At 60.2% G+C, this 56,215-nt stretch carries 53 protein-coding genes (2 of these 53 running past the window's edge); 30 read left to right on the top strand and 23 right to left on the bottom strand.

Going from position 1 to position 56,215, the window contains the following annotated elements; translation table 11 throughout:
* The 4 genes from RY831_RS13100 to RY831_RS13085 form a co-directional block, all read left to right on the top strand.
* Nucleotides 1-45, top strand: partial view of a sialic acid TRAP transporter substrate-binding protein SiaP gene (locus RY831_RS13100; protein WP_326506801.1) — the final stretch only. 924 nt of this gene lie to the left of the window's left edge; 45 of the gene's 969 nt are visible here — the last part of the coding sequence; its start codon lies beyond the left edge, outside the window; it ends in the stop codon at nucleotides 43-45.
* Between the two features lie 108 nt (nucleotides 46-153).
* Nucleotides 154-735: a TRAP transporter small permease gene (locus tag RY831_RS13095; RefSeq protein WP_326506800.1), complete on the top strand. Its 582-nt coding sequence runs from the start codon at nucleotides 154-156 to the stop codon at nucleotides 733-735.
* A 1-nt stretch (nucleotide 736) separates the two neighbouring features.
* On the top strand, nucleotides 737-2,143 hold the full coding sequence (locus tag RY831_RS13090) for a TRAP transporter large permease (RefSeq protein ID WP_326506799.1): 1,407 nt from the start codon (nucleotides 737-739) through the stop codon (nucleotides 2,141-2,143).
* A 630-nt stretch (nucleotides 2,144-2,773) separates the two neighbouring features.
* Nucleotides 2,774-3,919: a sensor histidine kinase gene (locus RY831_RS13085; protein WP_326506798.1), complete on the top strand. Its 1,146-nt coding sequence runs from the start codon at nucleotides 2,774-2,776 to the stop codon at nucleotides 3,917-3,919.
* Between the two features lie 10 nt (nucleotides 3,920-3,929).
* Here the strand turns inward: RY831_RS13085 and RY831_RS13080 are convergent, their stop codons facing one another.
* From RY831_RS13080 to RY831_RS13070, 3 genes are read right to left on the bottom strand one after another with little or no spacing between them, the layout of a single operon-like run.
* Nucleotides 3,930-4,625 (bottom strand): class I SAM-dependent methyltransferase, encoded by a 696-nt coding sequence (locus RY831_RS13080; RefSeq protein WP_326506797.1) that lies wholly within the window; start codon nucleotides 4,623-4,625, stop codon nucleotides 3,930-3,932.
* Nucleotides 4,622-5,512 (bottom strand): NAD(P)/FAD-dependent oxidoreductase, encoded by an 891-nt coding sequence (locus tag RY831_RS13075; protein ID WP_326506796.1) that lies wholly within the window; start codon nucleotides 5,510-5,512, stop codon nucleotides 4,622-4,624. Before RY831_RS13075 ends, RY831_RS13080 begins: the two co-directional genes overlap by 4 nt.
* Before the next feature lie 3 nt (nucleotides 5,513-5,515).
* Nucleotides 5,516-5,959, bottom strand: a complete 444-nt coding sequence (locus RY831_RS13070; protein ID WP_326506795.1) for an RrF2 family transcriptional regulator — start codon at nucleotides 5,957-5,959, stop codon at nucleotides 5,516-5,518.
* A 736-nt stretch (nucleotides 5,960-6,695) separates the two neighbouring features.
* Here RY831_RS13070 and RY831_RS13065 point away from each other — a divergent pair.
* From RY831_RS13065 to RY831_RS13045, 5 genes are all read left to right on the top strand, one after another.
* Nucleotides 6,696-8,000, top strand: coding sequence for a YncE family protein (locus RY831_RS13065; RefSeq protein WP_326506794.1), 1,305 nt, complete (start codon nucleotides 6,696-6,698; stop codon nucleotides 7,998-8,000).
* Nucleotides 7,997-9,142 (top strand): hypothetical protein, encoded by a 1,146-nt coding sequence (locus RY831_RS13060; RefSeq protein ID WP_326506793.1) that lies wholly within the window; start codon nucleotides 7,997-7,999, stop codon nucleotides 9,140-9,142. Before RY831_RS13065 ends, RY831_RS13060 begins: the two co-directional genes overlap by 4 nt.
* Nucleotides 9,123-10,037: a metal ABC transporter solute-binding protein, Zn/Mn family gene (locus tag RY831_RS13055; RefSeq protein WP_326506792.1), complete on the top strand. Its 915-nt coding sequence runs from the start codon at nucleotides 9,123-9,125 to the stop codon at nucleotides 10,035-10,037. Before RY831_RS13060 ends, RY831_RS13055 begins: the two co-directional genes overlap by 20 nt.
* Complete coding sequence (locus tag RY831_RS13050; protein WP_326506791.1) at nucleotides 10,037-10,816, top strand: ABC transporter permease family protein; 780 nt, start codon at nucleotides 10,037-10,039, stop codon at nucleotides 10,814-10,816. The genes RY831_RS13055 and RY831_RS13050 overlap by 1 nt, the downstream gene beginning before the upstream one ends.
* A 94-nt stretch (nucleotides 10,817-10,910) precedes the next feature.
* Nucleotides 10,911-11,306 (top strand): MerC domain-containing protein, encoded by a 396-nt coding sequence (locus tag RY831_RS13045; protein WP_326506790.1) that lies wholly within the window; start codon nucleotides 10,911-10,913, stop codon nucleotides 11,304-11,306.
* Between the two features lie 109 nt (nucleotides 11,307-11,415).
* On the opposite strand, the gene RY831_RS13040 is transcribed toward RY831_RS13045, so the two are convergent.
* From RY831_RS13040 to RY831_RS33240, 3 genes are all read right to left on the bottom strand, one after another.
* The gene (locus RY831_RS13040; RefSeq protein WP_326506789.1) at nucleotides 11,416-12,972 is read right to left on the bottom strand and encodes a PepSY domain-containing protein; all 1,557 of its coding nucleotides are present in this window, start codon (nucleotides 12,970-12,972) and stop codon (nucleotides 11,416-11,418) included.
* A 15-nt stretch (nucleotides 12,973-12,987) separates the two neighbouring features.
* A complete protein-coding gene (locus tag RY831_RS13035) occupies nucleotides 12,988-15,081 on the bottom strand; it encodes a TonB-dependent receptor (RefSeq protein ID WP_326506788.1) in 2,094 nt (697 codons plus the stop codon).
* 327 nt (nucleotides 15,082-15,408) lie between these two features.
* A complete protein-coding gene (locus tag RY831_RS33240; protein WP_367576092.1) occupies nucleotides 15,409-15,795 on the bottom strand; it encodes a DUF2946 domain-containing protein in 387 nt (128 codons plus the stop codon).
* A 266-nt stretch (nucleotides 15,796-16,061) separates the two neighbouring features.
* On the opposite strand from RY831_RS33240, the gene RY831_RS13030 reads away from it, so the two are divergent.
* Nucleotides 16,062-16,499 carry a hypothetical protein gene (locus RY831_RS13030; RefSeq protein ID WP_326506787.1) on the top strand — a complete coding sequence of 146 codons (438 nt, stop codon included), beginning with the start codon at nucleotides 16,062-16,064 and terminating at the stop codon, nucleotides 16,497-16,499.
* Nucleotides 16,500-16,579: 80 nt separating this feature from the next.
* Here the strand turns inward: RY831_RS13030 and manD are convergent, their stop codons facing one another.
* Nucleotides 16,580-17,791, bottom strand: a complete 1,212-nt coding sequence (gene manD, locus RY831_RS13025) for a D-mannonate dehydratase ManD (RefSeq protein ID WP_326506786.1) — start codon at nucleotides 17,789-17,791, stop codon at nucleotides 16,580-16,582.
* A gap of 57 nt (nucleotides 17,792-17,848) precedes the next feature.
* A complete protein-coding gene (locus tag RY831_RS13020; RefSeq protein WP_326506785.1) occupies nucleotides 17,849-19,318 on the bottom strand; it encodes a mannitol dehydrogenase family protein in 1,470 nt (489 codons plus the stop codon).
* A 179-nt stretch (nucleotides 19,319-19,497) separates the two neighbouring features.
* Between RY831_RS13020 and RY831_RS13015 the strand changes: the two genes are divergently transcribed.
* The 4 genes from RY831_RS13015 to RY831_RS13000 all read left to right on the top strand — a co-directional run bounded on the left by RY831_RS13015 (nucleotide 19,498) and on the right by RY831_RS13000 (nucleotide 22,533).
* Nucleotides 19,498-20,250 (top strand): SDR family oxidoreductase, encoded by a 753-nt coding sequence (locus RY831_RS13015; RefSeq protein ID WP_326506784.1) that lies wholly within the window; start codon nucleotides 19,498-19,500, stop codon nucleotides 20,248-20,250.
* An 88-nt stretch (nucleotides 20,251-20,338) separates the two neighbouring features.
* Nucleotides 20,339-21,205 (top strand): fumarylacetoacetate hydrolase family protein, encoded by an 867-nt coding sequence (locus RY831_RS13010; RefSeq protein WP_326506783.1) that lies wholly within the window; start codon nucleotides 20,339-20,341, stop codon nucleotides 21,203-21,205.
* Between the two features lie 105 nt (nucleotides 21,206-21,310).
* A complete protein-coding gene (locus RY831_RS13005) occupies nucleotides 21,311-22,030 on the top strand; it encodes an SDR family NAD(P)-dependent oxidoreductase (protein WP_326506782.1) in 720 nt (239 codons plus the stop codon).
* Between the two features lie 11 nt (nucleotides 22,031-22,041).
* Nucleotides 22,042-22,533: a 2,4'-dihydroxyacetophenone dioxygenase family protein gene (locus RY831_RS13000; RefSeq protein ID WP_326506781.1), complete on the top strand. Its 492-nt coding sequence runs from the start codon at nucleotides 22,042-22,044 to the stop codon at nucleotides 22,531-22,533.
* A gap of 97 nt (nucleotides 22,534-22,630) precedes the next feature.
* Here RY831_RS13000 and RY831_RS12995 read toward each other — a convergent pair whose 3' ends face one another.
* On the bottom strand, nucleotides 22,631-22,957 hold the full coding sequence (locus RY831_RS12995; RefSeq protein ID WP_326506780.1) for a BON domain-containing protein: 327 nt from the start codon (nucleotides 22,955-22,957) through the stop codon (nucleotides 22,631-22,633).
* 162 nt (nucleotides 22,958-23,119) lie between these two features.
* Nucleotides 23,120-24,100, bottom strand: coding sequence for a Bug family tripartite tricarboxylate transporter substrate binding protein (locus RY831_RS12990; RefSeq protein WP_326506779.1), 981 nt, complete (start codon nucleotides 24,098-24,100; stop codon nucleotides 23,120-23,122).
* Nucleotides 24,101-24,424: 324 nt separating this feature from the next.
* On the opposite strand from RY831_RS12990, the gene RY831_RS12985 reads away from it, so the two are divergent.
* Nucleotides 24,425-25,198: a ferredoxin--NADP reductase gene (locus tag RY831_RS12985; protein ID WP_326506778.1), complete on the top strand. Its 774-nt coding sequence runs from the start codon at nucleotides 24,425-24,427 to the stop codon at nucleotides 25,196-25,198.
* Nucleotides 25,199-25,210: 12 nt separating this feature from the next.
* On the opposite strand, the gene RY831_RS12980 is transcribed toward RY831_RS12985, so the two are convergent.
* Nucleotides 25,211-26,104, bottom strand: coding sequence for an AraC family transcriptional regulator (locus RY831_RS12980; protein WP_326506777.1), 894 nt, complete (start codon nucleotides 26,102-26,104; stop codon nucleotides 25,211-25,213).
* 149 nt (nucleotides 26,105-26,253) lie between these two features.
* Between RY831_RS12980 and RY831_RS12975 the strand changes: the two genes are divergently transcribed.
* Together RY831_RS12975 and RY831_RS12970 are read left to right on the top strand one after the other, a co-directional pair.
* On the top strand, nucleotides 26,254-26,790 hold the full coding sequence (locus RY831_RS12975) for a carboxymuconolactone decarboxylase family protein (protein ID WP_326506776.1): 537 nt from the start codon (nucleotides 26,254-26,256) through the stop codon (nucleotides 26,788-26,790).
* Between the two features lie 69 nt (nucleotides 26,791-26,859).
* A complete protein-coding gene (locus RY831_RS12970) occupies nucleotides 26,860-27,429 on the top strand; it encodes a peroxiredoxin family protein (RefSeq protein ID WP_326506775.1) in 570 nt (189 codons plus the stop codon).
* Between the two features lie 53 nt (nucleotides 27,430-27,482).
* Here RY831_RS12970 and RY831_RS12965 read toward each other — a convergent pair whose 3' ends face one another.
* A complete protein-coding gene (locus RY831_RS12965; protein ID WP_326506774.1) occupies nucleotides 27,483-28,187 on the bottom strand; it encodes a GntR family transcriptional regulator in 705 nt (234 codons plus the stop codon).
* A 213-nt stretch (nucleotides 28,188-28,400) separates the two neighbouring features.
* Between RY831_RS12965 and araD the strand changes: the two genes are divergently transcribed.
* From araD to RY831_RS12950, 3 genes are all read left to right on the top strand, one after another.
* Nucleotides 28,401-30,140 carry an L-arabinonate dehydratase gene (gene araD / locus RY831_RS12960; protein WP_326506773.1) on the top strand — a complete coding sequence of 580 codons (1,740 nt, stop codon included), beginning with the start codon at nucleotides 28,401-28,403 and terminating at the stop codon, nucleotides 30,138-30,140.
* Between the two features lie 35 nt (nucleotides 30,141-30,175).
* Nucleotides 30,176-30,892, top strand: a complete 717-nt coding sequence (locus tag RY831_RS12955; RefSeq protein WP_326506772.1) for a ribonuclease activity regulator RraA — start codon at nucleotides 30,176-30,178, stop codon at nucleotides 30,890-30,892.
* Between the two features lie 73 nt (nucleotides 30,893-30,965).
* Nucleotides 30,966-31,943 carry a Bug family tripartite tricarboxylate transporter substrate binding protein gene (locus tag RY831_RS12950; protein WP_326506771.1) on the top strand — a complete coding sequence of 326 codons (978 nt, stop codon included), beginning with the start codon at nucleotides 30,966-30,968 and terminating at the stop codon, nucleotides 31,941-31,943.
* Here RY831_RS12950 and RY831_RS12945 read toward each other — a convergent pair.
* Nucleotides 31,930-32,124, bottom strand: coding sequence for a hypothetical protein (locus tag RY831_RS12945; protein WP_326506770.1), 195 nt, complete (start codon nucleotides 32,122-32,124; stop codon nucleotides 31,930-31,932). The two genes, RY831_RS12950 and RY831_RS12945, sit on opposite strands and share 14 nt — an antisense overlap.
* A 272-nt stretch (nucleotides 32,125-32,396) precedes the next feature.
* Between RY831_RS12945 and RY831_RS12940 the strand changes: the two genes are divergently transcribed.
* Nucleotides 32,397-34,589: a hybrid sensor histidine kinase/response regulator gene (locus RY831_RS12940; protein ID WP_326506769.1), complete on the top strand. Its 2,193-nt coding sequence runs from the start codon at nucleotides 32,397-32,399 to the stop codon at nucleotides 34,587-34,589.
* Nucleotides 34,590-34,657: 68 nt separating this feature from the next.
* On the opposite strand, the gene RY831_RS12935 is transcribed toward RY831_RS12940, so the two are convergent.
* Nucleotides 34,658-35,131, bottom strand: coding sequence for a response regulator (locus RY831_RS12935; protein WP_326506768.1), 474 nt, complete (start codon nucleotides 35,129-35,131; stop codon nucleotides 34,658-34,660).
* Between the two features lie 458 nt (nucleotides 35,132-35,589).
* Between RY831_RS12935 and RY831_RS12930 the strand changes: the two genes are divergently transcribed.
* The 3 genes from RY831_RS12930 (at nucleotide 35,590) to RY831_RS12920 (ending at nucleotide 39,431) form a co-directional block, all read left to right on the top strand.
* Nucleotides 35,590-36,750, top strand: coding sequence for a Y-family DNA polymerase (locus RY831_RS12930; protein ID WP_326506767.1), 1,161 nt, complete (start codon nucleotides 35,590-35,592; stop codon nucleotides 36,748-36,750).
* Between the two features lie 297 nt (nucleotides 36,751-37,047).
* The gene (locus RY831_RS12925; protein WP_326506766.1) at nucleotides 37,048-38,289 is read left to right on the top strand and encodes a YjgN family protein; all 1,242 of its coding nucleotides are present in this window, start codon (nucleotides 37,048-37,050) and stop codon (nucleotides 38,287-38,289) included.
* The gene (locus RY831_RS12920; protein WP_326506765.1) at nucleotides 38,286-39,431 is read left to right on the top strand and encodes a M48 family metallopeptidase; all 1,146 of its coding nucleotides are present in this window, start codon (nucleotides 38,286-38,288) and stop codon (nucleotides 39,429-39,431) included. The genes RY831_RS12925 and RY831_RS12920 overlap by 4 nt, the downstream gene beginning before the upstream one ends.
* Before the next feature lie 40 nt (nucleotides 39,432-39,471).
* On the opposite strand, the gene RY831_RS12915 is transcribed toward RY831_RS12920, so the two are convergent.
* The 3 genes from RY831_RS12915 to RY831_RS12905 form a co-directional block, all read right to left on the bottom strand.
* A complete protein-coding gene (locus tag RY831_RS12915) occupies nucleotides 39,472-39,939 on the bottom strand; it encodes a hypothetical protein (protein ID WP_326506764.1) in 468 nt (155 codons plus the stop codon).
* 186 nt (nucleotides 39,940-40,125) lie between these two features.
* The gene (locus RY831_RS12910) at nucleotides 40,126-41,055 is read right to left on the bottom strand and encodes an endonuclease (protein WP_326506763.1); all 930 of its coding nucleotides are present in this window, start codon (nucleotides 41,053-41,055) and stop codon (nucleotides 40,126-40,128) included.
* 306 nt (nucleotides 41,056-41,361) lie between these two features.
* The gene (locus RY831_RS12905; RefSeq protein WP_326506762.1) at nucleotides 41,362-42,252 is read right to left on the bottom strand and encodes a LysR family transcriptional regulator; all 891 of its coding nucleotides are present in this window, start codon (nucleotides 42,250-42,252) and stop codon (nucleotides 41,362-41,364) included.
* 104 nt (nucleotides 42,253-42,356) lie between these two features.
* Between RY831_RS12905 and RY831_RS12900 the strand changes: the two genes are divergently transcribed.
* The 3 genes from RY831_RS12900 to RY831_RS12890 are packed head-to-tail and all read left to right on the top strand — an operon-like array spanning nucleotide 42,357 to nucleotide 46,212.
* The gene (locus RY831_RS12900; protein ID WP_326506761.1) at nucleotides 42,357-44,075 is read left to right on the top strand and encodes an acyl-CoA dehydrogenase family protein; all 1,719 of its coding nucleotides are present in this window, start codon (nucleotides 42,357-42,359) and stop codon (nucleotides 44,073-44,075) included.
* A gap of 38 nt (nucleotides 44,076-44,113) precedes the next feature.
* A complete protein-coding gene (locus RY831_RS12895) occupies nucleotides 44,114-45,094 on the top strand; it encodes a Bug family tripartite tricarboxylate transporter substrate binding protein (RefSeq protein ID WP_326506760.1) in 981 nt (326 codons plus the stop codon).
* Between the two features lie 5 nt (nucleotides 45,095-45,099).
* The gene (locus RY831_RS12890; RefSeq protein WP_326506759.1) at nucleotides 45,100-46,212 is read left to right on the top strand and encodes a CaiB/BaiF CoA transferase family protein; all 1,113 of its coding nucleotides are present in this window, start codon (nucleotides 45,100-45,102) and stop codon (nucleotides 46,210-46,212) included.
* Nucleotides 46,213-46,230: 18 nt separating this feature from the next.
* Here the strand turns inward: RY831_RS12890 and RY831_RS12885 are convergent, their stop codons facing one another.
* A complete protein-coding gene (locus RY831_RS12885; protein WP_326506758.1) occupies nucleotides 46,231-48,444 on the bottom strand; it encodes a hybrid sensor histidine kinase/response regulator in 2,214 nt (737 codons plus the stop codon).
* 223 nt (nucleotides 48,445-48,667) lie between these two features.
* Nucleotides 48,668-48,982 carry a DUF4148 domain-containing protein gene (locus tag RY831_RS12880; RefSeq protein WP_326506757.1) on the bottom strand — a complete coding sequence of 105 codons (315 nt, stop codon included), beginning with the start codon at nucleotides 48,980-48,982 and terminating at the stop codon, nucleotides 48,668-48,670.
* Nucleotides 48,983-49,159: 177 nt separating this feature from the next.
* On the opposite strand from RY831_RS12880, the gene RY831_RS33230 reads away from it, so the two are divergent.
* Both RY831_RS33230 and RY831_RS12875 read left to right on the top strand, forming a co-directional pair.
* Nucleotides 49,160-49,366 carry a gamma-butyrobetaine hydroxylase-like domain-containing protein gene (locus RY831_RS33230; protein WP_367576093.1) on the top strand — a complete coding sequence of 69 codons (207 nt, stop codon included), beginning with the start codon at nucleotides 49,160-49,162 and terminating at the stop codon, nucleotides 49,364-49,366.
* Nucleotides 49,367-49,394: 28 nt separating this feature from the next.
* Nucleotides 49,395-50,228, top strand: coding sequence for an AraC family transcriptional regulator (locus RY831_RS12875; protein WP_326506756.1), 834 nt, complete (start codon nucleotides 49,395-49,397; stop codon nucleotides 50,226-50,228).
* A gap of 169 nt (nucleotides 50,229-50,397) precedes the next feature.
* Here RY831_RS12875 and RY831_RS12870 read toward each other — a convergent pair whose 3' ends face one another.
* Complete coding sequence (locus RY831_RS12870; protein WP_326506755.1) at nucleotides 50,398-50,985, bottom strand: LysE family translocator; 588 nt, start codon at nucleotides 50,983-50,985, stop codon at nucleotides 50,398-50,400.
* Between the two features lie 370 nt (nucleotides 50,986-51,355).
* Here RY831_RS12870 and RY831_RS12865 point away from each other — a divergent pair, with 370 nt between their 5' ends.
* Nucleotides 51,356-53,590 (top strand): NADP-dependent isocitrate dehydrogenase, encoded by a 2,235-nt coding sequence (locus RY831_RS12865; protein ID WP_326506754.1) that lies wholly within the window; start codon nucleotides 51,356-51,358, stop codon nucleotides 53,588-53,590.
* 397 nt (nucleotides 53,591-53,987) lie between these two features.
* Here RY831_RS12865 and RY831_RS12860 read toward each other — a convergent pair whose 3' ends face one another.
* The 3 genes from RY831_RS12860 to lhpH form a co-directional block, all read right to left on the bottom strand.
* Entirely contained in the window at nucleotides 53,988-54,593 is a 606-nt protein-coding gene (locus RY831_RS12860) for a UbiX family flavin prenyltransferase (RefSeq protein ID WP_326506753.1), read from the bottom strand.
* 128 nt (nucleotides 54,594-54,721) lie between these two features.
* Nucleotides 54,722-55,642 (bottom strand): delta(1)-pyrroline-2-carboxylate reductase family protein, encoded by a 921-nt coding sequence (locus tag RY831_RS12855; protein WP_326506752.1) that lies wholly within the window; start codon nucleotides 55,640-55,642, stop codon nucleotides 54,722-54,724.
* A gap of 9 nt (nucleotides 55,643-55,651) precedes the next feature.
* On the bottom strand, nucleotides 55,652-56,215 hold the 3' portion of the coding sequence (gene lhpH / locus RY831_RS12850; RefSeq protein WP_326506751.1) for a trans-3-hydroxy-L-proline dehydratase. Its footprint extends 447 nt past the window's final position; the window shows 564 of its 1,011 coding nt (coding positions 448-1,011); its start codon lies beyond the right edge, outside the window; the stop codon is at nucleotides 55,652-55,654.

The following is a 56,215-nucleotide window of genomic DNA, read 5'->3' as shown; positions in this document are numbered from 1 at the left end:
GGTTATCGCAAGGCCGACTGGGAACGCATCCAGGCCGTCAAGTAAGCGCGCGCATCGCGCCGCAGACGCCGGCGATCCCGGCCTGCGGCGCTGTAGAACGTGCACTGCACGCTCCGCTTTTTTGAACTCCATTCACATCGAGCAAGGTGTTTCATGGAACAAGCTGTCAAGCATCCCGCGATCAGCGCGGAAGAACTCGCCCATAGTTTCGAGGAATCCGGTCATGTCAAGGTCAGCCTGTCCGGCTTCTCGGCGGAAGACTGGATCACGCTCGGGATTTTCTGGGTCATGGTGGCCCTGGTCTTCCTGCAATTCTTTACCCGCTATGCGCTCAACGATTCCTACGCCTGGACCGAGGAACTGGCCACCTACTGCCTGATCGGCGTGGTGTTCATCGGCGCCTCCATGTGCACCCGCAAGGACCGGCACATCCAGGTCGATATTCTCTACCGCTTCATGCCGGCCGCCATGTGCCGCGTCATGTCCACCTGCGTGGACATTTTGCGCGTCGGCTTCCTCGGCTATGTCACGCTGCTGGTCTGGAAGTACACAGAGATCGTCGGCGACGAGCCGATGACCACGCTGATCACCTGGCCCAAGAACGCCGTCTACTGGGTGGCGCTGGCCGGCTTCGCGATCATGACCATCCGCGCGTTGCAGATCGCCTGGAAGAACTGGCGGCAGGGCTATTCCATCCTGGAGAAGCCGGAAGCCTACGACGGCACGGAGGACTGACATGGGTATTCTTATCGGATCGTTCCTGGTGCTCATGCTGGTCGGCATGCCGGTGGCGCTGGCCATGGTGATTGCCTCGATGCTCTACATCATCGCCACCGGCTCGGTGCCGGACGTCGTGGTGGCACAGCGCATGATCGCCGGTGTGGAAAGCTTCCCGCTGCTGGCGGTGCCTTTCTTCATCCTTGCCGGCAACCTGATGAACATCGCCGGCATCACCGGCCGCATCTACAACTTCGCGGTTGCCCTGGTCGGATGGATGCGGGGCGGGCTGGGCCAGGTCAATATCGTCGGCTCGGTCATCTTTTCGGGCATGTCCGGCACTGCCATCGCAGACGCCGCCGGCCTCGGCACGATAGAAATCAAGGCGATGAAGGACCACGGATATTCGCCGGAATTCTCGGTCGGCGTCACCGCGGCGTCGGCCACGCTCGGTCCCATCATTCCGCCTTCCTTGCCCTTCGTGATCTACGGCATGATGGCGAACGTATCGATCGGCGCGCTGTTTCTTGCCGGCCTGCTGCCCGGCATCTTCATGACGCTGATGATGATGTTCACGGTGGCCTACATCGCCCGCAAAAACAACTGGGGCGGCGATACCGCGTTCTCATGGAAGAGCCTCGGCAGCGCCGGCACCGAAATCCTGGTGGTGCTGGCCTTTCCGATGGCGGTCTGGCTGCTGTGGAAGGCCGGCATGTCGGTAAACCTGGCGGTCGGCATCTCGCTGGCCGCGCTGCTGGCGCTCGACTGGTACTTCGACTTTTCCGCGGTGATGGCCTTGATGGCGCCGGTGATCCTTATCGGCGGCATGACCCTCGGCTGGTTCACGCCGACGGAAGCGGCGATGGCGGCGGTGGCCTGGGCGCTGTTCCTCGGGCTGGTGCGCTATCGCTCGATGACGCTGAGGGCGCTCGCCAAGGCCACCTTCGACACCATCGAAACCACGGCCAGCGTGCTGTTCATCGTGACGGCTGCCTCCATCTTCGCCTGGCTGCTCACCACCAGCCAGGCGGCCCAGATGCTGGCCGACTGGATACTTGGAGTGACGCAGAACAAGTGGATGTTCCTGCTGCTGGCCAATGTGCTCATCCTCATCGTCGGCTGCTTCATCGATACCATCGCCGCAATCACGATCCTGGTGCCCATTCTGCTGCCCATCGTGCTCAAGCTCGGCATCGATCCCATCCACTTCGGCCTTATCCTGACGCTCAACCTGATGATCGGCCTGCTGCATCCGCCGCTGGGCATGGTGCTGTTCGTGCTGGCCAGGGTGGCGAAACTGTCGGTCGAGCGCACCACCATGGCGATCCTGCCCTGGCTGGTGCCATTGTTCATCGCACTGATTGCCATTACTTACATACCCCAAATCACGCTATGGCTGCCGAGCGTGGTGAATGGCGTCAAGTAACCAGGCTGCCGGCTTGATCAAGCTTGCAACGGCGTGCGGCCGCCTTATTTCTGTCAGCCTTCCGTCAGGGTTTCGACAGGGGATTGAAAGCGAGGCTGGTTAGGATTGACGTCTGGTGGTGCGAGTTGGAAATTTGCCGATCAAATTTCCAACTCACCCACTAGTCTCCTCTAAACGTCGTCCAACTGGCGATTCGCCCGCGACCGCATGGCGCGGGCTTTTTTTATGTGCAATATTGGATTGCAGCAATGAAGCCGGCGATGACACGGTGGAAAAAGCAAGCAAAAGAATGTGAACGTTTGTGACAAGCGTCACAGTAGCGGCCGAGCATCGAGACTACAGTCAGAGTAACGACTTGCGAATAGTCGCCAAAGGTTTAGCCCGCACCCCGGAACCGGCGTGCGGGCTTTTTTGTTCCTAGCCTAACACCCCGATGTGTTGCCTTGCGCACTCCCCGCAAGGCGCGGTGGCATGCGTGCCTGCAAAACCGGGCATGGTTCCCGATGCGTTAAGGATATTGAGCGAATCGGCATGAACCTCATTCAACCCGTGCCGGTCTCCTTAAAGCAGCCGGCGGCATTGCTACAATCGGAACAATTAATTGCTTTTATTTTAACTAAAGGTAATACCGTGACGCTGGCAAGTGATCAATACCCGAACGACGGCGAACTTTCCCCCAATGCGAGACGCATGCTCGAACTGCGTGATGTCGTGCTGCTGGAATGGGGGCGCCGGCTGCGGACGACAGTCAAGGAAGCCGAGCATCTTGCCCATCCCATCCTGATCAATACCTTTCCAAGCCTGTACGACAACATCGCGGAAGCCATCACGCCGGGCCATCCGCGCAGTACCGACACCGAGACCAATACGGTCGCCGCCGAACACGGCGGCGAGCGGGCCCGCCTGACCAATTACAATGCGCAAGCCGTGGTCTCGGAATACCAGCTGCTGCGCTGGACCATTTTCGACGTGCTGAAAGAGCATGGCGTACAACTGAACGGCGACGAATATCACAGCATCAATGTGTTGATCGACAATTCCATTCGCGATGCGATCAATGCCTTTGCGCTCGCGCAATTGGCGCTGCGCGAGCGTTTCGTCGCGGCGCTGACCCACGATCTGCGCAACCCGCTGGCGACCGCGGTCGCGGCAGCGGACCTCATCAAGCATTCCAGCGACCCTGAACACATGAAGTCGCTGGCCGACCGCATTATCAGCAACCTTGGCCGCATGGACGGCATGATCCAGACCTTGCTCGATGCGATGGTGTTCCAGACCGGCGACCGCCTGAACCTGCGCTTCGAGCCGTTCGACATGCTGGAACTAACGCAGGAGGTGGCGGACCAGTTCGCTTCAATTCATGGCGCGTTATTCGAAGTGCATGGCACCGCGGTTCATGGGTATTGGGACCGCGATGCGCTGCGGCGCTGCATCGAAAACCTCGCCGGCAACGCGGTCAAGCACGGAGCGCAGGGACGGCCAGTTCGTTTCAGCGTCAACACATTGCATGAGCGCGTCATGATTTCGGTCCACAACGAGGGCGAGTCGATTCCACCCGACGAGATGGAATCCGTGTTCCAGGTATTCCGGCGGGCGGTATCGGCAAAGGAGGGCGGCAGCCGCGGCTGGGGTATCGGCCTGCCGTATGTGCGCAGCGTGGTGGAAAGCCACGGGGGCAGCGTCGATGTCGACAGCACCGCGCAGCGCGGCACCACCTTCATCATCGACATGCCGATCGATGCCCGCCCTTTTCAGTACGCTCCGACGCTGGAATAAGGACAGGCCGTCAATCCTTATATCCAACCCAGCCCTTGAAAGTGAAGCCGGCATAGAACTGCTCTATGTTACGCAGCCCGGCGTCCGAAAGAATCGCGACATCCTTTTCCGGTGAAAGCACATTTAGCCGCTCTTTCATGGCCTTTGTACTGCTCTCTGCCTGCGCCCTGGGTATATCGGCAAAAGCCGCATAGCGCGCGAGCCACTTGTCTCGCTCCGGAGGATGGCTGGAAAAGCTATGATGGGCAACCACGAAAGGAGCGCCGGGGTGCAAGCGTCGAAACACTTCTTTCACCGTGTGCCGCCGTTCTTCCTCGGCCAGGAAATGCAGGGTTAGAAGGCAGACCGCTGCATCGAAAGGACCGTCGGGCGCCCGGTCGATTGTGCCTTCGTGAAACGTGACGCGCGAGCATGCGGTACCCAGGCTGACCTTCGCCAGTTGCAGCATTTCCGGTGATGGGTCTACTGCGTCGAAGCGCCACGCGTGCTGCATGTCGGCAAGCGCTTTCAGTTCAAGACCTCCACCTGCACCGAGAACCAGCACACGGGCGTCGGCGGGGGCGCGCTCGGCAATCAGCAGTCCGACCATCTTGTGAAGGTCGCGCAAGCCGGGCACGATGCGTAACGTGCGGTCCGCATAGCTTGAAACTGAAGCCGGATCGGAAAACAACGCAGGGGATTCCGGCACGAGAGTTTGGTCTTTCATGCATCAGGCCAGAGCAGCGAGCGGTGCAGCTGAATGCCGGCCCAGGCACCGTCGCCTACTGCGAGCGAAACTGAATGCGGCACGCGTGCCGCATCGCCGCAGGCAAATACGCCAGGAATGGTGGTTTGTTTTTCCTCGTCTGTGCGGACCTGTATGCCCATCGGCGTTTCCTCCATTGCACATCCCAGTTCTTCCGCCAACGGGCTGGATGGAACGCAGCGCGTGGCAGTAAAGATCCCCGCGAAGTTTAGACGCCGGCCGTCGGCCATCAGCATGTCGGCCTCGCCTTCAATCCGATCAATCCTGCCATCGTCGAGCGTCACGCCGCGAGTCTCGAGCTTGCGCCTTGCATCCAGGTCAGGTTCTACAGCGGAATTCGTCAGCAAGGTCACCTTACCCCAATCCATCAGGAGCTCAGCCTGATGGATTGACATGGCGCCGGTGGCAATCACGCCGATGCGGCCCATATCAAGTTCATAGCCATGGCAATAGGGGCAGTGAAAGATGGTGCGGCCCCATCGTTCGGGTAGTCCTGCGATCTCCGGCAACTGGTCAATGACGCCTGTCGCAAAGAGCACGCGCCGCGCGTGGTGGGAAAGGCCATCATCCGTCATTACCGTGAAGTCGTCCCGTGCGCCCGTGACCGCAACAGCCTTTCCATCCTTCCAGACAAGGTGCGGGTAGGCCTGAAGCTGTGCTCGTGCCGTGCGCGCGATTTCCCCAGGGTCAACGCCGTCTTGTGTAAGAAAGCCGTGCGAATGGCTTGCGAAGCGGTTGCGGCGCTGGCCGGCATCGATTACGAGCACCGCCTTGCGTGCACGAACAAGCTGGAGGGCCGCAGCCATGCCGGCATAGCTGCCTCCAATTACGACTACGTCATATTGCATCGTCTAGTCCTTTGATGAACGCTTCGCCGCGTGCCGCCTTGCGAAATCGGAGGCCAGTTCTGCGAGCGTAATGTTTTGAAAACGATGCAGCAACAAGGCCTCGGCTTCCGCAAAGGCACCGTCAAGTGCCGCATTCACCGACTGCTCGACCAGGCACTGCGTGTTCTCATTTCGACTCCCGACGGCGAAGAGAGCGGGTTCGCCGAGAGCCTCGTGCAGCTGCCGCAAGTTCACTGTCTTCAAATCGACCGCAATGCGCCAGCCACCGGCATGACCGCGGTCGGAGGTAACCAGGCCTGCCTCGCGCAGCAAGCCCATGGTGCGCCGTACGACGACCGGATTGGTACCAAGACACTGCGCGATGACTTCCGAAGTCATTGGGTCCTTATGCTCCGCCATGTGGAGCAGCGCGTGCAGGACGGAAGAGAGGCGGCTATCACGTTTCATGTAACTTATGATGTTACGTAAACGGCGATCTGTCAAGGATGGGGGAACTGTTGGTGCCTGTGGCGACTGATCGTTGCACCAAGAGCTAGTAAGTCAACTGCGTTCAGCTTCGTGAATGAAGGTGCCGACTAGCGCGATAGTTTGATCCTGGACCCGGCACGGCACTGCCCGGAAGACGGCTTGCAGGTTGCAACAGGCAGCTGGCTCTACACGGCAGGCCTGCCAGTGAGTGCGGCTCACGTTCAAAATATTCGGCCAGCAGGACCGGCGCTTGTTTTGCGTCAAAGTGCAACCGTGTTGCAAAAAATCTCAGCCTCATTTAGACTTGCTGCTTGCAACACAGTTGCAAATAGAGCTTTGCATACGTTCGACCAGGACGTCTAAAGCTCGCCTAATGCAACGTGATGCCTGGCCATGATTTATAGCGTCTGATAAGGCGCTAAAGGTTTCGTTTTGCAATTTTTCTGCATGGTGCGATGAAGCCGAACTCGCCAGACAAAGCCATATATTTTTTGAAGTTGAATGCAACCATGTTGCATTTTAAAACCGGATGTACGGCGCATTGCTGCAGGTGATTCGCGCCGTGCTCAAGCATTTCATTACGGGAGCCGGTTGCGCTTGCTTACAGACGCAAGCTGATCTGCATGATGCGATTCATGGTGCGGTGCTGCCCTGGCCACCGCGAAAAAATTGTCGGCATAACGAAGCCATATAGGTATTTCACATTGGAGAACGCATGACACACAATAATCCACAATTTCGTCTCAGCCTATTGAGCCTGGCATGTATGGTACTCATCGCCGGCTGCGGCGGCGGGAGCGGCGGAGAGGGCGATGGCGAGAATCACTCGAATGCCACCATTGATACCGCCGGAAGAATTGTTGTCTCCGACAGTGGAAGCAATGCCTTGCGCGTACATGATCTTGATAGCGGCAGCGTGGAAGCAACCCATCAACTGGACCATCCGCCCTCAGGACTCAATGCAAGTCCGGGGGGACGGTACGCGGTAGCGTTACAGGGTACGCAAAATCAGGTCCAGTTCATTGATGGCGGCATTTGGCAGGAAGACCACGGCGACCATGACCACGATTACAAGAATGCCTCGCGGCTCCTGTCGTGGAAGCTGGCAGGGCCTCGTCCGTCGCATTACGACGTGCAGGCAGGTAGGCAGGCCAGCATCTTCTTCGACGGCAACGGCAATGCAAATCCCATCCAGGCCGCAAGCATGAGGCTGATCAACGACGCTTCCATTGCGGCCGGCAATACGCTGGCGGCCTTGAACCTGCAGGAGCCGATACACGGGTTCGCAGAACCACTCGATAACAAGCTGCTGAGCGTTCATCGGGCAAGCGATGCAACGGATACTTTACCCACGCATCTGAATTTGTATCTGCGCTCCGGTGCAACGTACACATCGCAGCGGTTGCTTCCCACCCGTTGCAACGGCATGCATGGCAGCTATACATCCGGATCGTATACCGCGGTCGGCTGTGCAGACGGCGTGCTGCTGGCTAGGCACGTCTCCGCCACTGACGTCACAGATCAGAAAATCTCGACACCGACTCGCATCAGCACACTGGTTGGACATCCCAAGGCTCCGGGTCAATTCATAGGTTTCGGAAACAGTGGTACTGCACCTGCGCCGGTAACGACGGTTTTCTACAGCGTTGATGGCGAACGAGCTGCCGCCACGCCGATCACGCCCACAGGATGGACTGCTGGCAGTGTTCAGCGGGCACATGGCTTCGACCGGAGCGGCAACCGCTTTTACATATTGGATAATCGCGGAACGCTCATCGTTATGACACGTACCGGCAATACTTGGAACACGTCAGCGACAATTGCATCGGCGGTACCCGCTATGCCAGCAGCTGCTCCCTGGCCCACGATTACTGCAAACGGAGCCCGTGACGAAATCTACATCACCGACCCCGCCGCGCGCCAACTGGTTGTACTGAATACTCAAACCTCGACGATCACCGCTCGCCGCGACCTTGGCTATGCACCGTCGAATGCACTGTGGGTAGGAATCTCGCGATGAAAAAAAGCGTATTTGCCGCAATGGCGGCAAGCACCATCCTTGGTGCGCATGCACAGGAAAAGGGCTGGGAATTCGGCGCGGTGCTCGATGCGGCTTACACCACGCGTTCACTGGCCCTGGGCCAGCGGGAACAGGGCCTGGCACTCGGCCACAGCGATGCGATCGCACGAGGCCCGCTGGGACGGCACTTCAGCGCGCAACTGGGGGCGGCGGCGCACCAGCATGATGGCAAGGTCGAATTCGAGATGGAAGAGGCGTGGGTGCAAACCCGTACGCTGCCGGCCGGCTTTCAGGCGCGTGCAGGCCGATTTGCATCACAGATCGGATATCTTAACGAGCAGCATCCGCACGCCGATGATTTTGTCGAGCGCCCCTTGTTATACCGTGCCTTTCTCGGCGGTCACTGGTTCGATGACGGCGTCCGCCTGAACTGGACCGCGCCTACACCGTTTTACCTGACCTTCGGAACGGAAGTCTTCCGCGGCCGCCAGTTGATCGAGGAAGCCGCAACGGCGCGCAGTCCCGGCGCCGTTACCCTCAGCATGAAAGTGGGCAACGATATCAACCGATCGCAGAGCTGGCAGCTTGGCGCTTCTTATCTTCATAACCGCAGGGAAGCGGCAATCGAGGACGAAGCCGACCATGGAGAAGAAGGACATGCGGAAGAAGGCGGGCATGAGCACGGTCACGGCCATACGCATGCCCACGGCGCGGCCCTCAGCGGCAAGAAGATGTGGCTGCTGGACGCCGCCTGGAAATGGGCTCCGGACGGAAACAACCGGCAGCAGCAACTCAAGCTGGTAGGCGAATATGCCCGGGTGACGAAGCCCAACAGGTATGCCGACAACTCGGACTACCACGATGCACTGTCGTTAAGCGCGGTGTGGCGGTTTTCCCAGGAATGGGAGCTTGGTGCCCGTACCGATTGGCTAAGAGCACGAGTGCCGCACGGCGACCATTTCCACAACGGCCGGCTGCGTGAGCATGCACTGATGGTCGCATGGAAACCGACCCATAGCCAGGCACTGCGCCTGCAATTCACTGCCCAGCCTCGTGCGGAAGAGTTTGAAAACCGCTCGAGCAGAACGGTTCAGCTGCAATACGTATTGAGTTTCGGAGCCCATGGTGCGCACTCTTTCTAAGCTAGCGATAGTGCTGGCGGGCGCGGTGTGCGCACCCGCCAGCGCGTTCACGGTATTTGCCTGCGAGCCGGAATGGGCCGCGCTGACACGCGTACTGATGCCGGACGCGACCGTTCATACCGCGACGCATTCTCGGCAGGACCCGCATCACATCGAGGCAAGGCCTGCATTGATCGCACAACTGCGCTCTGCCGATCTTGCGGTTTGCACCGGCGCCTCGCTGGAATCCGGGTGGTTGCCGGCATTGCAGCAACGCGCCGGCAATGCAAAAGTACAGGACGGTGCTCAAGGCATGTTCTATGCGGCATCGCAGGTCGAGCTGATCGATGCGCAGCCGGGCGCCGGGGGCAATCCCTTCGCGGGCGATATCCATGCAGAAGGCAATCCGCATGTGCATGCAGATCCCCGCAACCTGGTAAAGATATCTTCGCGGCTTGCGGAGCGGCTGCAAACGCTCGTACCGGCCGAGGCGCAGCAGATCCGGCAGCGCCAAAGCCAGTTCGAAACCGCGTGGAGCCAGCGTATCGGCGAATGGGAAAAGCGTGCCGCGCCCTTGCGGGGCCAAATGGTGGCGGCGCAACACACCGCCTTCGGCTATCTATGGAAATGGCTTGGCCTGAAACAGATCGCGGATCTGGAACCCAAGCCCGGCATGGCGCCAACGCCCGGACACTTGCAGGGACTGTTGTCGATTCTCCAGGCGCAGCCTCCGCTTGCAATCGTTACCGCAGGCTATCAGGACCAGCGTGCGGGACGCTGGCTTGTGAGCCAGTTGGACAGCAAGGTGCCGCTCATATCGCTGCCGGCCACGGTTGACGATGAGCGCACTCCGGACGCGCTTGCACAGTGGTACGAGCAACTGATCAATTCACTGATGAAGGCGAAGACACGCTGATGGAATACTGGTTCTTGGCGCCGGCCGCCGCCCTGATGTTCGGCATACTGGCACTGGCACCGCTCGGTTCCCAGGTATTGGCGCGTGGAGTGGTCTTTATCGATCTGGCGGTTGCCCAAGCCGCCGCCGCCGCGGCACTGGGCGCGACCGCCTGGCTCGATCATCCTGATTTTCTGGCGGTGCAATTGGCCGCTGCGACAGGGGCCTTGTCGTGTGCAGCGCTGGTGGCGGTCCTGGCACGAATTTGGCCGCAGCAGCGCGAAGCCTTGATTGGTCTGATCTATGTTGCAGGGGCATGTCTCGCCATGCTTGCCGCCCGCAGCGACCCGCATGGACGCGAGCATCTTTCGGAGCTACTGGCAGCGGACGTGTTGTGGGCTGGATGGGCCCAGGTAGCAACACTGGCATCTTGCGCCCTCGTCGTTGTTTTACTGCAGCTCAGGTGGCCCGCGCTGCTGGGCAGGGATCGCATATTTTTCCCATGTTTTGCGCTGGTTGCCAGCATGGCGGTGCCGACTTTGGGCCTGTTGCTGGTATTCGCCTGCCTGATCGGACCTGGATTATGGCTGCGGGCCGGCTTCTCCATGGCGCAGTCGCTGGTATCCGCAATGGGCGCAGCCGGCCTGGGGCTTCTTGCATCCTGGTGGCTTGATGCACCAAGCGGTGCATGTGTAGCACTTGCCTTGGCCGTATGGGGCGTGTTCAGCGCATTGTTGGGGAAAAGTCTGTTGAAGCAGAAAACAACTGCCAGCCAGCACGGAACCGAGCGGCTTGGCTGATGCGCGCCTTGTTACAGGAACTTGAAATTCCGCTTGCCGAGAAGCCAGCGGAATGAGTCGACCAGAAGTGAGCTTCTGATAAAAGGAAATGGTGATGGATAAGATAATTGCTGGTGCTGATTATTGCGGCATGACCGCTTCGGTAATCTGCCTTGTGCATTGCATTGGAACCCCTCTGTTCTTGATACTGTTTCCCATGCTTGGACTAGCGGAAGGCGATGAATTCCTGCATCGTGTGATGGCCATTCTGGTGGTCGTGCCGGCCCTTCTTGCAATCCTTCCGGGTTTCAAAAAACACCGTAACCGGTCGGTGCTGCTTACCGGGAGTGCGGGGCTGGTCTGCTTCATCAGCTCCGTCCTGTTTATCGGACCACGTTACGGTGAAGTGGCGGAACTTGTGTTTGCAACGATCGGCGGCCTGCTGTTGTTCATGACCCATTTTCGGAACCATCGCTTCTGCCGTCGGTGCATCAACGGGACTGGCAGATAAAGTCCGCAGGGCCGGGGCGATGCCGGATTGCATTCCGGACGGACATCGCCCCTGCAGGATGCCAAGGTTTTTCATCTGGCGTGCATGACTCAAGGCATGTCCCCCTTCCTTAAGGTTTTCTTGCGTGGCCAGGTCCGGTTTCGATCGCTTTGTCCGGGTTCGCTTGGCGGATCCATTGCTTGATCCGGCGAACCGAGATAACAAGTCCGGTCGAGCTCAGGACGAACCCGCCCAGGCTAAGAAGTACCAGCAGTATCTCGCGCCACCATCGGGCATCCAGCAATGCCGGCAAGTCCCAGCTATGCATCAGGTTGAAAAGCCATCTGCCCAGGCGTTGCGACCGGTCCACGCTAAGTTCGACCCGCCCGGTATGCATGTCCACATATACCCATGTTTCTTCCGGGTCATCGTACTTGAACCGTATTACAGGCAGCTTTCGTTCATTCGACCCGTACATCGATGCTTCCGCCCGCTTGTAGTAGTACAGGTCGTAGTACTCGATCTTTTCATGGCTCGATACTGGAGCAGCGAACAGATTCATGGCTGCATCCGTGATGTCTTGCTCGCTCCAGGAAGTGGTGGTGGTGATTCCGCCTCTTGCGCTCAATAGCAAACGGGTATCGCCCGTGCCATCGCGCGCAACAATATAGGGCGTGCCATTCAATACCCGCCACTCGAGTTCACGCGGCTCGAATTTCTCGGCCGTCAGCCTCGAAAGGGCGTCAGTGATATCCACGATAGGCCTTAGCATGGCCGGACTTCCTCCATGGTATCGGGCTGCGTCAGGCTTCAGCTGCTTTGCATCGAAGATGCCCAGTGGATTCATGGACATCAATCCGCTGAATATCCAGAGGAACAGTACCGTGCCAAAACTCAGGCCCAGTACATGATGCCACCTCATGGCGGCATCCCTGAAGGGAGACTTCCCGCCGTTCTTGTAAACCCCCGAGAATCGCCAGCGCCAGATACCGTTCAGCACCCCGGTCAAGGCGGTGAGCACGCCGATGGCGGAAATCACGATGACAGTCCAGGTCCATACAGGATCGACCGATTGATTGCGCAGCATGTATAGCCAGTGCAGCCACGCTCCAGCGTAGTTCCATAGACGTTCGTACCTTGGCAAATCAAGTACCACCTGTCCGGTCGCGGAGGAGACATAGACCCGGGTCGACTCGGCATCGTGCATTTGAATCATGTGAAGCGGCCGATGGCTGTCGAGCCCGCGCGAGTGGGTCCAGCGGTCTTCCTGGATGCTGCCGACATACTGGGAAAGTGCATCCGGCATGAACGCCTTTGCCCCCGCCAGCGCCACGTCGCCATTCACCCTGGACTGTGAAGTACCATTCAAGGCGTCGATGACCGTATGGCTTCCATCCCCTTCACGCAGCACATAATGCGGAGTGTTCCGGATTGAGGTCAATACGATTTCCCTGACGTCTTCGGGTTTGCTGCTGTGTGCGAGCGCCGCTTCCGGTGATATGCAGCAATTCGGATGCGCAAGCGGCGGCAGCGCGCCCAGCCGCTCCCAGGGCGTCAGCTTGGGATAGCCGACGAAAAGCATGACGATCCCGCTGCCGAACCATAGTGCCAACAGAATGCACATGCCGACGCCGGTCCAGCGATGAATCAGAAAGACACAGCGTTTTGCGTTCGTACCGATTGCCACGATGATCTTCCTTGATCAAAAGCGATGATTCAACACCAGTTCGAAGCGACGGTCAGCTCCATGCAGCCATTGGGTCGTCGTGTAATAAGCCGTGGTGAAATAGGCTTTGTCGAACACATTGAACCCTCGCAGCGTCAGGGTGGTTTCCGGCGTCATCTTCCAGCGCAAGGCGAGGTCGGTAGTGGTGTAGGAAGGCATTCTCAGCGTATTGGCATTGTCGGCGAATCGCTCGCCGACGTAGCGCATTCCGGCGCTCGCCATCCAGTCCGGGAGAAAATTCCAGCTCAGCCACACGTTGGCCAAACGCCTGGGCACGTCAGGCGGAACGTTGCCGGCGCGGGAAACCGGCCGGCCTCCGACTGACTCCGTAAAGTCGTCAAACTTTGCATCGAGTACGGATGCGTTGGCATCGAGCTGCCAACCAGGCGCAAATGAATACGCCAGTGTTCCCTCAATGCCGCGTGATGAGCGTTCGCCGACTTGTATGCTTCTCGCCGGGTTGGTCGAATCGCGCGTCAGCAGGTTGTCCTTTCTGATCTCATAGACCGCCAGGGTCCATTCGCCCTTCTTGTCCAGAAAGCTTTGCTTGAGTCCCACTTCGGCCTGGCGTCCTTTCGCCACGTCAAATGCGCTATTGGCGGACGACAGGAAGAACAAGGAACTGATGGGATCGGCTGCCCTGGAGTATTGGCCGTAGAGCGCAAGCTCCGGTGAAAGCGTGTACACGGTACCCAACCGCCATCCCGCATTCGCGAACGTCTTGTCATAGGCAAGACTTCCGGCGACAAGGTCGCGCCTCGACACATCGGCATGGTCGTAACGCAGGCCGCCGAGAACGGACCATTGTTCGCTCACATCCAGCTTGTCTTCGGCGAAGACAGAGTACTGTCTTGCCTTGATGCTGTAACGGGGAATGGTCGGAAACTGGCTTGTGAAAAAACCTGGAACAGGTGCAAGCGGATCTACGGATGGCGAAGATCCGACATAGGTGTTGTTGGTGTGCTTGAAGCTGCTGGAGTTGACGTCGAAGCCGACCGAAACCTGGTTCTTCAATCCAAACAGCGATCCCTTGAATGTCGCATCGGTCGTATTGCCGGTCTGCGAGCTGTCATGAAGGATTTCCGTGTTGTCCGAGCGGTCGATGAGACGAGTGGCCGGATTGAAGACGTACCTTTCGGCATTGCGCCAGTGTCGGTCGCTGTTGATGTGATAGACGCGGCTGCGTACCGTGGTATCCGCATTCGGCGTCCATGTTGCTATCGCATCGGTCCAGTGATCCTTGAATTCAATGGTGCTGTCTTCGACGTTGTAGTTCCTGTTCCTCATGGCTTCGCGCTGGCGTCCTTCGACGAGCGGAGACCCGAAGTAACGCACTGGCTTTTGCCGGCCGTACGCGGTACTGAACCTGAGGTTGAGGTCCGACGAAACGTCGAGCTGGATGGCGCCGGAAAAAGTGCGGTTACTGTAGTCGCCCATGTCAACCCAGCCGTCGGAGCGATCGCCGCTGACATCAAGTCGATAGGACAAGCTTTTATTGATGGCGCCGCCGCTGCCGAATGCCAGGCGCCGCGTCTGATCGGTGCCCACCGCGGCCTGGACCTCGTTCTTGATCGCCCCCCTCGTTGGCTTCTTCGGGATGACATTGATCACGCCGCCGATGGCTCCTTCGCCATAAATGACGGATGCCGGACCGCGGAGGACCTCGATTCTTTCAATCGACCAGGTATCGAAAGGGAAGGTGATGCCGGCACCGCCATACTGGCGCATGCCGTCGTACAGGCGCATGACCGAGACGGTGTCGGTGAAACCGCGCGAGACCACCGATGACCCGCCATTGCCCGGATGCGGCATGCTGCTCAAGCCGGGAGCACGCGTGATGGCGTTGATCAATGTGGTATCGCCGCGCTCTTCCAGTTGCCTGCGGCTGATGATATCGACACTGGCCGGTGTTTGAAATCTTGTAATGTCCAGATTCGAACCGGTAGAAGCCGCTTCTTCCAGACGGCCCATCTCTGGAGTTGCGGTGACGACGACTGCCGGAAGCGTTGCTTCTTCGGCGGCCTGGACCCAATGCGGCAGGAAAGCCAGCGCAATCAGGCAAGCCAGCATCCGTTTGTTTGAATGAAATTCAGATTCTTTTCCTGATGTTTCGAAACACTGTGCGGTACTCATCATAAGTCACTCTACTGATGTGGGAGACGGGCCATGCCGTCTCTGGTGGCGGAGTTGCAGAGCGAAGCATTGCCTTGTTACGCCGTGTCGATTCCAGGTCCGATCGGTTCAGGCGCCGTCCGACAAGTCAGCAAGTCACGTTGACTTTTGCCTGTGTACCGATGGAAGGATGGAAGCGGCAAGCCGCTTCGAGAGAACTCGTGCAGAACTGGCGTAACGACGCAAATGCGCTACAGCAATAGGTGCTACGGCGGTTACGCCGTTTCAGGAGTGAGCTGGAGGACCGCGAGGCTGTGCAGCGGCCCAGGCAAATAAGGGATGTGCCGCTTCGAGGAAGAGCGACGGAACAAGCTGCGTACCCGCGATGACAGGCATGCAGAAGGTCTTGGACGGCAATGCGGCCGAAGCCGCACTGGTTATGCAATATGGACAATGCTCGAGGTGCATGCCTTGTTCGGAGTGCTGCTGGGACTGATCACCATGGTCGGAGTGCGTTGCAAGCTTGATGCCCTCTGACGTGCAGATTTCATGCATTGCGCTCGTATCAATCGCCCTGGAAACCATTGCATGCGAAATGGCAGGCATGAGCGTCGCCAGCAGGATGGCCAGAACGGCGATCCATACGGCAAGACGATTAATTCTTTGACTCATACCCATGGCAAGAATTTTAACATTGGTGGAATGAAGCAGCCACAGCCGGAATTGCCCTCACGAGTGCATGCACCAGGAAAAGACCCCCGAGTGACAGATTCTTGGAGTGGCGGCCGTTGCAAAGAGGGGTAAACGGCTTTCGCGGCGTGAGTCTGGCTTGTTGCCGTCATCGTCGGAAATAGGCATTGCTTGGCGTAAAGACGAACTACCTTGTCTGTGTTGTTGTCTGAACCATAAGATCATTTCCCGAGTGTAAGGAAGCCGCCATGGCAACGAACAAGTGGATTTCATTCCTCCTATTGATTCCACTGTTTGGCTGCGGGGGCGGCGAAGTCGGGATTGGCATAGGCGTAAATGCGGAATCGGCGCCAGATCCCCAACCGTTCATTGCCTGGACCGGAAACAGTAGCGGCGACCAGGTGGTCGATGCCAACAATGACACGTTTGCGTTCTATGCCGATACCGGCTGTCTGTATAACTTTCGCACTGACCTTGAAAATGCACAGTTCTGTTTGAACACGCCACAAGGCACTGTTCGATATGGCGCACTTGCCATGCGAATCGTAAATGCTCTCTCTACAAATGGTGCGTGCATATCGGTCCTGGTTGAGCAATCCACAGCGAACTTCGTCGATATCGAAGTCGATCCCTATGGCCGCGAAGTGGTAGCGATCACCAGCGTCAGGCCTGCACCCTGCGCGTAAGCGCACTGCTCAAGTGCTCAAGGCATGGCCCGCTGGCGACTCCTCGACGGCAAAGTGAAATGTCAGACGGCACGTAATCACTACCAGTGCCAAAGCGTGCCGTCATGCGCAAGCCGGTTCACCGGCAGATAAGCCGGCTTGTACGGATAACGGGCCGCCAGCGCTTCATCGATGTCGACGCCATGGCCAGGCGCGTCGCCCGGATGCAGGAAGCCATCCTCGAAGGTGTACGCATGCGGGAAGACTGCATCGGTTTCATCGGTATGCCGCATGTATTCCTGGATGCCGAAGTTCGGTACCCATAGATCGAAATGCAGCGCGGCTCCCATGCAGACCGGCGACAGGTCGGTTGCGCCATGCGAGCCGGTCCGCACCTGGTACATGCCGGCGAAGTCTGCAATGCGGCGCAGCTGCGTGATGCCGCCGGCATGGACCACGGTGGTGCGGATGTAGTCGATCAGCTGATGCTGGATCAGGTCCTTGCAATCCCAGATCGAATTGAATATTTCGCCGACCGCCAGCGGCGTCGTGGTGTGCTGCCGGATCAGGCGGAAACTTTCCTGGTTTTCGGCCGGCGTCGCATCCTCCATCCAGAACAGATGGTAAGGCTCGAGCGCCTTGCCCAGCCGTGCCGCCTCGATCGGGGTGAGCCGGTGATGCACGTCGTGCAGCAGATGCACATCCGGCCCGACCGCTTCGCGCACCGCGGCGAACAGCTTCGGCGTATGCAGCAGATAGCGTTCGGTGCTCCAGTCGTGCTCCGACGGCAGGCTGCTGTCGGCGGGCTCGTAGAACAGCGTGCCGCGTCCCACGCCATACACCTTTTCCAGTCCCGGCACTCCCGATTGCGCACGGATGGCCTTGTAGCCGAGCTTCTTGTAATGCAGCACCTGTTCCACCGTCTCGTCGATGCCGGCGCCGTTGGCATGGCCGTACACCATCACGCCGGTGCGGCTTTTCCCGCCCAGCAGCTGATACAGCGGCATGCCCGCCGCCTTGGCCTTGATGTCCCACAGCGCGGTGTCGACCGCCGCGATGGCCGTCATCGTCACCGGTCCGCGCCGCCAGTAGGCGCCGCGGTACAGGTATTGCCAGATATCCTCGACCTGGTGCGCGTCGCGACCGATGAGGCAGGGAATGACATGGTCCGTCAGGTATGACGCCACCGACAGCTCGCGCCCGTTCAGCGTGGCATCGCCGATGCCGCTCAGGCCGTCGTCGGTCGTGATCTTGAGCGTGACAAAGTTGCGGCCGGGGGAACAGACGATGACTTTGGCATCGATGATTTTCATGCGGTCTCCTTGAATGTTTTTGTATGTGCCGGGGTCTTGTTGCCGCGATGTGGAACCTCACCCGGCGGCATATTCCATCACCGCGGCCCGGCTGCCGATCTGCTGCAGCCGCTCCAGCGCTGCAATCAGTTCGGAGCGGAAGCGTTCGCACCGCGGCAGCTCATCGCCGAAGATTGCGCGCATGTCCAGCAACCGGTCGACGATGCCTGCCGCCTCGCCCTGCGCCGCCGCCTGCAGCTGATTCGCCAGCGGGTCCTGCACCGCGATGGGCTTGCCGTTTTCGTCCTTGCCGCCGACATAGCGCATCCATGCCGCCACCGCCAGCGCGGACAGGCGAACCGGTCGGCCGGCCGCCAGGTTGTCGCGCACGATGGCAAGAAAGCGCGGCGGCAGCTTCTGTGAGCCATCCATGGCGATCTGATGGCAGCGGTGCGGAAGGGCGGTGTTGCCGAAGCGCTCGATGAGCCGTTCCTGATAGGCCGCAAGGTCCTGGCCCGGAGGCATCGACAGCGTGGGTGCCGCTTCCTCCTGCATGAAGCGACGCGCCAGTTGGGCGTAACCCGGCAGGGCGATCGCCTCGTATACATAGTCGCAGCCGGCCAGATAGCCGAGATAGGCGAGCAGGGAATTGCTGCTGTTGAGCAGGCGCAGCTTCATGTCCTCATAGGGTTTCACGTCGGGCACGAATTGCGCGCCGCCGGCCTCCCAGTACGGCCGTTCGCTCGCGAACGCATCCTCGATCACCCATTGCATGAACGGTTCGCCCCAGACCGCGGCATTGTCGCGCAGGCCGAGGCGTTCCTCGACTTCGTCAAGCGTCGCCGGCGTGGTGGCGGGAACGATGCGGTCCACCATGGTATCGGGAAAGGCAACCTGCGCTTCGATCCAGCGTGCGGTCGTGCCGTCGACCTGCTCTGCATAGGCGAGCACGAGATGCCTGAGCAGGCGGCCGTTGTGCTGCAGGTTGTCGCAGCAGAGCACTGTCAGCGGACGCCCGTGCGCAATGCGGCGCGCATGCAGGCCCGCGAACAGCGTGCCGATCGTGCTCGCCGGCACATGCGGTGTGCGCAGATCCCGTGCGATATCCGGCCGCGCGAAATCGAGCGAGCGCGTCGCCGGATCGAATCCGTAACCTTTTTCCGTGACGGTCAGCGAAACCAGCTTGATCTGCGCCGAAGCGATCAGCGCCGGCAACCGCCGCGGGTCGGACGGCGTGTGGATGACGTCACGGACGCAAGCGATGACCCGCAAGCCGCTGCCCGCCTCGCTCCTGGTCAGTACGCTGTACAGGCTGTCCTGCGCGCGCAGCGTGTCGCTCAGGCCCTGCTGGCGCAGGCTTGCACCGATGATGCCCCAATCGCCGTATTCGGTAGCGAGAGCTTCTTCGGTATACACGGCCTGGTGGGCGCGATGGAACGCGCCGGCACCGATGTGAACGATTCCCGCACGCAATGTCACCGGTTCGTAGTGCGGCCTGACTGCTGGAGGCAGGCGGCCGAGTGTGCTCAGGGATAACGATTGCGTCATATCGGATTTGAAAATAATCGAGAATTAGATCGATTGGGAATTGATAAAGTGGCCTTACCAATTTATCATAGGGTTCATTGGCATTCAATACGAAAAATTCCATCCCTTCCCTCGATGCACCGGCGTGCATGTGCGGCATGCCGACATTGACGAAGCGAGATCTGACCATGGAGACCAGCATGCCCCGCCTTTCCAACAAGATCGCCCTCGTTACCGCAGCAGGCCAGGGCATCGGCCGTGCCACTGTCGAGGCCTTCGTGCGCGAAGGCGCGCGCGTGATCGCTACCGACATCAATGAAGACCTGTTGCCGGAACTGGCCGAGCTGCCCGGCTGCACGGCGCGCCGCCTCGATGTCACCGACGCCGCAGCCATCGAGGCGCTGGCCCGCGAGGTCGGGCGCATCCATGTACTGTTTAATTGCGCCGGCTTCGTCGATCATGGCAGCATCCTCGAATGCGACGAGAAATCCTGGGACTTTTCCTTCGATCTCAACGCGCGCGCGATGTACCGCATGATGCGCGCCTTCCTGCCGGCGATGATCGAGGGCGGCGGCGGTTCCATCATCAACATGTCGTCGGCCGCCTCAAGCGTCAAGGGCGTGCCCAACCGGTTCGTCTACGGCGCATCAAAAGCGGCCGTCATCGGCATGACGAAATCGGTCGCGGCTGATTTCGTCACCAAGGGCATACGCTGCAACGCGATTTGCCCGGGCACCGTAGAATCACCGTCATTGCGGCAGCGGATTGAATCGCAGGCCCGCGACAGCGGACAGAGTATTGCCGCGGTGGAAGCCGCCTTTGTCGCGCGGCAGCCGATGGGGCGCGTCGGCCGCGCGAGCGAGATCGCGGCCCTGGCGGTTTATCTCGCCTCCGACGAATCCTCGTTCACGACCGGCACCGCGCAGATCATCGACGGCGGCTGGTCCAATTGAAACGTTGAATAGCTGAACGGTTCCGATGCACGACAGTTCAGCGCATGAACATCTGGCCTAACCATTACACCCATTCAAGGAACGATATATGAAGTTGATGCGATACGGCGCAAAAGGAAACGAGAAACCGGCAATCGTCGATGCCGGCGGCAAGGTCAGGGACCTGTCCTCCGTCCTGCAGGACTTCACCGCCGAGTCGTTGTCGCCCGGCGCGCTCGCCAAATTGGCCGCCATCGATACCGGCAAGCTGCCGGTGGTGGATAACCCCGGCCGCATCGCTCCGCCCTATGCCGGCATCGGCAAGTTCATCTGCGTCGGCCTCAACTATGCCGACCATGCGGCCGAGTCCAATCTGCCGGTGCCGCCGGAACCCGTGCTTTTCATGAAAGCCACCAGCGCCGTGATCGGCTGCAATGACCCGGTCGTTCTGCCGCAGGATTCGTTGAAGACCGACTGGGAGGTGGAACTCGGCGTGGTGATCGGCACCAAGGCGCGTTATGTGAGCGAAGAAAATGCGCTCGAGTACGTTGCTGGCTACTGTGTGATCAATGACATTTCCGAGCGCGAGTACCAGATCGAGCGCGCGGGCCAGTGGGACAAGGGCAAGGGCTGCGATACCTTCGGCCCGATCGGACCGTGGCTGGTCACGCGCGACGAAGTGCCCGATCCGCAAAACCTCGACATGTGGCTCGATGTCAACGGCAAGCGCTTCCAGAACGGCAGCACCCGCACGATGGTCTACAAGGTCGCGCATCTGGTGAGCTATATCAGCCGTTTCATGACCCTGTATCCGGGCGACGTGATCAGCACCGGCACCCCGCCGGGAGTGGGCATGGGGCAGAAGCCGGCGCCGGTCTATCTGAAGGCGGGCGATGTCATGCGCCTCGGCGTGGCCGGACTCGGCGAACAGCAGCAGACGGTGCATGCCTGGAATCCGGAACTGATCGACAACTGATCTCCGGTCTCATCGCATCCGGGCGGAGTGCGGGACAGGCTGCAGACCGTGCAGCGGGCCCTGCATCGCTTCCTTGATTCTTCATGCATTGGCGAGGTGCAAACAGTGGCAATCGATTTCGGACTGGATGAAAAATCGGTGCTGGTCGTCGGCGGCACCAGCGGCATCGGCGCCGGCATAGCGGCGGCCTTTGCCGAGCAGCGCGCGCGGGTGGTGGTGACAGGCGCGACCGTGCGCGAAGTGGAAGCCGCCGACAGCAGCGCGGATGCCCGCATGCTCGACGTGCGCGACGGCGGAGCGGTGGAGCGGCTGATCGCAGGCTTCGACAAGCTCGATGTCGTGATCAACTGTGCCGGCATCATACGCCGTGGCGCGGAGCACGACCCGGCCGCGTTCGCCGAAGTGGTCGATATCAACCTCAATGGCAGCATGCGCGTCTGCGCATCGGCGCGCCCTTTGCTCAGGCAGTCCAGGGGCTGCATCGTCAACACCGCATCGATGCTGTCCTATTTCGGCGGTGGCCTGGTGCCGGGTTACAGCGCGAGCAAGGGCGGGGTCATGCAGCTGACCAAGTCGCTGGCGATTGCCTATGCGGAGGACGGCATCCGCGTCAACGCGGTAGCGCCGGGATGGATTGCCACGCCGCTGACGCAAGCCCTGCAGGACGACGAAGGCCGAAGCCGGCAGATTCTCGACCGCACGCCGCTGCGGCGCTGGGGCACGCCGGCCGATGTGGCGGCGCCGGTGCTGTTCCTGGCGAGCGATGCGGCGCGTTTCATTACTGGCGCGATCCTGCCGGTCGATGGCGGTTATCTTGTTGCGTGAGGAGTTGAACCATGTCTGCATTCATTGCGAGCGCCGGGGGCATACAGCCGGAGATCGTGGCCACCGCCATTCCCGAGGATGAAAGGGAATGGGTGCCGCAGGCGCCGGATGTCTGGTTCCGGCCGCTGTTTCTCAATACCGTGACCGGCGGCTGGTGCAACCTGCTGCGGGTGCGAAAATCCGGGGTGCTGTCACGGCATCGACACCCCATGCTGGTGGTCGGCTACGTCATCAGGGGCAAGTGGTTCTACCACGAACACGACTGGGTCGCGAATGCCGGCGACTTCGTCTATGAGCCGCCGGGTGAAATCCATACGCTGGAAGTGCCCGCCGACTGCGAGGAGATGATCACCTTTTTCAATATCAGCGGTGCGATGATCTATGTCGACGAGCACGGCGTGCAGACCGGCTATGAAGATGTGTTCACCAAGATCGACATGTGCCGGCGACACTACGAGACTGTAGGCCTCGGCGCAGACCATGTGCGGCGCTTCATGCGCTGACGCCGGCCCGTATCACGCAACAGTGCGGGACCTGAAATGAAAACGCCCCGCGAGACGGGGCGTTCCTGATGCATCAGCAAAGCCTTGGTGCCTCGGCTTAGCCTGTCACGATCAGCTGGTTGTCAACCGACTTGACGCCGGGAACATCCTTGACGATGGCATCGACCTTGCGGCGCAATGCCAGCGACTTGATCTCGCCTTTGAGGCGCACCGCGCCTTCGGCGCTGGTGACATCGATCTTGGCATTCTTGAGGTCGGCATCGGCGGCCAGCGAACTCTTGATCTTGCTCACGATGGCTGCATCGCCGGTGGCGGCGCTGGTTTGCTGCGAGGCACTTGATCCTGCGCCCGACTTGTTCATGCCGGCACAGCCTGCGAGCACTGCGACCGACATCACGAGAGCGAGTAATTTGATATTTTTCATGGAGTGTCTCTCTTTCTTGGTGGGACCGTTGACATTGGGAAGCGGCCTGATGGCTGCCCCGGCCATCAGGCGCAAACTATGGGCTGTTTTCAGATGTCCCGCCTCCTCGTGTACTTGCAAGAGCGTGTCGCATCATGCGAACGGGTCATTCCGAAAACTGTTCTAGTCTAACTTGATATTGGCATCCGAGATAACTTTAGCCCAGTTTGCGATCTCGGTCTTCATCCAGGCGCCGAATTCCTCGGGACTGTTGGTCGCCACGTCGGCGCCGAGCGCTACCATCTTTTCGCGCACGTCCGGCATCCTGACGATAGTGGCCATTTCCTTATTGAGCTTGTCGATGATCGGCTTCGGCGTACCTGCCGGCGCCATTACGCCCTGCCAGCTGCCGGTGACGAAACCCGGGACCATTTCGCTGACGGTGGGCACGTCCGGCAGCTGCGGCAGGCGCTTCGCGCTGGACACCGCGAGCAGCTTGATCTTGCCGGCCTTGACGTGAGGATAGGTGGCGACCATGCCGTTCATGGTCACGTCGATCTGGCCGCCGATCAGGTCGTTGAGTGCCTGCGCGCCGCCGCGATAGGGAACATAGCCCCAGTCAAGGCCGGTTTTCTGCGCAAACAGCACGCCGGCGAGGTGCGGGGCGCTGCCGGTTCCTGCGGCGGCTGCGAAATTGAGCTTGCCCTTGTTGGCCTTGCCGTAGCTGACCAGTTCGGCCTGTGACTTGACCGGCAGCGAATTGCTGGTGACCAGCAAATGCGGCGAGTAAGCCAGCATGCCCACCGGTGCCAGGTCCTTGACCGGGCTGAACGGCAGCTTCGGATACAGCGTGGGGCTAAGAGTCAGATTGCCCATGTCCATCAGCAGCAGGGTATATCCGTCGGGATCGGATTTTGCCACCAGGTCGGCGCCGATATTGCCGTTGGCGCCACTGCGATTGTCGATCACCACCTGCTGTCCCCAGGACGCCGTCAGCTTCTGACCTATCAGTCGCGCGAGAACGTCGGAAGTGCCGCCGGCGGGGAAGGGGACTACGATCTTGATCGGTTTCTTCGGATAATCCGCAGCGTTTTGAGCCAGGGCCGGTACGGCTGCGGCGGCAGCGCAACATGCGGCCAGCGCGAGGGACATGAGTTTTTTCACGTGGTCTCCAGATGTTCGAGTCGGCAACAGCTTGCCGTGTTGGATGGGGAGGGTGCAAGGACCAAGTCAACGCTGACCTGATTCCGGCACGCCAAACATTATACATGTCGTTTTGCTTGTATGACGTCTAACTTTTCATGCAAGCGTTCCCTCTTTCATGTGCCTTCAAGAAAGGTAAGAACATGTTTTAATTGCAACATTATTCCGGCCGGTTGGCCGGAGCGCCCGCGGCGGCGGGCCAGCAAAAAATGAAACTTGCGAGCTGCCTGCGCTCCGGAGCGGTAAAATGTCGCCTTTTTGCTGGTCTAAGAGGAACGGAAACCAATGAGTGCCCTGCACGAAGAACGCGTCCTGAGTGTCCATCACTGGACGGATCGTCTTTTCACCTTCACCACCACGCGCGACCCGGCGCTGCGCTTTTCCAATGGCCATTTCACGATGATCGGCTTGCGCGTCGAGGGCAAGCCCCTGCTGCGCGCCTACAGCATCGTCAGCGCCAATTACGAAGAACACCTGGAATTCCTGAGCATCAAGGTGCCGGAAGGTCCGCTGACTTCCCGGCTGCAGCACATCAAGGTGGGCGACACCATCATCGTCGGCCGCAAGCCTACCGGCACGCTGCTGATCGATTACCTGCTGCCCGGACGCCGCCTCTACCTGCTGTCGACCGGCACCGGCCTGGCTCCGTTCATGAGCATCATCCGCGATCCTGAAACCTACGAAAAATTCGAGCAGGTGGTGCTGGTGCACGGCGTGCGTCAGGTGGATGAGCTGGCTTACCATGACGTGCTGATGGAGCACCTGCCCAACCATGAATTCCTGGGCGAACTGGTCACCAGCAAGCTGCGCTACTACCCGACTGTCACGCGCGAGCAGTACAAGAACATGGGCCGCATCACCGATCTGATCAGCAGCGGCAAGCTATGCGCGGATCTCGGCACGCCGCCATTGAACGCAAAGGAAGACCGCGTGATGATCTGCGGCAGCCCGGCCATGCTGCGCGACCTCAAGCGCATGCTGGAAGAAGGCGGGTTCAAGGAAGGCAATACTTCCACGCCTGGCGATTTCGTGATCGAGCGCGCCTTCGCCGAGCAGTAAGCAGGAACCGTCTCATCCGTCTGAAGCAGCCGGCGTATCGCCGGTGCTTCGATCCCGATTCAGCCATTCCCTCGGTGACATTCCCGTCTTTGCCGCGAACGCGCGCGACAGCGCTGGCGGATTTGCATAGCCGAGCTGCTCGGCCAGCAATTTCACCGGCCGCCCCTCGCGCAGGCCCGCCTGCGCGAGGGCGATACGACAGCTCGCCACATAGTCTGCCGGCGTCTGCTCCACCACCTGCTTGAAAACCGTTGCAAAGCTGGTGCGCGACATGCCCGCGCATTCGGCCAAACGCTCCAGCGTCCATGCGTCGCCGGGCGCCTCGTGAAGCGCCACTAGTGCGCGCGCAATGCGCGGGTGCGAAAGCCCGGTGATCAGGCCGGGCTGTATGCCCGCTTCCTCCGGATGATCGAGCAGCCATCTCAGCAACTGGATCAGCACCACTTCAAACAGCCTGTCGGCCAGCACGCGCTGGCCGCAGCGCACCCGATCCGTCTCGGCGAACAGCAGCGCCAGCGCGGGTTCCAAGCCCTCCACCGCCGCCAGGCGCAGGCGGATGAACGGCGGCAGGCCGCGCGCCAGCGGATTGTTCGAGCCGCCTTCGAACTCCAGCGCGGCACAGGTGAAATCCGAACCTTCGCGGGGCGGATTGTGGAAATGGTGAGTCAGCGGCCGGGGATAGAGCAGCAGGCTCGGCTCGTCCAACACCAGCTTTTCCGGAACGCCCGCGGCACCGTGATGGGTCACTTCCATCTTGCCCCGGCGAAGCACATGCAGAAAGCCGAAGCCGCTGCTGCTGTCGAACTTCTGCAGTCCGCACAAGGCGCCCGAGTGAAACAAAGTGACGCGCACGCCCGAGCGTTTCAGCAGCGACGACAGGCGATCTATGGGAGATTGAGGATCCATTTGAACGAAAAGGTATGTGTAATGAATGAAATGATCCCAATCATACGCCTTCACATTCCATACTGCATCGCACTGGAGCAGCCGGAACGGAAAGTCCGGCGCTCCCGGAGTTCCAATCGTGTTCACACCTCGCCTTGAAAGGAAACAGCATGTCCCGTCTCAATATGAATACCGAACTTACTCCCGATGGCAGCCAGCAGACATTGAAGCAAGTCCACGCGGCATTTGGCGCAACGCCCAATATGTTCAAGGTGGTCGCCAATTCGCCGGCCGCGCTGAAGAGCATGTGGAGCGCCTTCGGCGCACTTGCCGGCGGCAGCATCGACGCGAAGCTGGGCGAGCAGATCGCCGTCGCAATCGCCAATCGCAATCGCTGCGAATACTGCCTCGCCGCGCATACCATGCTCGGCAAGAAGGCCGGCGCCAGCGCCGAGGAAATGGCATCGGCGCAGGCCGGCCGCGCCGCGGATCCGAAAACGGCGGCGGCTCTCGCCTTTGCGCTCAAGGTCGTGAACGAGCGTGCGCACATCTCGGCCGGCGACATATCGGCCATGCGCAGCGCGGGATTCAGCGATGAACAGATCGCCGAGATCATGGCGCATGTGGCACTGAACCTGTTCACCAACTACGTCAATGTCGCCTTTGACGTGCCGGTGGATTTTCCGGCAGTCGCGCTGAGCAACTGAAAAGGCAAATGAAAGTGGCGGCGGCATTTACCGCTGCCGCTGCCGCATCCAACCAACCCGGAGCACAACATGCAAAATCCTGCCCTCTATCCCGAACTGGATGTCGTCGAATGGATCAACACGCCGCGGCCGGTCCGGCTGGCCGACTTGCGCGGCCGTGTCGTCGTGCTGCATGCCTTCCAGATGCTGTGCCCGGGCTGCGTGATGTACGGCATTCCCCAGGCCGAGCGCATTGTGCGCGCATTCCCCGCCAAGGACGTGGCGGTGCTGGGCCTGCATACAGTCTTCGAGCACCATGATGTGATGACGCCGGCTGCGCTGCGCGCCTTCGCAAGCGAATACCGGATCAACATGCCGATCGGCATTGATCGCCCGGCGGAGCAGGGATCGGTGCCGCGCACGATGAGGACGCTTCAGCTGCGGGGAACGCCCAGCCTGGTGCTGATAGACAGGACCGGCAGGATCAGGCACCAGCACCTGGGGCAGGTGGATGATCTTCGGGTCGGAGCGGAAATCGGCGCCTTGCTGGCCGAGGATGCGAAGGCGGAGCACCTGTCGGTCATGGATGCGAGACAGGCAGGGAACGCGGCGGATCTACAAGGGTGCGATGAAGACGGCTGCCGCATCGAGCGCAAATAGGCGCGGCCGCCATAATTGGCAAGTGTTCCGCAAGGCGCGCATGGCGCCTGCCTTCAATTCTTCAGATACTCCCGATACCGCGTCCGGATTTCCTCGACGTTGGCCAGCGTGCCCGACAGGTGCCTGCGAACGCTTTGCTCGGCGAGACTGGCGTCGCCCTTGGCGATCGCATCCACGATCGCATCGTGATCTGCCAGCACCGCCAGTGCCTTGCCCGGCGCCGGCAGATGCAGGCTGCGCAAGCGATCGAGGTGGCCGCTGTGACGCCGGACCAGCGCGTAGAGATGCGGCACTTTTGCCGCTTCATACATCTGCCGGTGGAAAGCCTGGTCGGCCAGGGTGAAAGCCGGCAAGTCTTCGTCAGCTAGCGCGGACTTCTGCCGCGATACGAGCAGGCGCAGGCGCTCGATCAGTGCCGACCCCGACGCCGATGCAAGCCTGCGGGCAATCTCCATCTCGACCGAAAGACGCAGGAAATGCGCTTCCTGCGCCAGGTTCACGTCAATGCGGCTGACAACCGTGGCATGCTGGGGATAGACGTCGACCAGGCCTTCCTCGCTCAGCCTGATCAGCGCATCGCGCACCGGCGTTTGGCTGATGTTGTATTGCATTGCCAGGTCTGCGCGCGACAGCACGGTGCCTGGCGTCAACGACATGGAAATGATGAGTTCGCGCAAGTGCTCGAAAATCTGAGGCGCGGCGTGGCGGGTACGATCCAGGTTGAACTGGGCGGGCGGCATTTCGGTCAGGGCGTCCATTCGTCAGCGGTATGGATGTGAGGTGATTGCGGCTCGGCGCAAGAGGAATGCCAACATGATAAATCCTTATCGGGTGTTTGACATACTAATATATTAGTGTTGTAATCCTTGCCAAGCCTGTAAGACCACCATGGTCCTGCCGCCTGCCTTGTGCATTACTGTGCATTGCCCGCAAGCCCCTTTTCCCTTGTTGCCATCACCATGTGAGTCCGCATGAGCATCCGTAAAAAGAGCATCGAAACACTGCGCAGCGCGCGCTGGTTTGCCAAGGACGACCTGCGTTCCTTTGGCCACCGGTCCCGCGTCATGCAAATGGGTTATGCGCCGGAAGAATTCGTCGGCAGACCCGTGATTGCCATTCTCAATACCTGGTCGGACATGAATTCCTGCCACATGCATTTCAAGCAGCGCGTCGAAGACGTCAAGCGCGGCGTACTGCAGGCAGGCGGCTTCCCGGTGGAGTTGCCGGCGATTTCGCTGTCCGAGAGCGCCGTCAAGCCGACCACCATGCTGTACCGGAATCTCCTGGCCATCGAAGCCGAGGAACTGATCCGCTCGCACCCGGTGGATGGGGTCGTCCTCATGGGCGGCTGCGACAAGACCACGCCTGGCCTGCTGATGGGAGCCACCAGCGCGGGCGTGCCGGCGATCTTCGTGCCCGCCGGCCCCATGTTGCGCGGCAACTGGCAGGGCCATGTGCTCGGTTCCGGTTCGGATGCCTGGAAGTTCTGGGACGAACGCCGCGCCGGCAAGATCAGCAAGGAGGAATGGGTCGGTATCGAAGGCGGCATCGCCCGCAGCCACGGCACCTGCATGACCATGGGCACGGCCAGCACGATGACTGCAATCGCCGAGACCATCGGCATGACGCTGCCCGGCGCATCGTCGATTCCCGCGCCCGATGCAAGCCATGTGCGCATGTCGTCCGAGTCCGGGCGGCGCATCGTGGAGATGGTGTGGGAAGACCTGACGCCGGCGCGCATCCAGACCCGCGAGTCGTTCGAGAATGCGATCGCCGTCGCCATGGCGATGGGCTGTTCCACCAATGCCATCATCCACGTCATCTCGATGGCGCGCCGCGCCGGCTGCGACATCGGCCTGGAAGACTTCGACAAGATGAGCCGCCATGTGCCGGTCATCGCGAATATCCGGCCCAGCGGCGAGACTTACCTGATGGAAGATTTCTACTATGCGGGCGGCCTGCCGGCGCTGATGAACCGCATGCGCGCCAAGCTGCACCTGGATGCGCTCACCGTCAACGGCCGCACCATCGGCGAGAACATCGACGGCGCAGAGGTGTACAACGATGACGTGATCCGCCCCATGGACAACCCGCTGTACGAGGAAGGCGCGCTCGCCGTCCTCAAGGGCAACATCGCTCCCGACGGCTGCGTGATCAAGCCCAGCGCCTGCGAGAAGCGATTCTTCAAGCACTCCGGGCGCGCGCTGGTATTCGACGATTATCCGTCGATGAAGGAAGCAGTCGAGCGCGATGACCTCGACGTCACCGCCGACGATTTCCTCATCCTGCGAAATGCCGGCCCGCTCGGCGGGCCGGGCATGCCGGAGTGGGGCATGCTGCCGATTCCGAAGAAGCTGGTCAAGCAGGGCGTGCGCGACATGCTGCGCATGTCCGATGCCCGCATGAGCGGAACCAGCTACGGCGCCTGCATCCTGCATGTGGCGCCCGAGTCTTACATCGGCGGACCGCTGGCCCTGGTGCGCACCGGCGACATCATCACCATCGACATCCCGGCGCGCAGCATCAACATGGAAGTCTCGGAAGAGGAGCTCGCGCGCCGCAAGGCGGAATGGAAGCAGCCACCCAAGCGCTTCGAGCGCGGCTACGGCTGGATGTTCTCGCAGCATATCAAGCAGGCCAATGAAGGTTGCGACTTCGATTTCCTCGAAACCGGTTTCGGCGCAGGCGTGGGCGAACCCGACATCTACTGATCCCATCGAACGACAACGTACATCACAGGACTCACATGGCACTCAATCAGCAGACGAAGGAACAATTGCAGAAGGTCAGCACGGCTACGCTGTGCACCGCCTTGTTCAAGCGCGGCTTGCGCAACCAGTTCATCCAGGATGTGCGGCCGCTTGATCCGCGCAAGGGCAACATGGTGGGCGAAGCCTTCACGCTGCGCTATATTCCGGCGCGAGAGGATCTCAATCCGATCACCGTGTTCCAGGACCGCAATCATCCGCAGCGCAAGGCGGTCGAGGATTGCCCGCCGGGCGCGGTGATGGTGATCGACAGCCGCAAGGATGCGCGCGCCGCATCGGCCGGTTCCATCCTGGTGTCGCGCCTGATGGTGCGCGGCGTGGCAGGCATCGTCACCGACGGCGGCTTCCGCGATTCGCCCGAGATTGCGGCACTGGCGATCCCGGCCTATCACAACCGTCCTTCCGCGCCGACCAATCTCACGCTGCACCAGGCGCTCGACATCAACGTGCCGATAGGCTGCGGCGACGTGGCCGTATTCCCCGGCGACGTGATGGTCGGCGACGGTGAAGGCGTGATCGTGATTCCCGCCCATCTCGCAGACGAGATCGCGAAGGAAGCGACGGAGATGACGGCCTTCGAAGACTTCGTCACCGAAGAAGTGCTGAAGGGGCGGTCAATTCTCGGCCTGTATCCGCCGACGGACGAGCAGTCCAAGATCGATTTCGAAGCCTGGCGAGCGAAGACCGGGCGTTGAAAACCGGCACCGAAAGCCGGCGACGCAGGCCGGCCTTCGGCGCACAAGACAAACATCCAATCAAGGAGACATCATGAACACTACCCGCCGAAGCGCACTTGCCGTCATCGGTCTTTCCCTGCTGGCCGCGTCCCTGCCCGCGGCTGCACAGGACAAATGGCCATCAAAGACCATCACCTATGTGGCGGCATTCCCGCCGGGCGGCAACACCGATACCCTTGCGCGCCTGATCGCTCCCAAGATGAGCGCGGCACTCGGCCAGCAGGTCATCGTCGAGAATCGCGGCGGCGCCGGCGGCAGCGTCGGTTCAGCCTATGTGGCGCGCCAGCCGGCGGATGGCTACACGCTGCTGGGCGGCACGATCAGCTCGCATGCGATCAACCAGAGCCTGTATCCCAACATCGGCTATGACTCGATCAAGAGTTTCGAACCGGTCGCGATGCTGGGCATGATCCCCAACCTGATCCTGGTGCGCGCCGACTCGCCATACAAGACCATCCAGGACCTGATCGCCGCGGCCAAGGCGAAGAAACAGATCACCTCCGGTTCGCCGGGCAGCGGCACCTCGCCGCACATGGCGCTGGAACTGATGAAGCAGAGCCTGGGCGTCGACATCACCCATGTGCCCTACAAGGGAGGCGGTCCCGCGTTGCAGGATCTGCTCGGCGGCCAGATCGACATGATGATCGAAACCACCATCGTCGGCGGCCCGCACATCCAGCAGGGCAAGCTGCGCGCACTGGCAACCACGGCTTCCGCGCGCGTGCCGACCATGCCGAATGTGCCGACGCTGGCCGAAGCAGGCGCTCCGGGATACGACGTGCAGTCCTGGCAGGCTGTGTTCGCCCCGGCCGGCACGCCCAAGCCTGTCGTCGAGCGCTTGCATACCGAAATCATGAAAGCCCTGGCCGAGCCGGAAATGCAGGACCGGCTGTCGAAAATGGGATTGAACAATCCCAAGATGTCGATCGAGCAATTCAGCAAGTTCCAGCGCGAGGAAGTGGCGAAATGGGCTGCCGTTGTAAAGAAGGGCAACATCAAGGTAGATTGATCGGGCATTGCAAGCCTGATGGAACATCATCGGATCGCCGGGCGCAATGCCCGGCGGTTGCACGGCAGTGTTCATCGACGGTGAACGCCTGCATCTCAATCGGCTCTATTGTCTGAGCTTCGTTTCTGTGCACGCCGCTTTCCAGACGGATATATCGCCTGTGCGATTCATGAATATTCATGATGCGGCGTCAACAGGCAGTCCAATGATTGCAAAGCGGAACACCCAGTCCGTTCGCGGTTGAAAGAGCGATCCCGCAGTCTGTGAAATAATGTCGGCTTTCGCCACCACCGACTTCGATGCAGATTTGCCGGTGCCGGCGGATCCTGCAGGTTTCGCTGTCACCCTTGCGTTCGATTCACAGGCCACATCCTGGATTTGTGGCGCATCCGACCGCGCAATCGTCCAATGGAAGGCCGCAGGCCAATCCGGCATAACGCTTCGAATGATTTCATGCTGACCAACAAAACCGTGCGGCTACGCAGCCTGCTTGCGCTCCTGACGGCGCTGGGCTTGCTGCCCATCGCGCTGATCGGCGCATGGGGCATCCGTGCCGCCATCGACCAGCAACAGCAACAGTTCGAAGTCTCCATGCTCAATCTCTCGCGGGCGCTCGCCAGCGCCGTCGACGCGGAGCTGGAATCCGCCGTCGATACATTGGGAACGCTGTCGCACAACCAGGCATTGGTGTACGGCGATCTTGAAGGTTTCTACAAGGTGGCTGGAGAAACCGCGCGTTCCAAGGCGGAATGGATATCCGTGATTCTCACCGACGGCAACGGCAATGCCATTTTCAAAACCTCGTCCCCGTTCGGCGCAGTGGATACGCGCATCAACGACCCGGAAAGCCTAATGCGCGTCATTGACGAGCGCGAGCCGCTGGTCGGAAAGATCGTGAAGGGACCGCGGGGAGAATATGCCTTTCCGGTGCGCATTCCCGTGATAGAAAATGGCCGGCTGACCTATGTGCTCAGCGCGGCGATCAAGCCTAGCCGCATCATGGAGTTTCTTCAGCGCCAGCAGATGCCACCCGGCTGGATCGTGTCGGTTTTCGATGAGTCGAACCTGCGCGTGGCCAGGTCGAAGGACCAGGAAACGACGGTAGCGACCGGCCCATCGCCCACATTGGCCGCGCTCCTGGCCAAGGGACAAAGTGAAGGCAGCGGCATCAGCCGGACGCTCGATGACGCGGAGGTTCTCACAGCCTTTGCCCGCACATCGCGATATGGCTGGACGGTGGCAGTGGGTGCCCCGGACACCTATTTCAGGCAGGCTCTGATCAAGAACCTGGCCTTATATACCGCCGGCATTGCCGCATCGCTGCTGGCCTGCATCGCGTTCGCCTTTTTCATCGCCCGCCGCATCGTGGGAGCGATCAATGGGCTGCAAAACCAGGCGCTGCAGCTGGTGCACAGCGAGCCGGTGAAGGCATTGCCCAGCTTCATCGAGGAAGTCAGTGACGTAAGCAGCGTATTGGAATCCGCATCGCGGGAGCGCAGGGCCATCGAGCTGGAACGGGAGCAATTGCTTGCCTCGCTGAACAAGGCGCTGGCCAATGCCGAGGAGGCCGGTCATGCGAAGGACAATTTTCTTGCGGTCCTGGGTCATGAGCTGCGCAATCCGCTGGCGCCCATGGTGGCGGCGCTGGACCTGATGGATGTCAGGAAGGAGCCCGCCAACTTGCGTGAGCGGCAGATCATGCGCCGCCAGGTGGAACACATGAAGCGTCTGGTCGACGACCTGCTCGACGTTTCCCGGATCACCCGCGGCAAGCTGGAAATACGCCATGCGCCGGTGGACCTGGTGCCGGTAATCGAACAGGCGGTCGAGTCGCTGCAGCACGCGGTTGCAAGGCGGAGCAGCGGAATACGCGTTCATGTCCCCGAAGCCGCTTGGGTGATGGGCGACGAGGCGCGGCTGCAGCAGGTGGTGACCAACCTGCTGAACAATGCGCTGCATTTCGATCCGGACGGCGAGATCAGCGTCGGCATCGCGCAGGATGAGCGTCTGGGCGAAACCAGCATCATCATCCGTGACGAAGGCGCCGGCATGCTGCCGGAAACCGTGGCCCAGATTTTTGAACCCTTCTACCAGGCGCCGCAGTCGCTCGCCCGTTCCTCCGGGGGACTGGGCCTGGGACTTGCCATCGTGAGAAGCATCGTTGAACTGCATGGAGGGCGCGTGATGGTGGCCAGTTCCGGCCTTGGTCTCGGCAGTGAATTCCGGGTGATGCTGCCTTCGATTGCAGCGCCCCGGCAGGAGCCTGTCCCCGACGACGCGGTCAGGGACGTGCAGCGGCGACGCATACTCGTGGTGGACGACAATGTTGATGCCGCCGAGATGCTGGCAAGCCTGCTAAGGCTGCAAGGACATGAAGTCAGCATCGCGCATGATGCCCGCGCGGCATTGGCACTGCTTGGCAAGTCCGTGCCGGACATCGCCTTTCTCGATATCGGCCTGCCCGATATCGACGGTTTTGCCCTGGCCGGCATGATGCGCGCACGCCTGCCGGGCTGGCGAGGCAAACTGATTGCCGTGACCGGTTACGGCCAGGAGGGAGACAAGGATCGCGCCGCCGAAGCCGGATTCGACATGCATCTCACCAAGCCGGTGGATGCGGACACCGTGTTCGCCGCCGCCTGCTAATCGTGCTTCAAAAGTAACATGGAGACCGGCGGGTGCGGCTGATCAGGTCCCGGCAGAAAGGGCAGGGGTCAGGACATTGAATCAGACCTCATGCTCCTCGTCGTTTCGACATCGATGAGCATGTCGCTCATCCTGTGTACGAGGAGCATGGGATCGACAGGTTTGTTGAAAATCTTCGTACTCGAGTCTTCATCCGGCACATCGGTCGCAAATGCCGACACGATGATGGCCGGCAGATCCGGTTGCCGCTGCCGCAGGCGCTTGACCAGCTCACGCCCGTCGATGCCGGCCATCCGGAAGTCCGTCACGACACCGTCAATCGGATCGGCTTCGCTGATCCGGAGCGCAGCATGACCGTCGGCGGCGACACTGACCCGGAATTTATGTCGCTGGAAATACTTGGAAAAAAGATATGCGATGGCTTCGGCATCGTCGACAACAAGAATATGTTTCATAAAACGGGAGTTCTTTGCAGAGCCTGCGGCCCCTTTCCATGGCCACGTCACGTCATCACGGGATTGAAACGGCCCGCCGGCTGCCATGCCGGCAATGCACCGTCGGATTCGGAGGCGGCTGCAAAATTTGCCGACGCAATCGCATCTGACCTTCATTATCGTGCTGGCCGGCATTTTACCGGTCTTGACTTCTTCTATCCAAACGCCGCGCGATACATGCAGAGGCGGATATCCGGCTCAGTAAACCTGCATCGCATCGTTAGGCGCCTTAAAACATATAGGGAAGACAAGCAAAGTTCATTCCTTGTTCCTCTCCCGGCAGATTCCTATTCAGTTGCAGCGTCGATATCAGCAGGAAGGTAAAGTGCTTCGGTCTGAAGTGCGCTTGACTTGCAAGGCCATGCCAGACAAGCTGCCGCAACTCGAAATTACGCTTGGATACCGATATGATGCGAAGTGGAAAATGTTTATCCTGCACGTCGCCGGACACCGATGCCGAAGCATGATGTATTCGGTACGCAAATCGCCTTTGTATGAGCGCTAATATGTATGATCCTAGTGAGCCGCGTATCTGCCACATTGACATGGACAGCTACTTTGTCTCGACAGAGATTCTTCGCTATCCGGATCTCAAGGGCGTAGCAGCCGTGGTGGGAGGCGGGAGTCAGCATCAGCCCAAGGTGATGGCGGACGGGACCAGGCAATACGCACGATTGAAGGACTACGTCGGGCGCGGTGTCGTTACCACATCGACTTATGAGGCGAGAGCGCTGGGCGTCTTTTCAGGCATGGGATTGATGAAGTCGGCCAAGCTCGCGCCGGAGGCCGTGCTGTTGCCGACGGACTTCCAGCGCTACAAGCATTACTCCGTCCTGTTCAAGAATGCGGTCAGAAGTATCGCGCCGACCATACAAGACGTCGGAATCGACGAGATTTATGTCGACCTGAACGGAATACCAGATGACGTTCGCACCATCGCTCAAAGCATCAAGGATGCGGTAAGAGAAGCAACCGAGGGATTGACCTGTTCCATCGGTCTCGCGCAATCCAAACTGGTGGCCAAGATCGCGAGCGATCTGCAAAAGCCGAACGGACTGACGATAGTGCCTGCGTCCGCCATCCCCGACATCATCTGGCCATTGGCTGTTGGCAAGGTGAATGGAATCGGCCCGAAGGCTTCGTCGAAGCTCAATACCTTGGGAATCATGACGATCGGCGATCTGGCCAAGGCCAATCCTGCCCTTCTGCAGGAGACATTCGGCCGTACGTATAGCGAATGGCTGCTTCGTGCAGCACATGGCATTGATCGACGCCCGGTAACTACCGAGCGCGAGAGTAAAAGCATGAGCCGCGAAACCACCTTCGACAGGGATTTGCATCCGAAGGGTGACCGGGAGCGTCTCGGCGAGATATTCACCAGGCTATGCATCCAGGTGTCGGAAGACCTCAAGCGCAAAGGCTATGTCGGACGAACCGTCGGAATCAAGCTGCGCTTCCATGACTTTCAAACTGTCACCCGCGATTACACCGTTCCCGAGGTATCGGATGATCCCGTCGTCATCAGGCGTGCAGCTACCGAATGCCTCAGGAGGGTGAAACTGGACAAGAGGATCAGGCTGCTCGGAGTCAGGGTCTCGACACTCGAAAGGAAAGATCCGGCGCAGATGCGTGCACCCCGCCAAACCGATTTATTCGATTCAGTCTGATCGCATTTTTTCCTTGGGCTACCCATGGGAATAAGTGGCTGCCTGAATCGGACGCACCGCTGCGACAGGCGGTCAAGAAGCGATAGCGCGCAGAGCTTGCTTCTAGACGAGGGGGGTATGCCAGGACTTGCTTCGTTCATCTTGTTCAAAACTGTAACAGGCCTGAACTGCGACTGCCGTTGCGCCACACGCAGGCGAAAATCGTCCGCTTTCTTGTTGCCCGATGGTATTCTTGCCAGCATTGCGATCGCGGCACCATCGCCGTGAATACCTCAAAAGCCCAAGCGGAGAACAGGCATGGCGGAACTGACACTCGAAGGCGCAAGCATGGCACCTTCACTGACGATCGAAAAACCGGAGCCCGCCGCGGCTGCGGCGCGTCAGGTCCGGCCAGCCAAACCCCTTGCCGAGCCGGATCCGGCGGCGCCGCTTCCCTTCGAGTTCACCGGGTCCGGTCGGGAATACTTTCGCATCTGGGTCGTTAACCTGCTGCTGACCATCCTGACTTTCGGGATCTATTCCGCCTGGGCGAAGGTGCGGCGCCTGCAGTACTTTTACCGCAACACGCGCCTCAACGGTGCCGTATTCGATTATCACGGCAATCCGGTAGCCATTCTCAAGGGGCGTATCCTCGCGGTCGTGCTGCTGGCGGCCTATCATGTTTCATTCGATATTTCCCCGATCGCTGCGATCGCGGTCGGCGCCGTTCTCTGCGCGGTGATGCCCTGGCTGCTGGCTCGCGCATTTCGTTTCAAGATGGCCAACTCCAGCTATCGCGGCGTGCATTTCCGCTTTCGCGGCACTGTCGGCGAAGCCTATCGCCAGCTGATTATCTTTCCGCTGATGTTGGGCGCCATTGGTCTGTTCGTATGGAGCGTCGCCACGTCGTTCTCCCGGAATCCCGGCATCGGCTTTATGCTGCTGATAGTGCTGGTTCCCCTGTTCGCGCTGGCGGCTGCGGTTCCGCTTGCCCATCATTTCCTCAAGCGCTACCAGCACGAACATGCCGACTTCGGCACGACGGCGTTCTATTACCATGGCCGTGCCGCAGATTTTTTCAAGATCTACGCCAAGGCGCTCGGCTTCCTGTTTCTCGGCTCCATTCCAGCCGGTATCTTCGCGGCGCTGACGGCGAAGATATACGACGTGCTCGTCAACACAATGTTCGGCGGGCTGTTTGCACTGCTCTATGGCCTAATGAGCGCCTATGCGTTTTATCTATTCGTCCGTGCATACCTCGAGAGCCGCGTGCAGAACACGGTGTGGAACCACACCGAAATCGGCCAGCACCGCTTTGAAAGTACGGCGCGCGCGCGCGGGCTGCTGTGGATCCATGCAAGCAACCTGATGCTGATCACCTTGACGCTCGGCCTTTATAAACCGTTTGCCGCCGTACGCCTGATCAAGTATCGGGTGCAGAGTCTGACGCTGATTCCCGACGCACCGCTGGAAGACTTCATTGCCGACCGCAGTGAAGACCGAGTCGGAGCCACCGGGCAGGAAGCCGGCGACCTGTTTGATATCGACATCGCTTTATGATCGACGCCTACTATTACGACGGCAGCACGACGCGCCGTCAACCGGTGCAGGTACTGCTGCATAAGGGCATCCTTGCCATCAATGGAGAGAGCGTACGCCGTTCGGTACGGCTGTCGAGGGTGCGCGTTTCCGAACGCCTGGAACACGCGCCGCGCATCCTGCGCCTGCCCGACGGCGGGCACATCGAAAGCAGCGATGCCGGGCTTGACAAGCTGCTGCGCCGTAACGGCTACCGGGAGCCGCGTGTCGTGCGCTGGCAGCGCAACTGGCATCTCTCGCTCGGTGCGCTGGTCTCATTGCTGATGGTGCTGATTGCAGGCTACCACTGGGGCTTGCCATGGGCAGCCGACACCCTTGCGCAAAATCTGCCGCCATCCATGGAGCAGCGCATCGGTGACGAGCAGTTGAAATTGATCGATGCCAGCTGGATGGAGCCATCACGCCTCAGCGTCGAGGAACAGGCAAGGATACGCAAGCTGTTTGCCGGACTGCGTCAGCCAGGGGGCGAACAGGTGGTGTACCGGCTTGAATTCAGGCGCAGCAAGATCGGCCCCAATGCCTTTGCCCTGCCCAACGGCGTTATTGTCATGACCGATGAACTGGTCAGGCTGGCCGCGGACGATAGTGCGGTGCTCGGCGTGCTCGGCCACGAGCTTGGCCATGTGAAGCGACGCCATTCCTTGCGTCGTCTGCTGCAGGCCCTCGGCGTTGGCGTAATGGTCAACATGATGGTCGGCGACGTGTCGAGCGCGCTCGCTGCGGTTCCAACCTTCCTGCTGGACCAGAAGTATTCGCGTGATTTCGAACGTGAAGCCGACCAGTACGCAATCGACATGATGCGGGCGAACGGCGTGCCGCTGACGCCAATGGCTGAGCTGTTCGCGAAGATGGGCGCCGCCCATTCACACGGCGCCGGGAATGCATCGCACGATGAAGAGGATATCGATGCTCGGGACGAGGGGAGGATCGAGTCCGAACCCGCGCCGAGGAATGGCCGGCGCAGCGGTCAATCGCAGATTGCGAAATCCTTCGAATATCTGAGTTCGCATCCAAGCGATGAAGAACGGATCAGGCGCTTGAAGGCCGCCGATGTGCAGGGCAAGGCAACCAGGGGGACCGTTGGTGCGGGCGCAGGCGGATGAAATGAAGTCAACCTTGCGACCCGGAACGGACCTGAAATGCCTATGCCGATTTTCGCGAGTAAAGGCGGGTACGTCGATCGCCTTCCGCATTGATTTCGCCATTCTTGGCCAGGGTGCTCAGTGCGTTGGCCATGCGCTGGGAGAGTTTCTTGCGGTCTTCGGGATTGGGCCGGATGCGCAGTGCGGCAAGGGCGGCCTTGAACACCTGCGCTGAAGATTGAGGAGTGTCGGTGAGCAAGCCCGGCCAGAAATCCTTGCCGGTCGGCGGCAATTTCGTGCTTCGCGCACCTTTGGATGACGATGCCGCCGGCTTGGCGGTCTGCGTCTTCGTGGCAGCTTTTTTCCCGGCACCCTTGCCGCGCGACGTTGTCGAAGGCGCATCGATGCTGGCGAGGGTCGCAAGTATGTCTTCCAGATCCTCGATGCGCCTGGTATAGAAAGCGACTGCCTGGCGTGCTTCTTTCAGCTCGATTTCTATTGCGCTTGCAGCGGATTGCACTTTAGCCATGCCGTTACCTCTTTATTAAGAAAAATACATTCTAACAAAACGGCTGAATATTAAGATGAAATGGTTTCGTGCGTATCCATAATGAAGTATGCCGGCGCGGCTATTATTAAGATCCGGCATGCGGTTAACGTTCATCTGTTCATTTTCCGCCGCCCTGGATGCAGTCATCGGGTAGACGAGCTGGAGTCAGGCCGCTTTATCCTGGAACTGAAAGGTGCAGTTCCGGATTCCGCGGCCGTTGTCCGTGATTTGCAGGTCAACTTGCACCAGCAAGCCGGCCGCAAGCCGGGCCGAGAGTATCTTGAACGTGTCGATATCCAGCCGCGCACTGCCTGGAAGCCGCAGCCCAGTCTCGCATTCCGACAGGCTTCCCAGATAGGCCCAGCGGTCGATCACGTGTACCTGCTGCAGCTGGCCGTCACTTTCATGGATGCCGATCGGGCCTGCATAAGGCCACATGTACTGGTCCAGCTGTTTCAAGGCCTTGCGCAGGCGGCGTGTGTGAGCCAGCGGGGTCTCCAGGCCAATGCAGGCTCCACGGCAATGGCCAAGCTGGTGCGCAAAGCATGCGCGGCCGTGCGTAGTTTGTTCAAGACCGAGCAGCGAAGGGCATAGTCCATGCCGCCTGATCTGGGCCTTCCATCCTGCTTCGGCATTCCTGCGCGAGGCGAACAGCCCATGCGCGGAAAATCGCGCATCATCATAGTCCACCAGTTGCGGTTGGAAGCTGCCCTTGGGCAGGTGCAGGGAGTATGCGGGGGCTGCAGATTTCAGCAGCACGTTGTAAGGCGGTTGCCAGTGCTTGATCAACTGTGATTCGAGCAGCAATGCACCGGCTTCTCCCGCCATGCGCACGAAATCGATGCGCCGCGTCTTGCGCAGCAGGGCGCGTTCTTGCGGCGTGCGGAAATGTGCCTGTACCCGAGACCGGATGTTGACGCTTTTGCCGATATACAGGGGCTTACCCGCGGCATCCAGAAAGCGGTAAATGCCTGCCCCTTGCGGCAAGGCTTCCAGATTCGCAGCCTCGATGCCAATAAGGCTGGCCGACAAGGCCTTATCGCGGGACATGGCTTGCGGCATCAGGAAACCGACCGAGCTGGTACGGATGCGCATGATCTTGTAGCTATATTTGTAGAAGTTGCAGGATGTGCAATGCAGGAGCCTGAAGGCGTCGGCTGGTCATCGTTCACTTTGAGATGCCGGCCGGACAGTAGTTCCAGTCGATGTTTCAACACTGCAGCGGCCGGTCGACGCTTTTCTCCGCCAGGGCAGGAAGTTTGCCGGACTTGCAGAAACCGCGCGACGCGCGACACAAGGCCTATGACGCTGGCAAGAAAGTTGTGTCTCCTTGCCATGGCCCGAGAGCCAGAGCCTGCCATGTCGCGTCACCACGCCTTGTCCAGCCAAGCCGAAAACGCTCTAGTAATTGCCTTCATCCTCATCGGTTAAGACCTTCATCAGCAAGGGCAATATCTCAGGCATCTGGCGGTCATTCCATACAAGGAAGACCTCCGATCTGTGTTTGGACGGACCGATTGGCAGGAAACGCACGCCAGAAATCCCTGCCCTCGATAGGGCTTGGGGTACCAGGGCGATGCCCATTTCCTTTGAAACAAGGGAAACCACGCTGAGCCAGTGGCGCACTTCATGCCGCACCGCCGGCTGAAATCCCTGCTCCTCGCACAAGCTCAGTACCCGTTCGTAATAATCGGGCGAGGCACTGCGCGAGAACATCACGAGCGGTTCGGCTGAAAGCTTGCGCAGGTCGACGGAATCCGCAGTCGCCTGCCGATGGCTGCTGGGGAGGCAGCATAGAAAAGGCTCCGACACATAGATGGATCGGCTCAGTTCACGCGGTATGCGTTCAGTGTGGACGAATGCGAGGTCGACCTGGCCGCGCAGCAAGGCATCGACCTGTTCGCTCGAATTGCCCTCGGAGAGGACGACTTCTACACGAGGATGCAACTTCTGAAAGGCTTTCAAGCGCTCCGGCAAACCTCGAAACAGCATGGAGCCGACGATCCCGACCCGCACGCGGCTTCCCGCGCCTTTTGCGATCTGCCGGACGCGCTCCTCGCCCTCGGCCGCCTCTGCCAGCAGGCGAAGAGCAACTTCCCTGAATGCGACCCCAGCCGGCGTGAGCTTGACAGACTTGCTATTGCGCTCGAACAAGGAGGCGCCCAGCGAGGATTCGAGCTGTTGGATGTTGAGGCTCAGCGGAGGCTGGGAAATCGCCAGGCGCTTGGCAGCCCGGCCGAAGTGAAGCTCTTCTGCCAGAACCACAAAGTACTTGAGGTGCCGAAATTCCATCAGGTTGATGATTAAATTTAAATATCGAACCATTATAAATCGATATTTGACACATATGACTGGGCATCCCAGAATGAATCGACACCTGCATAACGGAGACTCGAATGGAAACCCGCGACGCCACACTTGGAGATGCTATCCCTGATCGTTTCGGCACCAACGCATACCTGGAGGATCAGGAGCTGGAACCGCTCCTGCGGCTCTACTTGTCGCCGGAACTGGCAGAGCATTTGCGGCCGCATCTGCACCGGCTGGGCGAACTCAGCGGCGGGCCCCTCGATATGCTCGCCCAGACCGCGGACCATAACCCACCGACGCTTGAACACCGGTCGCGCACCGGCAAGGACCTGCAGAAGATCGTCAAGCATCCCGCGTACGTGGAGATGGAGCGGCTTGCGTACTCCGAATTCGGCCTTGCGGCCATGTCGCACCGCGGCGGCGTCCTCGGATGGGAGACGTCGTTGCCGGCGGCCGCAAAGTACGCATTGACTTTCCTTTTTGTGCAGGCTGAGTTCGGGCTCTGCTGCCCGGTCTCGATGACCGATTCCCTGACCCGGACGCTGCGAAAGTTCGGCGATCCCGCCTTGGTGGAGCGCTACCTGCCAGCACTGACGTCGCAAGATCTCGATGCGCTCGCCCAAGGGGCGATGTTCATGACGGAACAGGGCGCCGGATCCGATATCGCCGCAACGGCCACCATCGCGCGGCGCGAAGGCGACATCTGGAAGTTGAGCGGCGACAAGTGGTTCTGCTCTAATCCGGACGCCGCACTTGCCATGGTACTTGCACGGGTAGAGGGTGCTCCGGAAGGCATGAAGGGCGTATCGCTGTTTCTCCTGCCCCGTCAACTGGACGACGGCTCGCGGAACGCGTACCGCATCATCCGCCTCAAGGACAAACTGGGCACGCGCTCGATGGCGAGCGGGGAAATCCGGCTGGAGGGCGCTACCGCTTACCTGGTTGGGGAACTGGGCCGGGGCTTCGTCCAGATGGCCGACATGGTGAACAACTCGCGCCTATCGAATGGAGTCCGTGCCGCAGGCATGATGCGCCGCGCGGCAGCCGAGTCGCTCTATATCGCACGTCACCGCCGTGCCTTCGGCCGTCGCCTGATCGACATGCCGTTGATGCAACGCCAGCTTGCGAAAATCATGCTCCCCGGCGAGCAGGCCCGCACCATCATGTTCCAGGCGGCGGATGCACTGCGGCGCGCCGACGCAGGCGACGGCAGCGCGTATGCGCTGGTGCGCATTCTCACGCCGATGCTGAAATTCCGGGCCTGCCGCGATGCACGGCGCGTTACCGGCGACGCCATGGAAGTTCGCGGCGGCTGCGGTTACATCGAGGAGTGGAGCGATGCCCGCCTCGTGCGCGATGCCCACCTCGGCTCGATCTGGGAAGGCACAAGCAACATTGTCGCCCAGGACGTGATCCGTGCCATCGTGCGCGAGAACTCCCTGGAAGTGCTGCAACAGCATCTATCGACGCTGCTGCAGCAATCCACTCTGCATTCAAAGGTGCATGAGCGATTCGTCACTCTGATGGCCGATGCGTCCGCACTCGCCGCGGAGGCATCGGCGGCCGGAGGAGACCGGCTCGCGCGGCAGGCTGCGTCGGCGTTGTATCACCTGAGTTCAGCTATCGCAATGGCATGGGAAGCATCAAAAACGGGCTCGCTCAAACGCATGGTGTTGGCCCAACTCGTGGTTCTGCACCGGCTCTCGCTCCGCAATCCCCTCAAGCCCGACGGCGATGCAGGAGTACGGCTGTTGTTCGACGATGCGGCCGGTACCGACCTCGCGTCGGTTTGCCTCATCGAGTAGGAAAGAAAGTTGATACCAAGACTATAAAGGAGACAACCATGAAGATTGCTGCAATGCTGTTCGCCAGCCTGCTGGCCGCCATCGTACTGCCCGTGGCACACGCCCAGTCGCAGGACGCGGCGTCCGGAAAACCGCTATCCCTGGTGGTGCCGTTCCCGCCTGGGGGCCCGACCGATGCAATGGCGCGCTCCATCGCCAACGAATTGAAGGGCATACTCGGGCAGACCGTGATCGTCGACAATCGGGCGGGAGCAGGAGGAAACATAGGCGCCGACTACGTCGCCCGCTCGGCTCCCGACGGGCAGACCATCCTCTTCGGGACCTCCGGTCCGCTCGCCATCAATGTCAGCCTGTACAAGAAGATCAGCTACGACCCGCTGCGCAGCTTTACACCCATCATCAATCTCGGCTACCTGCCCAATGTCCTGGTGGTTCATCCCGACCTGCCGGCGAAGAACGTCAAGGAACTGATTAGCCACGCCAAGGCCAACGCGGGCAAACTAACCTATGCGTCATCCGGCAATGGAGCGTCGTCTCACCTGGCGGGAGTGCTGTTCAACAAGCTTGCCGGTACTGATCTCATGCACGTGCCTTACAAGGGAACCGGACCCGCGCTAACGGACCTGGTGGCAGGACATGTCTCGATGGCCTTCACCGATGTGCTCACCGCGCTGCCCTTCATCAAGGCCGGAAAACTGCGTGTCCTCGGCGTGACCACAACCACCCCGTCCCGCGCACTGCCCGATGTGCCGACGGTTGCCTCGCAAGGCGTTCCGGGATTCGACGTCAGCGTCTTCTTTGGCATTGTCGCGCCGGCCGGTACGCCTCCCGAGGTCGTGACAAGGCTCAACCGTGCATTCGCAACCGCACTCAAGCGGCCTGAGCTTGCGAAGACGCTTGCGCAGCAGGGGCTGGAGATGGCCAGTAGCACGGACCCCGAGAACTTGCGGACCTTCATGTCGAATGAAGTCTCCCGCTGGAAGGACGTTGTCAAAAGCTCAGGCGCACAACTGGATTGAAAAACATGGGAACTATATCGACAGGGTCCCTGCAAGGGATCAAAGTCATCGACGTCTCGCGCATACTCGGCGGGCCCTATTGCGGCCAGATCCTCGGCGACCACGGCGCGGACGTCCTCAAGATTGAGCCGCCGCAGGGCGACGATACCCGGACCTGGGGGCCGCCATTCCTTAACGGAGTGGCATCCTATTACCTCGGCCTTAACAGGAACAAGCGAGGCATGCGGCTCGACCTGAGCGAGCCCGAGGGGCGAGACGAATTGCTTGCGCTGCTCGCTGACGCGGACGTGCTGCTGGAGAACTTCAAGACCGGAACGTTGGAGAAGTGGGGCTTGGGCTACGAAGTGTTGTCCGAACGCTTTCCCCGCCTGATCCATTGCCGCGTCAGCGGTTTCGGAGCGGACGGGCCGTTGGGAGGACTGCCCGGCTACGATGCCGCAATACAGGCAATGAGCGGAATCATGAGCGTCAACGGCGAAGCGGACGGCGATCCGCTTCGTGTCGGCCTGCCGGTAGTGGACATGGTGACCGGGCTCAACGCGGTGATCGGCATACTGCTCGCGTTGAATGAACGCACCCGCAGCGGGAAAGGGCAGTTCGTCGAGGCGGCACTGTACGACAGCGGGCTATCACTGCTTCACCCGCACGCGGCGAACTGGTTCCTCAACGACAAAACGCCGAGCCGTACCGGGAACGCCCATCCGAACATCTATCCCTACGATAGCTTTCCAACGCGTACCACGCCCATCTATCTCGCGGTCGGCAACGACCGCCAGTTCCACATACTGTGCAAGGCCCTAGGGGCACCCGATCTCGCGTTCGAGAGCGGATTCGCCGACGCAGGATCGCGATCAGCCAACCGCGGTCTTTTACGTGACAAGCTGGTGGCCTTGCTCAAGGGGTGCGACAGTGAAAGCTTGACCGAGCAGTTGCTGGCGAAAGGCGTTCCTTGCGCTGCCATCCTCGATGTCAAGCAAGCGCTGGAGCATCCGCACACGGAGCACCGGGAAATGCTGGTTCGCATGCCGAACGGATACACCGGTCTTGGCTCACCCATCAAGCTGAGCCGTACGCCAGCCACTTACCGGCTGCCGCCGCCAGACAACATCGACGGCTGACGCCGTGACGACCGAACCCTAATCAGGTATTGAAATGACCGCTTCCGTCAGCAAATCAACAGCTTCATTGATCTTGTAAGGCTTGGCAAGTACGCGTACGCCGGGTACGTTCACGCGTGTGTCCGTGTAGCCTGTCGCGAGCACGATCTGGATATGCGGGAAGCGGTGTTTGACAATATTCGCCAACTCGATTCCGCTGACAATGCCAGGCATGACGATGTCCGAAAAGATCAACGCAATGGAGGGATCGGATTCCAGTACCGATACGGCTTCCTCTCCATTCCTTGCGACTACCACCTTGAATCCGGCGTTGAGCAAGGCGGGTTCGACCGATTCCCTCACTAGGGCATCGTCCTCAACGAAGAGCAGGGTGCCTGTGCCTGACGGCTCGAGATGTTGTTGCCTCGAAGTGGCAGCACGCGTTTCCGCCGTGCTGGCCTGGGGAAGATAAATGGTGACCGTCGTGCCCTTGCCTTCCACGCTGTGGAGGACGAGAGTTCCCTTGGCTTGAGTCGCGCAGCCATACGCTTGCGGTAATCCCAGCCCTGTTCCCTTGTCCACGCTCTTGGTCGTATAAAACGGATCGAGGGCTTTCGACAAGACTTCCGGGGACATCCCCGTGCCGCAATCCGCAATCGTCAGCCTGACGTAATTCCCGGGAGGCAGGCGGTGCTGCTCTTGTTCAAACACTGCATTTTGTACGTCCAGCTCTACGGTCCCGCCAGCGGGCATCGCATCTCGCGCATTGATGACCAGGTTGAGCAAGGCCAGCTCAAGCTGTAATGCATCAACGGAAACGGACCATGCAGATGCATCTACATGAACGTTCAGCCGGATCGAACTGGGCAGTGCGCTCTGCAGCAGGGGCATTGCATTTTCAATGATGTCCTTGATCCTGACAGTGATCATTTGAGCATCCTGGACCCGTCCAAAGGCGCGCATCTGGCCGGTAAGGACCGTGGCCCGTTCAATGGCCTTCTCGCTGGTTTCGAGCAGGGACTCGATGCGTGCGCGGTCGTGGGTGAAGTGGATGAGCTGCAGCGATGTGGAAAGCGTCTGAAGAATGTTATTGAAATCGTGGGCGATGCCGCCGGTGAGGCGGCCCAAGGCTTCCAGTTTCTGGCTCTGCAGCAGCGCCCGTTGAGACCGTTCGGCGGACGCGACCGCTTCTGCCACTCGACGCTCCAGATCGGCCTTGTTCTGGCTGATTTGATTGCTGGTATTGAGAAGGGCGTATCCGACCGAATCGGTTTCTATCAGTCCCGATGGAGTCGGTACGAGTTGTTCGCCTCGACCCAGCTTTTCAGCCGCCAGTCGCAGTTCTTCAATGGGTTCGGCGGTCTTTTTTGCGTACCAGCGAGCTGCAAAGATGGCTGCTCCGAAGAGAATCAGCATGATGCCGCCAAGAAGGGCCGCCGCCTTGAAAGCGGGCGCACGCATTTCTTCGAGTGGAATGTTGACGATGGCTGTCCACTCCGACTTCGGGGCGCGAGTGAAGAACGCGGCTGTTGGTATGCCGCTCAGCGTTACGCCGTAATGAAGCCCGGAGCGCAGGCCTGCTTGAATTTTCATCCGAAGTGCTTCGCGCACGGAGGATCCGACAAATTTTTCCGGTTCGTCACTTCTGGCCACCACAATTCCCTTGCGATCAACCAGGACGACAATCCACCCCGCCGGGAATTTGTCATGAGTGAGCAAGACCTGGAGTTGCAAGACTGATATGCCCATCGCCAGGAAATACCGCAACTGCCCATCCAGCACAACCGGAATCTGGACCGCATAGTCATAACGTTTGCCGGCCGGGGCAAAGAACATGTCCGATACAACCGTGCTTTCCATGCCGACCCGCTTGCGCAATTCCATCAAATTTGAGCCGCCCTTGGGAAGCGCAGCCCCATAGGGCAAGCGGGTATTGAGAAGTTGCTTCCCTGTAAGATCAGTCAGGACCACGGTGGATTGGTCAGGCGGCACCAGGCTTCGGGTGCGCTGATAGAAGGTTTCAAAATCCCCTTCGGCAAGTGACGGGGAAGTTGCGAGCGCGCGTAATGTTGCCTCTGTAGTCTGTATCTGATTGTCGATCAAGAGAGACATTGCCTTAGATGTTTCGGCAAGACTTCTTTTCTGTGCTTCCTGTTGCTCGGTATAGACAAACCAGACAGCAAGTGCAGCCGCCATGAAGGCGGGAATGAGGACGGACAAGACTAGTACGAGCAGTCGGGTTCGGATGCGCATGGTTGTTCACTTTATTATGCGCAGAAGTGTATACCTCTTCACGACTGTTCATCTTCCATTGTTCTTATTGGATTGGTGACTGACGAGGCATCAGCCGTTATTTCGCCCATCCACCATCCGCATGTTGCCCTTCAAGATCTCTTCAATTGCAAAGTCAGGCCGCTGCTGATGGCGCCGCATTCCGGCGGCGTTATCAGCAGCGGCACATGTACTCTCATCCCGATCAATTGCCGATATAGTAGCTGTAGAGGTAGCCGCGCGGATTCTCCCGGTTGTACTCCTCGAGCTCCGCGCGTACCTGCGCGCGGGTCTTGCCGGAGATGGCGCCTGCAGGCTCGGCAACCGCGACCGGATAGTCGCCGTCTTTCATCGCAACCGACGAGGTGCGGGCGGCGTTCGCCTCGACCAGTTCCTGCAATACTTCCGCACGGGACTTTGTTGAAACGAATCCGGCATCCGGGCGCACGAATTCCTGGGCAAAGGCGCCTGTGGCGGATACGGTCAGCAACAGGGCGGCGATCAGCGATTTGGCTTTCATATTCATTCTCCTGAGAGGTTAAGTAAGGCGCGTCTTGCGTGTGCTGCCGGCAATCCGGCCTGTCACTTTCTTTTTGCAAGTAACGCTGTGGATGAACTATAGCCAGCCGCCGGGAATAGATAAACCGTCATTTTCCGGATTCACTGTTCAATAACCGTGCACAATCCGCCGATAAAAATGGCCAGTCTTTTTCATTGTCGTTATGGGCACGCCTTGCCACGAAGCTTCAGCAGTGATTCCTGCGGATGCACCTTCCATCTTTACCCGGTGGGAGCTTGCGCGATGCAACTCGTGTTCAGCGATGGCCATCGCCAGGACATTTTTCCCTGGGCCTATCTGCAGGAACTATGCGAAAGCGGAAAGGACGGTCGCGCCGTCTCCTGATGGCCCGGGCCGATGTAAAATCGGCGCCATGACCCGACAACGCAAGCATGGACGGCAACAGCTTTTCTGGCGCGACCCCGCCATGCCGTTCATCGAAGCGCGCATGGTGAGCGACGGACGGGACGTCAATTATGCGCGGCACTGGCACGAGACCTTTTCCGTCGGCATCATCACCGGTGGACGCAGCAGTTATACAAACGGCACCCACAGCGAAGTGGTTGAACAGGGAACGCTTGTCGTCATGAACCCGGGCGAGGTCCATGTCTGCAATCCAATCGATGGCGCTGCCTGGTCGTTTCTGATGTTTTATCTCGACGCCGGATGGATGGGGCGCCTACAGGCCGAACTGCGCGGCATCGCGACAAGCGCTTTCCTTCCGTACACGTGTGCTGCCATGCATGCGCCGCACCTTGCCGATGCGGGTACCCGGCTGTTCGCGTTATTGACCGATGCCGACAGCGATCGCCTCATGCGGGAGGTTTGCGTTACCGATTTTGTCGGCCTGCTCGACAGCGAGCTCGCGCCGGTTTCGGCGCCCGACGCGAATGCCGAAACGAAGATTGAGCTGGCGGCAAAGCATATCGACGCACATTTCGCGCAAACGCTGCGGCTGGAAGAGCTGTGCGTCACGGCCGGGTTGTCTGCCTCCTATCTGATCCGCGCATTCAAGAAACGCTACGGCGTCGCGCCGCACGAATACCAGACCAACCGCCGCATCCAGTTCGGCAAGTCGCGGCTCAGGGAAGGGGTTTCGATAGCGCAGGTCGCACTCGAGGCCGGCTTTGCCGACCAGGCGCATTTCCAGCGCATTTTCAAGCGCCTGACCGCCGCCACCCCGGGGCAGTACCAGCACCGGGGCTGACCTTATACCAATCCCAAGTCATTCCATGACATGAGATCGCGTCTATTTCCGTCTGGCCGCGTTGCGCTCGTCATCCATAGCCCGCTATGGATTTTTGATCCGCACCTCGGCCTCGCCAGGCGAAAAAATCCATCGATCTCATTTGTCATGTTATGACTTGGGATCGGTATTACACTGCCAGCAGATAGATAACGCTCGCCGCGATCATGGCGGCCATGGTCCGATTGAACCAGCGGATCCGGTTCGGCGCCTGCAGGTAGTGCTGCAGGACGCTACCGGCCCAGGCCCAGCTTGCAATGGAAAGATAGCAAACCACGAAATACACGCCGGTAAACAGCCAGACCGCACCCAAACCTCCTTCAGCGGCATAAGTGCCCATGCCGGCCACAGCGGCCAGCCAGGCCTTCGGGTTGAGCCATTGCATCACCGCGCCGTGCGACAGCGTGGGCTTTTTCGAGGCCGGCCCCGCATCCAGCTCGCCGGAGTCCGTCGCCAGCCGCCATGCCATGGTCAGCAGAAAGGCCGCGCCGGCCCAGCGCAGAGCGTCTGTCAGCCACGGCAGCTGAACGAGCAGCTCATGCAGGCCAAGCCCGGTCAGCAGGAGCAGCATGGAAAAGCCGAAAGTCGCCCCGGTGACGTGCCGCATGCTGGCGGCAAAGCCGTAGCGCGCGCCGCTGCCTAGCGCCACGATGTTGACCGGTCCGGGTGATATCGATGCGGCCAGTGCGAAAGCCGCCATGGAGAGGATCATGCTCATCTGCGTTCCCTTTCAAATGCGATGTGGGACCGATGATAGGTGCGCGCGCCTTGCGGATATTGAAGGAAATTACCCTCGCGCCTGCGTTGCGGCCGGCACCGGAAACACATGGGAATTCGATTGCCGCAGGGATGGTGGAACGGCGGGCCGACGCGATCGGCCGCCAACCGCTATCATAAGGTTTGCATAGCGTGAAAAGCTCATGCATAATGCGAATGCAATCTTATGTCTTATATAAGACTTCGTCCGTCCGCAGACTTTACCTCGCACCAGCGCAACAGGTGAGCAGGGATGGCGTTGATCGTTAGCCCAGGCATGATTTGTATTAGAAGAATTACCCAATCCTCCGCGACAACCGAGAAAACAGCGTATGAACAACGATCCGACCATCATCTACACGCTAACCGACGAGGCGCCCCTGCTTGCGACCCATGCATTCCTGCCCGTCATCAGCACCTTCACCAAGCCGGCTGGTATCCGCATCGAACAGAGCGACATCTCCGTCGCGGCGCGAATCCTGGGTAATTTCTCCGATTACCTGACCCCGGAGCAACGCGTGCCCGACACGCTCTCCGAACTGGGCAAGAAGACGCTCGAGCCCGACGCCAACATCATCAAGCTGCCCAACATCAGCGCCTCGGTGGGCCAGCTGCTGACCGCGATCAAGGAACTGCAGGCCAAGGGCTACAAGATTCCCGACTACCCGGCCGATCCCAAGACCGACGAGGAAAAAGCGATCAAGGCACGCTACGGCAAGTGCATCGGCTCCGCCGTCAATCCAGTGCTGCGCGAAGGCAATTCCGATCGCCGGGCGCCGCGCGCGGTGAAGGAATATGCGCGCAAGAATCCGCATTCCATGGGCGAATGGTCGCAGGCATCGCGCACCCACGTGTCGCACATGACCAGCGGCGATTTCTATCATGGCGAAAAATCGATGACGCTGGACCGCGCGCGCGACGTCAAGATGGAACTCGTCACCAAGAGCGGCAAGACCATCGTGCTCAAGCCGAAGGTCTCGCTGCAGGAAGGCGAAGTCATCGACTCGATGTTCATGAGCCGCAAGGCCCTGCTCGACTTCTACGAGAAGCAGATCGAAGACGCGCACAAGACCGGCGTGATGTTCTCGCTGCACGTCAAGGCGACGATGATGAAGGTCTCGCACCCGATCGTGTTCGGCCACTGCGTGCGCATGTTCTACAAGGAAGCCTTCGAAAAGCACGGCGCGCTGTTCGACAGCCTCGGCGTGAACGTCAACAACGGCATGGCCGACCTGCACGCCAAGATCGAAACGCTGCCCGCTTCGCAGCGTGAAGAAGTCATTCGCGACCTGCATGCCTGCCAGGAGCACCGCCCGGCGCTGGCTATGGTCGATTCCGCCAAGGGCATCACCAACTTCCATTCGCCGAACGACGTCATCGTCGACGCCTCCATGCCGGCCATGATCCGCGCCGGCGGCAAGATGTACGGCGCCGACGGCCGCCTGAAGGAAGTCAAGGCGGTGATCCCGGAAAGCACCTTCGCCCGCATCTACCAGGAAATCATCAATTTCTGCAAATGGCACGGCGCATTCGATCCCCGCACCATGGGCACGGTGCCCAATGTGGGCCTGATGGCGCAGCAGGCGGAGGAATATGGTTCGCACGACAAGACCTTCGAGGTCGCGGAAGACGGCGTGGCCAACATCACCGACCTGGCCACCGGCGAAGTGCTGCTTAGCCAGAACGTCGAGCAGGGCGACATCTGGCGCATGTGCCAGGTCAAGGATGCGCCGATCCGCGACTGGGTCAAGCTGGCCGTCACCCGCGCCCGCAATTCCGGCATGCCGGCGGTGTTCTGGCTCGACCCGTACCGCCCGCACGAGAATGAACTGATCAAGAAGGTCACGACCTATCTGAAGGATCACGACACCACCGGCCTGAACATCCAGATCATGTCGCAGGTGCGCGCGATGCGCTACACGCTGGAACGCGTGAGCCGCGGCCTGGATACGATCTCGGTGACCGGCAACATCCTGCGCGACTACCTCACCGACCTGTTCCCGATCCTGGAACTCGGCACCAGCGCGAAGATGCTGTCCATCGTACCGCTGATGGCCGGCGGCGGCATGTACGAAACCGGCGCCGGCGGTTCGGCGCCCAAGCATGTGCAGCAGCTGGTCGAAGAGAATCACCTGCGCTGGGATTCGCTGGGCGAATTCCTGGCGCTGGCGGTGAGCCTCGAAGACCTGGGCATCAAGGCCGGCAACAACAAGGCCAAGGTTCTCGCCCAGACGCTCGATGCCGCCACAGGCAAGCTGCTGGACAATCGCAAGTCGCCGTCGCCGAAAACCGGCGAACTCGACAACCGAGGCAGCCAGTTCTATCTGTCGATGTACTGGGCGCAGGAACTGGCGGCACAGAAGGAAGATGCCGAACTCGCCGCTGCCTTCGCGCCACTGGCCAAGTCGCTGACGGACAACGAGCAGAAGATCGTTGCCGAGCTGCTCGAAGTGCAAGGCAAGCCGGTGGATATCGGCGGTTACTACAAGCCTGATGAAGCCAAGCTGAAGGCAGTGATGCGTCCGAGTGCAACCTTCAACGCGACGCTGGAAGCGTTTGCCGGCTGATTGAAGCCGGGCTGAACCCGGGCTGCTTGCCGGTTCAATGCATCGGCGCACTGTATGGTGCGTCGGTGCATGGTTCATTCATTTCAATGCTGCAGCTTCGATGTCGCACATTCAGCGATAGAGCGGATTCACCCTGACCTGCCTGCCGATCCCGGATAGAATGCCGCCGGCACTGCGTTGTGACTCCTTGCCATGGCTTGGCCATGTCGCGTCGTCACGCCTTGTTCCAGCGACATTCCGCCTCGGCCTCGACTAGGCCGGTCAGGCCGAAAACGCTCTAGCGTGATTCGCACCAAGGCGGAAACACCAAGCCGGAAACCGGGTTGGCCAATCAACGGCCTCAAGCTTGTTCGCAACTGCAGACGCCCGCATGGGCAATGCCGCTTCGATGCCGCATCTACTCCTGCGTTTCCTGCCGTCCCTTCCTCGGATCCCACCGCCTGACACCGCCGGAATCGAATCCGAACAGATCGAGCACGCGCCCCACGGTGTGATCGACCATCTCTTCAAGCGAAGCCGGCTTCGCATAGAAAGCAGGCACCGGCGGATAGACGATCGCACCCGCTTCCGTGACTGCCGCCATGCTGCGGATATGGCCGAGATGCAGGGGCGTCTCCCTGACCATCAGCACCACGCGCCGGCGTTCCTTCAGGTTCACGTCGGCCGCGCGCGACAGCAGGCTGCCGGTGACGCCGGTGGCGATTTCGGAAAGCGTCTTGATCGAGCAGGGAGCAATCACCATGCCGGTGACCTTGAACGAGCCGCTGGAGATGGCGGCGCCGATGTCGTTGTTCGAATAATTGACGTCGGCCAGCGCCCTGACTTCCGGCAGGCTTAAATCGGATTCATGCGCGAGCGTGATCTGCGCCGACCGGCTCATGATCAGGTGCGATTCGACATCGAGCTCGCGCAGCACCTGCAGCATGCGTATGCCGAACACGATGCCGGAGGCGCCGCTGATTCCAACGACCATGCGCGGGCGGGATGGCGCATCAGCACTCATTCGAATTCTCCAATCCTGTCGGGTTTTTCATGTCGCGCCGCGGATGACGGCGTTGGCCGCGTGGTCTGCCCGCATCCGGAGGCAGGGTGCCACGCATCTTACCAGAGGGTTGGCGAAGACCGGTGCGCCTATTCCCCGGCACCAATTGCAACGCGTGCGGCGGCCAGATCCCAAGCCGCCTGTCCCACCGTCTTGAAGACCGTCACATCCGTTGGTCGCGGCGCTTTGCCGGACAGGATGTCTCCGATCGCAACGACGCGCGACCAATCGACGCCGGCCTGGATCAGGTCGCCAGCCTCGTGCATGGCGCCGTTGCGGTCATCGACGACGACCTGCCGCGCATGCAGCAGGTCGGCCGGGAACTCGGCCATGTTGGGCTTGAATGCGCCTACGCCGATCGCAAGCGTATGCGGCGCGAGCTGCGACGGGATGACAGGCCTGGTCGATGTCGTCAGCGCAATGATGACATCGACTGCGGGAACCTCCCGCTGGATCTCCTCGGCTGTCTGTGCCTTCACGCTCAGGTGAGCATGGCGCGCCTCGAGCGTCCTGCAAAACGTTTCGGCGCCTTCCAGCGTACGGCCCGCGACGCGCAATGTCGATACGCCGAAGTACTGCACGAGTGCGTCGGCATGGGCGAGCGCTTGGGTTCCGGTTCCGATGAGAAGGACGGATTCGGGCTTGCGCGGGGCAAGGGTGTCGATACCCAGCAGCGTCATCGCAGCGGTCCTGCGGGCGGTGACGGTCGGTCCGTCAAGCAGTGCCCGCCTGCGTCCCGTGCCGGTGTCGAACACCACGACTTCTCCCTGGATCGCGGGAAGCCGGTGCTGCGCATTCTTGCCATGGACAGTAATGAGTTTCGTGACGCTGAGATCGCTGCCGATTGCGGGCATGCTGAGCAGCACGCTGTCGGGATCGATCGTGACGACCTGCCGCTCAGGCGCATTGATTTTCCCCGATGCCAATTCCCTGGCAGCCACGGCGAGCGCCGGAACGAGCCTGGAATACGGAAGCGCCTCGGCGGTCCGGGCCTGATCGAGTATATGCATGATGTGTGATCAACGAAAGAAGAAGCCTGTGGGGAAGGGATCCGAATCTTCCAGGACCCACTGATTGAAGCCGCTGATGTGTGCGGTGCCGGTGACTTCGGTAATGGCGCCGTCGAACTCGCCGACCTTGACGGCGTCGGTCACGCGGACCTTGAAGCTGCTGCCCACGATGCTGCCGTTGACGTACGTCTGATTCATCGGCAGCTTCCCGCGCAGGTAGAGTTGCGCCGCGCGCCCCGAGGTTCCCGTTCCCGTCGGCGAACGGTCGACCTCGCGGTCGGCGAAGATGCAGGCATTCGATTGATCGACGCCGGCGCGGTTCGGCGCACCGTCGATGATGGTGCCGTACAGCTGGTCGAGTCCGGGCTCCAGCGGATGCCGGATCCTGACCTTGTCCTTGACCGCGGCCTTGGTTTCGGCGCCGAGCTGGATCAGCGATCGCACCAGCTCCGGTCTGATCTCGAGTCCGGCCTGCTCGCCGTTGACATAGTAGTAAAACGCCCCGCCGAACACGATGTCGCCGGTGACGCGGCCAAAGCTTGGCGTGTTGACTTCCAGGTCACGCATGAAGAT

The sequence above is a fragment of the Noviherbaspirillum album genome (genome assembly GCF_035916955.1).
GTDB lineage: Bacteria > Pseudomonadota > Gammaproteobacteria > Burkholderiales > Burkholderiaceae_D > Noviherbaspirillum > Noviherbaspirillum album.
Note: the sequence above shows the minus strand (reverse complement) of the source record. Positions and strands in the feature narration are given on the sequence as shown.

What these genes read in the sequence shown, in the direction of transcription:
- RY831_RS13095 (WP_326506800.1), top strand. Translation starts at nt 154, where the DNA reads ATGGAACAAGCTGTCAAGCATCCCGCGATCAGCGCGGAAGAACTCGCC.
- RY831_RS13090 (WP_326506799.1), top strand. Translation starts at nt 737, where the DNA reads ATGGGTATTCTTATCGGATCGTTCCTGGTGCTCATGCTGGTCGGCATG.
- RY831_RS13080 (WP_326506797.1), bottom strand. Translation starts at nt 4,625, where the DNA reads ATGAAAGACCAAACTCTCGTGCCGGAATCCCCTGCGTTGTTTTCCGAT.
- RY831_RS13075 (WP_326506796.1), bottom strand. Translation starts at nt 5,512, where the DNA reads ATGCAATATGACGTAGTCGTAATTGGAGGCAGCTATGCCGGCATGGCT.
- RY831_RS13070 (WP_326506795.1), bottom strand. Translation starts at nt 5,959, where the DNA reads ATGAAACGTGATAGCCGCCTCTCTTCCGTCCTGCACGCGCTGCTCCAC.
- RY831_RS13065 (WP_326506794.1), top strand. Translation starts at nt 6,696, where the DNA reads ATGACACACAATAATCCACAATTTCGTCTCAGCCTATTGAGCCTGGCA.
- RY831_RS13060 (WP_326506793.1), top strand. Translation starts at nt 7,997, where the DNA reads ATGAAAAAAAGCGTATTTGCCGCAATGGCGGCAAGCACCATCCTTGGT.
- RY831_RS13055 (WP_326506792.1), top strand. Translation starts at nt 9,123, where the DNA reads ATGGTGCGCACTCTTTCTAAGCTAGCGATAGTGCTGGCGGGCGCGGTG.
- RY831_RS13050 (WP_326506791.1), top strand. Translation starts at nt 10,037, where the DNA reads ATGGAATACTGGTTCTTGGCGCCGGCCGCCGCCCTGATGTTCGGCATA.
- RY831_RS13045 (WP_326506790.1), top strand. Translation starts at nt 10,911, where the DNA reads ATGGATAAGATAATTGCTGGTGCTGATTATTGCGGCATGACCGCTTCG.
- RY831_RS13035 (WP_326506788.1), bottom strand. Translation starts at nt 15,081, where the DNA reads ATGCTGGCTTGCCTGATTGCGCTGGCTTTCCTGCCGCATTGGGTCCAG.
- RY831_RS33240 (WP_367576092.1), bottom strand. Translation starts at nt 15,795, where the DNA reads ATGAGTCAAAGAATTAATCGTCTTGCCGTATGGATCGCCGTTCTGGCC.
- RY831_RS13030 (WP_326506787.1), top strand. Translation starts at nt 16,062, where the DNA reads ATGGCAACGAACAAGTGGATTTCATTCCTCCTATTGATTCCACTGTTT.
- manD (WP_326506786.1), bottom strand. Translation starts at nt 17,791, where the DNA reads ATGAAAATCATCGATGCCAAAGTCATCGTCTGTTCCCCCGGCCGCAAC.
- RY831_RS13020 (WP_326506785.1), bottom strand. Translation starts at nt 19,318, where the DNA reads ATGACGCAATCGTTATCCCTGAGCACACTCGGCCGCCTGCCTCCAGCA.
- RY831_RS13015 (WP_326506784.1), top strand. Translation starts at nt 19,498, where the DNA reads ATGCCCCGCCTTTCCAACAAGATCGCCCTCGTTACCGCAGCAGGCCAG.
- RY831_RS13010 (WP_326506783.1), top strand. Translation starts at nt 20,339, where the DNA reads ATGAAGTTGATGCGATACGGCGCAAAAGGAAACGAGAAACCGGCAATC.
- RY831_RS13000 (WP_326506781.1), top strand. Translation starts at nt 22,042, where the DNA reads ATGTCTGCATTCATTGCGAGCGCCGGGGGCATACAGCCGGAGATCGTG.
- RY831_RS12995 (WP_326506780.1), bottom strand. Translation starts at nt 22,957, where the DNA reads ATGAAAAATATCAAATTACTCGCTCTCGTGATGTCGGTCGCAGTGCTC.
- RY831_RS12985 (WP_326506778.1), top strand. Translation starts at nt 24,425, where the DNA reads ATGAGTGCCCTGCACGAAGAACGCGTCCTGAGTGTCCATCACTGGACG.
- RY831_RS12980 (WP_326506777.1), bottom strand. Translation starts at nt 26,104, where the DNA reads ATGGATCCTCAATCTCCCATAGATCGCCTGTCGTCGCTGCTGAAACGC.
- RY831_RS12975 (WP_326506776.1), top strand. Translation starts at nt 26,254, where the DNA reads ATGTCCCGTCTCAATATGAATACCGAACTTACTCCCGATGGCAGCCAG.
- RY831_RS12970 (WP_326506775.1), top strand. Translation starts at nt 26,860, where the DNA reads ATGCAAAATCCTGCCCTCTATCCCGAACTGGATGTCGTCGAATGGATC.
- RY831_RS12965 (WP_326506774.1), bottom strand. Translation starts at nt 28,187, where the DNA reads ATGGACGCCCTGACCGAAATGCCGCCCGCCCAGTTCAACCTGGATCGT.
- araD (WP_326506773.1), top strand. Translation starts at nt 28,401, where the DNA reads ATGAGCATCCGTAAAAAGAGCATCGAAACACTGCGCAGCGCGCGCTGG.
- RY831_RS12955 (WP_326506772.1), top strand. Translation starts at nt 30,176, where the DNA reads ATGGCACTCAATCAGCAGACGAAGGAACAATTGCAGAAGGTCAGCACG.
- RY831_RS12950 (WP_326506771.1), top strand. Translation starts at nt 30,966, where the DNA reads ATGAACACTACCCGCCGAAGCGCACTTGCCGTCATCGGTCTTTCCCTG.
- RY831_RS12945 (WP_326506770.1), bottom strand. Translation starts at nt 32,124, where the DNA reads ATGAATATTCATGAATCGCACAGGCGATATATCCGTCTGGAAAGCGGC.
- RY831_RS12940 (WP_326506769.1), top strand. Translation starts at nt 32,397, where the DNA reads ATGCTGACCAACAAAACCGTGCGGCTACGCAGCCTGCTTGCGCTCCTG.
- RY831_RS12935 (WP_326506768.1), bottom strand. Translation starts at nt 35,131, where the DNA reads ATGGCAGCCGGCGGGCCGTTTCAATCCCGTGATGACGTGACGTGGCCA.
- RY831_RS12930 (WP_326506767.1), top strand. Translation starts at nt 35,590, where the DNA reads ATGTATGATCCTAGTGAGCCGCGTATCTGCCACATTGACATGGACAGC.
- RY831_RS12925 (WP_326506766.1), top strand. Translation starts at nt 37,048, where the DNA reads ATGGCGGAACTGACACTCGAAGGCGCAAGCATGGCACCTTCACTGACG.
- RY831_RS12920 (WP_326506765.1), top strand. Translation starts at nt 38,286, where the DNA reads ATGATCGACGCCTACTATTACGACGGCAGCACGACGCGCCGTCAACCG.
- RY831_RS12915 (WP_326506764.1), bottom strand. Translation starts at nt 39,939, where the DNA reads ATGGCTAAAGTGCAATCCGCTGCAAGCGCAATAGAAATCGAGCTGAAA.
- RY831_RS12910 (WP_326506763.1), bottom strand. Translation starts at nt 41,055, where the DNA reads ATGCGCATCCGTACCAGCTCGGTCGGTTTCCTGATGCCGCAAGCCATG.
- RY831_RS12905 (WP_326506762.1), bottom strand. Translation starts at nt 42,252, where the DNA reads ATGGAATTTCGGCACCTCAAGTACTTTGTGGTTCTGGCAGAAGAGCTT.
- RY831_RS12900 (WP_326506761.1), top strand. Translation starts at nt 42,357, where the DNA reads ATGGAAACCCGCGACGCCACACTTGGAGATGCTATCCCTGATCGTTTC.
- RY831_RS12895 (WP_326506760.1), top strand. Translation starts at nt 44,114, where the DNA reads ATGAAGATTGCTGCAATGCTGTTCGCCAGCCTGCTGGCCGCCATCGTA.
- RY831_RS12890 (WP_326506759.1), top strand. Translation starts at nt 45,100, where the DNA reads ATGGGAACTATATCGACAGGGTCCCTGCAAGGGATCAAAGTCATCGAC.
- RY831_RS12885 (WP_326506758.1), bottom strand. Translation starts at nt 48,444, where the DNA reads ATGCGCATCCGAACCCGACTGCTCGTACTAGTCTTGTCCGTCCTCATT.
- RY831_RS12880 (WP_326506757.1), bottom strand. Translation starts at nt 48,982, where the DNA reads ATGAAAGCCAAATCGCTGATCGCCGCCCTGTTGCTGACCGTATCCGCC.
- RY831_RS33230 (WP_367576093.1), top strand. Translation starts at nt 49,160, where the DNA reads ATGGCCAGTCTTTTTCATTGTCGTTATGGGCACGCCTTGCCACGAAGC.
- RY831_RS12875 (WP_326506756.1), top strand. Translation starts at nt 49,395, where the DNA reads ATGACCCGACAACGCAAGCATGGACGGCAACAGCTTTTCTGGCGCGAC.
- RY831_RS12870 (WP_326506755.1), bottom strand. Translation starts at nt 50,985, where the DNA reads ATGAGCATGATCCTCTCCATGGCGGCTTTCGCACTGGCCGCATCGATA.
- RY831_RS12865 (WP_326506754.1), top strand. Translation starts at nt 51,356, where the DNA reads ATGAACAACGATCCGACCATCATCTACACGCTAACCGACGAGGCGCCC.
- RY831_RS12860 (WP_326506753.1), bottom strand. Translation starts at nt 54,593, where the DNA reads ATGAGTGCTGATGCGCCATCCCGCCCGCGCATGGTCGTTGGAATCAGC.
- RY831_RS12855 (WP_326506752.1), bottom strand. Translation starts at nt 55,642, where the DNA reads ATGCATATACTCGATCAGGCCCGGACCGCCGAGGCGCTTCCGTATTCC.